This window comes from Pantoea phytostimulans, from assembly GCF_046118715.1.
GTDB classification, from domain to species: Bacteria; Pseudomonadota; Gammaproteobacteria; order Enterobacterales; family Enterobacteriaceae; genus Pantoea; species Pantoea phytostimulans.
The window spans coordinates 1-57,347 of record NZ_CP173698.1 but is presented as its reverse complement, the minus strand read 5'-3'; the positions used below and the strand labels follow the sequence as shown (position 1 = coordinate 57,347).

The following is a 57,347-nucleotide window of genomic DNA, read 5'->3' as shown; positions in this document are numbered from 1 at the left end:
AACAGCTTATCGAAGCTGAGTTCGCCGCCCTCACTAAAAATCAGACGCTGCTGTTTGCTGTCGATACGCGCAACGTTGGCGTGAATGCGCTCGATATGTTCCAGTACATCGCCCTTGAGCAGTTGAGGCACCTCGTTGATATCCATTTTCCCCGAGGGCACAAATTTGGTCAGCGCAGTCCGATCATAAGGCGCGTCCTCTTCGCGCTCCACTAACACCACGCGCCCTTTGAAACCTTCATGACGCAACGTCCAGAGCGCTGCGCTGCCAGCAGCGCCTCCCCCCAATACCACATAGACCGGCGACGCTGCGCCGCTGCCAATCGGAGCGGCTGGCGACATCGCTTTGGGATTGACTAAGACTTGGCCATTCTCGATGCGCAGCGGATATTGCTTGAGATCGGCGAGCGCCAGGGGATCACACATTTTGCCGTCCGCAATGTTAAACACTGCTTTATGCCATGGGCAAACCAGCTTGTCGCCGCAGAGGGCACCTTGCTCTAACGGTGCGCCAGCATGAGGACATTTGGCTTGATAAGCGTGAACATTCTCTCCGTCACGAATCAGCAGCACTTCGGTTTCACCTAATTTCTTTTTAGTCGGCTGACGTTGCGGCAGATCTTTCAAGGCGACAATAAATTGATAATTCACGACATGGCTCCTTTCGCTGTTTTCATTATTAATTACGCAGTCGTAAGCGAACCGCTGCGTAATACCCTACAAACAGTAAGTGTGGCAAAAAATTCAGCGAGCCATTGTCTGAATATAAAAATCAGCGGCTAATTATTTGTTTATAATGGGTTTTTAACGAAGCATGCAATTAATACGTGGCGAATGACTTAGCAGAAGAATACGCTTTTTCAAAATAAAAAACGGCTACCCAGGCAGCCGCTGTTTTTATGACTCAATCAATTCGCGTCGCAGCAAGGCGACACGCTTGAAAAAGATCGTACCGATTAACTCTTTTTCAAACACTGACTCATATACGTTTTGCGTGCTTCACCCGCCAGTTTTTTATCCCCAGCGTCACTATTACAGGATTTCATTTTCATTTGCTGCGGTGTCATGCTGGACAACTTACTCTCTTTTTTCAGACAATCGCTCATAAAGGTTTTACGGGCATCGCCTTTGAGATCTTGCGAACTGGCGTGTTGATTACACATTGTCATTTTTTCCTGCTGCGGCGTTTTTTCTGCCGCGCTGGCAGCCGCGCTCATCAATAAGCCTGCCGTTACCATCGCCATCAAACAGCCTTTCATTATCGTTGCTCCATTGTGAGTAGACGTGATAAGTCTGGCAGGAGATAAGCAAAGCGGAGGGTTTTTAAATAATAATGATGAGAAGATCGCAAAATAGGCAACAGGGTATGCTGTTTGGCATTATATACGCGGATGTTTAAGCAACTTGTCGACGTAATTACGCAACAAAACGGCGTTTTCATCAGAAGCATCAACACCGGCACTGAACATTGCGCTTTCAATACCGGCGGCAATCGACTTTTGCTGATCAAGCTCCATCTTACGCAGCATCGCCGTCACCACAATTTCCAACGCTTCAATTTGCGCAACCAGCTCTTTAGACGCTTCTTCTTTTTCCGCGAGCTTATCCAGTAATTCAGCAATAAGGTATTTCATGCTGTTGCCTCAATGATAAGGAAACGCTGAACTTATCACCCGTCAGATTAAAAAAAAAGCGCTTTTTTCACTGTTTTCTTAGCGCGTTAAAATAAAAAAATATCAAAACAAAAATTTATTTTCTTAATAGATAAGGAGCGAAACGTTTGCTTAATAATAAGGCAGCAAGTTAAACGTTTCGCTCGCGGTTAAAGGTGCTCTATTTACACATCAGCGTGGATCGACAAAACCGCGACCCGGGCCGCCGCCGTGACCACCACCATGTCCGCCGCCCCAACCGCCCCCGCCGCCTGGTGGTGGGAAAATACATCCGCTCAACGCGGTAACCAATGCCACAACAGCAGCCAGCTTAACAATTCGTACCATATCAACCTCAAGGTGGAGAAAACGGGCTGAGTGTATGAGCGCGCTGAAATGCCGACAAGAGAGAATACTCTGACTCCCGCCACTATTAATCTTTGCTGACCAGGCTTAACGAATTACTGGCAGTAAAACGACAAAAAGCCAACATCCTACAAAGGTAATACGCATCCAAAACGGCAGAACTTTGCTTAAATCGTTATGAGAAGCGCTTTACAGTAAGCGCAATTTTACGCATTGTGAGCGCAATACATTTACAGGATATTATCATGTCGATTGCTCAAGCTGCTTTTGGTGAAATCATTGCCCGCCGTGATTGGGAGAATCCGGTGGTGACCTCGCTGCATCGACTGGATGCTCACCCCCCCTTTTCTGGCTGGCGTCATGAACTGGCTGCACGCGATGACCTTCCCTCTCTCGCCATGCAAAACCTCAATGGGCAATGGACATTCAGCTATTTCAGCCAACCAGAAGCAGTTCCGCAGAGCTGGTTGCTACAGGATCTGGCGGATGCAAAAACGTTACCGGTTCCTGCTAACTGGCAAATGCATGGCTACGATGCGCCCATCTATACCAATGTGCAGTATCCCATCCCCGTCAATCCTCCTTATGTTCCTAAAGAGAATCCAACGGGATGCTATTCGCTCACATTCAATCTTAACGACGAGTGGCATGGCGCGGGACAAACGCGCATCATCTTCGATGGCGTAAATTCTGCTTTTCACCTCTGGTGTAACGGAAAATGGATAGGTTATTCGCAGGACAGTCGATTGCCTGCTGAATTTGATCTCAGCTCTGCGCTACAACCTGGTAAAAATCGCCTTGCGGTGATGGTGCTGCGCTGGAGTGACGGCAGCTATCTGGAAGATCAGGATATGTGGCGCATGAGCGGCATTTTCCGCGATGTCACTTTGCTGCATAAGTCTGAAGTGCATCTGGCAGATGTGCAGCTTGAAACGCAACTCAGCCCGGAGTTCTTTAGCGCCACCCTTTGCGCGCAGGTAAAAGTCGCCCTGCCGTTGGCGTCGCATGAAGATTATCACCTGCGTCTGACGCTGTGGCAGGGCGAACAGCAAATCGCTCAATGTGTGCAAGCGCTGGGCAGCGCGATCATTGATGAGCGTGGACATTATCCCGAACGCGCCCTGCTGCGCTTGCGGGTTGATCAGCCGCGCTTATGGAGCGCCGAAACGCCGCACCTTTATCGCGCCACGTTAGCGTTACTGGATGAGAACGATCAGGTGCTGGATGTGGAAGCGTATGATGTCGGCTTTCGCTCTGTCACCCTTGATAATGGCCTGCTGTGTCTGAACGGCAAGCCGCTGTTGATTCGCGGCACTAACCGTCATGAACATCATCCGGTTACTGGCCAGGTCATTGACGAAGCGTCCATGCGCCGCGATATCGAACTGATGAAGCAGCACAACTTCAACGCTGTACGCTGCTCTCACTATCCTAATCATCCATTGTGGTATCGATTGTGCGATCGCTACGGTTTGTATGTGGTTGATGAAGCCAATATTGAAACCCACGGCATGCAGCCGATGAATCGCTTGTCTGACGATCCGCGTTGGTTCGCTGCCTATAGCGAACGTGTTACGCGCATGGTGCAGCGCGATCGTAACCATTGCAGCATCATTATTTGGTCACTGGGCAATGAAGCGGGTCACGGCAGTACACATGATGCGCTCTATCGCTGGGTAAAAAGCGCGGACCCAACGCGTCCGGTGCAATACGAAGGCGGCGGTGCCGACACGGCGGCAACAGACATTATTTGCCCCATGTATGCGCGCGTCGATCAGGATCAACCTTTCCCGGCGGTGCCGAAATGGTCACTGAAAAAGTGGATTAGCCTGCCGGGCGAAACGCGACCGCTAATCTTATGCGAATACGCGCACGCCATGGGCAACAGCTTGGGCGGATTCGCTAAATACTGGCAAGCCTTCCGCGAGTTTCCTCGGCTACAAGGCGGCTTCGTTTGGGATTGGGTTGATCAAAGTTTGACGCGCTACGATGATCAAGGCCAGTCTTGGCAAGCCTACGGCGGTGATTTTGGCGACAAACCGAATGATCGCCAGTTCTGCATGAACGGTTTGGTTTTTGCTGACCGTACCCCGCATCCCGCGCTGTTCGAAGCGCAGCGTGCTCAGCAGTTTTTCCAGTTCGCCGCGGAGGCGAACAATCCCTTCGCCTTCACCGTAAGCAGTGAATATCTGTTTCGCCCCAGCGATAACGAACAGCTTCTGTGGCGCATTGAACAGGCCGGCAAAGTTGTGGCTGAGGGCGATATTGCCTTAGCGATCCCGCCGCAAGGTCAACAACGCATTGAAATCACCCCACCTGACGATTTGCGCGGTGAATGTTGGCTGAATGTCGCGGTGCATCAGATCAACGCAACAAGCTGGGCCGATGCCGGCTGGCGCGTGGCATGGGATCAATGGCCATTGCCAGTGGCGCTGAATTTGCCAACGTCAGATGACATCGGTTATCCGCCAGAGCTGGAATTCAATCACGATCTGGTCTCTGTCAGCCACCAGCAGCAGCGCTGGCATTTTTCACGCCGTAGTGGCGAGCTGGTGCAATGGTTTGTGAATGAGGAAGAAACGCTGCTGTCGCCGCTGCGTGACTGCTTTATTCGCGCGCCGCTGGATAATGATATCGGCACCAGCGAAGCCGATCGCGTTGACCCGAATGCGTGGGTTGAGCGGTGGAAATCGGCGGGCTATGACCAAATGGAAAGCAGCATCGAATCTATGCAGATCGACGCGCTAAAAGATGCGGTGCAAATCGACACGCTACACAGCTGGCGCGCCAATGGGCAGATCGCTTTTATCAGCCACAAGCGTTATCACATTAATGCCCATGGTGAGATGCAGGTCAGCGTTTCTGTGCAGCAGGCCCCAGGTTTGCCCTCGCCTGCCCGCATCGGTTTGCGTTGTCAATTGAGTCAGATGGCTGAAAAAGTGGAATGGCTGGGTTTGGGCCCGCATGAGAATTATCCCGATCGCCAGCTCGCCGCACAGTTCTCGCGCTGGCAACTGCCTGTAGACTCTCTTTATACGCCCTATGTGTTTCCCAGCGAAAATGGCTTGCGCGGTGGCACGCGGCAGCTCAATGCCGGCAGTTGGCAAGTGAACGGCGATTTTGCTTTCTCGCTGAGCCGCTTTAGCCTTGAGCAATTGCGTGAGGCTTCACATCGCCATCTGCTACAACCTGAAACCGGCTGTTGGCTGCATCTGGATGCTGCGCATATGGGCTTGGGCGGTGACGATTCCTGGAGCCCCAGCGTTAGCCCCGAGTTTTTGCTGACTCAGCAACGCTGGCACTATGTTCTGACGTTTCGTCAACAGGCTGCGGTAAATGGGTTTTTGGCCGACGGTAAAAACGACGCAGGAAAATCACATTAATCAATACCACCATGGCGGTGGCAAAGAAAACCCAACGATAACCGGCCAGCGCGGACACCGCTGCGCCGAGCATCGGCCCAGCCACATTGCCCAGATACATAAAAGATTGGTTATAACCGAAGATGCGGCCGGTGATGTTGTCGCGGGAATGACGTACCAACAGCGTCTGCACCGCAGGCATCATTGCGCCATCGGCAAAACCAAGCAGAAAGCGCAATATGCCCAACTGCGTCGCGTTGGTGACAAACGACATGCCGATAAACAGCAGCAGCGAAATCACCATTGTCGCGAGCAGGATACGCTGCGTGCCGATGCGATCGCCGAGTCGTCCTAAACGCGGAGCAGAGAGCAAAGCGGAAATGCCGGGCAGCGCGGCGATGAAGCCGCTGAGAAAAGCGATGTTTTCTGCGCCAGGGGCCAGTTCGCGAACAAACAACGTTAAGATCGGGTTCACCGATCCGTTACACATTTGAATAACCATGGTGGTGAAGAACAAGCAGATCATCAGTTTAGGATTATCCAGCGTGGCAAAAACCTGCCGGGCGTTGAGTTTGTCCTTTTTACTGATGGGTATGTAGCCGGTTTCTTTAATGAGAAATAACGTGACAAAAAAGCTGATCATTAACAGCACGGCGGTGATGATAAAAACCAGGCGCAGACCCACCCAATCCGCCAGCAATCCGCCAATCAGCGGCCCAAGGATCACACCGCCAATTTGACCGGTTGAGACACAACTCAACGCCCAGCCGCTGCGCTCGCGCGGCACCTGTGCCGCCACCAGCGCCATTGCATTAGGAATGTAACCTGAAGTCAGCCCCATCAAGGCACGCAACAGCAAAAGCTGCCACGCCTGTGTCACAAATGCCTGTAGCAGAATCACCAAACCCATGCCAAACGCGGCGCGCAGCAGCATCAGTTTGCGTCCTTTACGATCCGCCAAACTCCCCCACAGTGGCGCAACGGCGGCGGATACCACAAACGTGATGCTGAATGTCAAACCTGACCACAAACTCAGTGAATCCGCATCTTTGATACCGAGCTGTTCGATATAGAGTGGCAGAAAAGGAATGATCTGGCTGATCGCCAGTCCAGTGAAAAAACAACCAAACCAGACCGAAATCAGGTTTATTTTCCAGGGTTCTAATGAGCGGGGCATGATCAGGTGACTTGCAGGAGATATGAGGAGCCAGTTTAACAACGGCTTAACCGTGCTGAGCGGCAAAACATGGCACGTAATGCAAAACGCGGTTTTCCCCTAAGATTTGCGAATCTGCCTCGTGCATATTTTCTTCCTGTCTGTTTTCTTAGAGAGATTATGTGCAAAAACAATCATTCACTCTTCTGACTATTAATGCCGCAGTCATCACTATGAAAAAATATTTCAGGCTGTTACTGACAATTACGCATGACAGTTCTATGTTTAAAAAACCGCCAGTCTCGTGCGGTGCGTCGGCTATTCTTGCCAGCGCGACGTTCTCATACCGGGTGACGCCAATGTCCCTGCGATCCTGAGAACCCAAGACGTAAAACCGCGTTTATGCGCATCGCGCCCTATCGTGATGTGCATGGCGTTGTCTTAGCGGAGGTGGATGATGAGAGTGCAACCAAACAGCGCCAGCCGTGCTATCACCGACTATTTCAACAGCCCTGACTGGAACGCGCCGCCAGAATCCGATCTGCTGGCTGCCATCCTGCGTGAATTAATGGAAGCCGGACAACCTGCCACTAATAAAGCAATTATTGCGCGCGTTATCGATAAGCTGGAGTTTGAAGGGGACGAAAAGCGCCTGCAAAATTATCGTACTTTACTGGCGCAGTTAATTGAAACGCGGCCACAAGAGTAAGTCGCCGCTGGCAGATTATTTCACGCCGCGAAGGGTATCCGCTTCGCTGACGCTGGCTTTACCGCTGCTGCGTTGATAGAGACATAACTCGCGCCCACGCTGATTATTCATGTGCTGTTGCGGATAACGTCCCTGAAGCAGCAAGGCGCTGTAGCCGACGCTGTCGTCATACTCAATTGCCTTTCCGACTACGCTCACCTGCTTGAGGGTGCTGGCCTTGAGACAGGCTTGCTGCATATCCACTTTACTTTGCTGCCACGCAGCGTCGCTGGCGGCCATCGCCAGCGGACTTGCCAACAACATTAATGGCAGGATGATTTTTTTCACATTCGCCTCTTCTACCGACATGAAATCGGATAAAAAAATTCCCGCCGGAGCGGGAATAAACAAGACGAGCATTGCATAACGAGAGTGACGAGGAAATCTCTATCGTGCGGAGCTATCCTCGCCTGCAGCCATGACAGCTTTATGACAATACCCGATATTTTTCACGCTTTAGCCGCAGTAAACCCGACTAATGTTGCCACTCTTGTCTGCCATAAAATTCAGGCGATTGAGTTTGAAATCCATGGTTACCGCCGAGTTGTAGGGAATGGCGCGAACCTGATGATCGAATCGTTGGCTATTCAACGAAGATAACGGCTTGCCGACATAGTCTTGATACTGTGAAGCACCGCAAAGATCGCTTTCTGGATCTTGAGCCACCGCAGCGGTTTCGGGTTTACTGGCTGACTGGCATGCCGTTAAGGCAAAGAAGCCCATCACAACCAGCGCTTTTCCATAATGATTCACGTTTGATCTCCTCTTGGACGTGTTAACCCTGAACCAAAGAGTAGCAAAGCGTGCCCGCAAGCGAAAATCTTGACCAGCAGACTTGTCGCGTTCTTTAAAAAAATGAAAGCGGTAAGGAAAGATAAGTCGTAAAAATTTAAGCGGCCGGGATCACATATTTTCAGAAAAATCGCACTTGCAGTCTAAAAACAGATCACCCAGCCGCTAAAATTACTTAAGACTTTTCTGAGGTAATCATTATGGAACTTGCAATCTTTATTGGCTTCGCTGCCTTGATGACGTTTGTCGCCATTAAAGTTCGTTAAGCCTGCTCCCGGTTGTTCTGGGTTGTTCTCTCCAGAAGCGTGCTGAAGGCTGCGAGTGGCATCGGGCGGCCAAGAAAATAGCCTTGCCCTTCTTCACATGACAGTATTTTAAGCTGATTCAGTTGCGCTTCTGTTTCAATGCCTTCGGCGGTGATGGTGAGTGCAAAAGCACGCGCCAGTGCGATAATGCCAGCGACCACCGATTGCGCCTGCTGCGATTCCGGAAAATCTTTCATCCACGAGCGGTCAATTTTCAAGCCGTTAAACGGAAAGGTTTTTAAATAACCCAGCGCGGCATAGCCCGTACCAAAATCATCTACGGTTAAACGTACGCCTAACGAACGCAATCCCTGCATCACTTCTAGCGCTTGCTGCGGATGTTCGAAAGTGACGTTTTCAGTTATTTCCAGTTCCAGCCGCGTTGCGGGCAACCCACTCTCTTTTAACACATTGGCTACCCGCTGCACTAAATCAGTGGTACGAAACTCAATGGGCGAAATGTTAACGGAAACATAACGGTCGCCACCCCACGCCAACGCATCTTCACAGGCTCGCTTCAATACCCAATCGCTGATCGTGGCGATTAAACCATTCTCTTCTGCCAGCGGAATAAATCGATCCGGCGTGATCCATTGATCAGGCGCAGTTTGCCAGCGAATAAGCGCTTCTGCGCCTGCCAATTGTCCGCCAGAGAGTTGATAACGCGGTTGATAATGCAAACGAAACTCATCATTTTTCAGCGCTCGCTCAATGCGGCGCGCCATATCGCGCTTACTTTCGCGCAAGTTAGCCATTTCATTGGCGTACCAAACCCATTGATTGCGCCCCGATTCGCGGGCTTCATTTAGCGCGATGTCAGACATCCGCAACAACGCTTCAGGATGGGCAGCATCCTGCGGTGCACAGGCAATACCCATGCTGGCGGTTAAATAGTGAACGTGCTGGCCGGTCGTAATCGGCTGCTGAACTTCATGCAGCAGCTGCGCACAGCGTTCATCAACTTTGTCACGATCCCCTTCGCGTAAAATCACGACAAACTCATCACCGCCGAGTCGCGCAGTCAGCTCATGAGGTCCTATACAATTTTTAATGCGCTGCGCCATCTGATTCAACACCAGATCACCCGCAGCGTGGCCCCAGGTTTCATTGATCGGTTTGAACTGATCCAGATCGATACTGATGATGGTGAGCGGAATATCCATGTTGAATTGTTCAAGATGGCTGGTGAGATACTCTTGCAACTGAAGCCTGTTTGGCAACCCGGTTAACACATCATGACGTGACAAGAACTGAATGCGCGCTTCCGCTTCCATGCCCTGAGTAATGTCAGAGACCGTGCCGCGAAAACCGATGCATCTGCCATTGTGCCAGACCGTTTTAGCCACCAACTGACCAATACGACGATCGCCCTGTGCCGACATAAACTGGCAACGCAGCGGCATTTGCTGGGGTTCCGCTTCCTGACGCATCAGCCAGGTCACTAAAGAGTGGCTGGGATGGGTCAGCAAATGGTCGAGGTGTCTTCCTAGCCAAACGCTAATTTCGTGGCCGGTTACGGTGTTGAAGCGAGACGACAAATAGATCAGCCGCCCTTCTTCATCGGTTTCCCAAATCCAGTCTGAAGCCGCTTCTGCCAGGTCACGAAAACGCGCCTCGCTGCTTGCCAACTCCTGCTGGCTGACCGCTAACATGGCAAATCGGCGATCGGATAATATTGCGTTGTGAAGCGCATGGCGGCTTACCCGGCGAGTAATCCACGCGATGATGATGCCCATGATTAACAGCAACGGTAGCAGAAACCAGATCAACCCCATGCCGGGCATTTTTGGCGTCCAGCGTAAGACTAGCGGCTCGCCACCCGGCACCTCTTCCACCATTCGCGGCTCAATTTTGGCATCGACTTCGTTTTTGGCAAAACGCGGACTACTTACGCCAAGCGTGTCGCCTAACGCTTTTAGCTTGGCGGGCGTGAACACATTGACGAAAACCATCACTGATGGCGGCCCCGCTTTTTGCGGCAAGCCGGGCACTTTACCGGTGGTGATTGGCGCGGCGACGATAATAGCCGGCTGTCCATTCACCAGTGCATTGCGTGCTACCGCCGCATTATTCAATAAGCGTGCGTGGGCAATCAGCATCCGGCTGCTTTTTCCTATCCAGGCTTCCAGCGAAACAGGACTCAGCTTACCGTTGATGACTGAATAGGTGGTGTGATCGTTGCCATCGACAACAAAAACGCCTTCATAATGGTATTCCTCATACAAACCCGGACCGAAGTTCTCTTCATCGAAGGCCCAGACTCTATTCATCGTGATGTGCAGATTACGCCAGGCTTCGCCCCAGAAAGCGTAATCGCGGATGTCAGTTATCATCGCCTCTTTACGCCCTTCCCACGCTTGCTGCATCAATATCTGATCGTGTTCAACAGATAACTTGTTTTGATGCTGGGCAATGGTCAACACCATCAGCATGGAAAGAAGCAATACGCCGAACAACAGCAGTGTAAGCGTGCGTAGACTCCGCCGCGTAAAGCGAACAGTGCGATCTTCTGCTCCGTTTATAAAAGGACGCAGCTGCGGTTGCTGAGGTACAAAAGTCATTAAGAAAGCTCACAACAAAGCGAAAAGTTCGGTTCGGGATTCTGCCTGGCAGCAAACTATGCTGACTTACCCGAATTCATTTCCTCAGTTATCGGCTCGGTGTGCTTGCGGTTTAGCCTAATAAGGTAAATTTGCGTACAAATATTGTCTTGTTGGGTGACTCGACAGCGATCAGGCGCGTTGTTACTATGCGCTAACCTTCGCTGGCTGGGTCGCTTATGAACACCAATTCCGACAGAGTGGCGCTGACGCTGTTTTACGTCGGCAGCTTTGTGGTCTATTACCTCGTGACTATGCTTATCACGCTGTTTCCTAACTATAGCGTGCTGCGTAATGACGGCTTATTGGTGCCGGTGCTCTGCCTGTTTGAATTTGCCGTGATCTATCCGCTCTATCGCTTCTATTGCCAGCGTCGTAGCGACCTGCCGCTGGGCGAATTACGTCCGCTGCAAACGCTGCTGTTTATTGGCGTACTGTTCATTTTAATGGCGGCGCAAACCCAATTTTTGCAGCCGGAAGGTTGGCTGGTTGAGCAGGCGCAGCAAGGACGTAATTCGCTGCTGATTTTGTTGCTGACGGCGGTGCTGTTAGCACCGGTGTTTGAGGAAGTCCTGTTTCGTGGATTTCTGTTACAGGCATTTTTGCTGTGGGCACCACGCAGTCGCTTTGCCTGCATGTTGCTGACTTCACTGCTGTTCGCCATGATGCACACTCAGTATGTTCACTGGGAAACCATTATCGCGCTGACACTGTTTTCGCTGTTATTATGTTACGCCCGCCTGCGCAGCAACAGCCTGGCGCTGCCCATTTTCCTACACACGCTAAACAATCTTATCGCGCTGCTTCCTGCCTGGTATTTCTCAGGTTAACGCTTTCACCGCTCAGGGTGATAATGCCTCGTCGACACGTTTGTCTATACTGGAACAGTAAAAGGGATATTAAGCACCACAGTCCGGACCACCAGACCGTGTAAAGGAGTCGAGCCATGTTGATAGGATTTGTATTGTTAGTCAGTGCTTGCGGCCATGATGCCTGTGATGCTTTACCGGTATCGGAACGGATTTATCCAACAAAAATCGATTGCGAACAGATGGCAAATCGCATTCATAAAGTACGGCCTAATGTGGTCCTGCTTTGTGGTGAAGTGCATCGTTAATGCAGGGCCAAAAATAACAAAGCGCAGCCGTTAAGTTGCAAGGTGGCGCTTTAGCGTACAAAATATAAGCTATTGTTCACTATTATCGTTGTGAATCCCATGAAAACATCACGCCCCCGTCGTCCAAACGGACGCTGGGTCTATTACATTTTGTATGACGGCATATTGTGGCCGTGCCCCGTTCGCTGGGAGTGGGAAAGCGGCTACGGCGGCTGGCTGCCTTTTTATTACTCACCGACATTTGAATTTGTGGCGGGCGATCCCAATAAGGCTTATCGCATTGCACGCAGTGACGTCCGTACTAAGCGTCGCGAATCGGAATATGTATAAAGAGGATTACTGCCATTCCCACGGCAGCCAGGATGCTGTCAGTAAGTAATGAATGAGTTCGAGCAGCAAGACAATCATCACTAATACGCCCAGTTTATGGTTACAAACCCATGATTTTAGGCCCATATCATCGCTGCCCAACGAATCAGCATTAACGCACCGCAGATACAAAGCAGAACCAGCACCATTTTCCAATACTTCTTCGCAGCCAAATATCGCGCCACCTTTATTTTCCTCGCAGCCAGAAAGCAAAGATGCGCCCAAAGGCGCATCTGTTACGGTCAGTATCAGGACCGCGCTGATTTAGCATAACGCTCACGCCGGTAAAAGGCGACCCGCGTTACAGGCTTAGTTGTTCAGGGTGTAGTCGAGAGTAATCTCAGCATTCAGAACCTGTGAAACTGGGCAGCCCGCTTTAGCTTTATTGATGATTTCATCAAATGTTGCGTTATCAATGCCTGGCAATTCGATAGTGCTGGTTAGCGCCACCTTGGTGATCGCAAAACCTTCACCTTTTTTATCAAGGGAAACATCCGCCGTGGTATCAATGCTTTTCGGCGGAAAACCTGCTTCGCCTAACATCAGCGATAAAGCCATAGAGAAACACGCTGCGTGTGCAGCACCGATTAGCTCTTCTGGATTCGTGCCTTTTTCACCTTCAAAACGGGTTTTGAAACCATAAGGTTGCTGGCTCAGCACGCCACTCTCAGTGCTTACAGTCCCTTTTCCCTTGATATCGCCTTCCCAATGCGCCGAACCTTTCTTATGAATGGTCATGTCATTCCTCCTGTTGGTAAAGAGGGTAAGTATAGACAATACATTCGATTTCGCCGGATCAGCTCACCGCACGCGGGCGAGCAGGTATGACTTGCTCATTGAGCAGCGCATTGGCCTGTACCAGTGAATCGCGGGTAATTTCACCGATCGATTTTGCGCCGGTCAGCGTCATCGCTACCCGCATCTCTTTCTCAATCAGGTTGAGCAGATTCTCCACGCCGCGCTGTCCGTGTGTTGCCAGCGCATAGATAAAGGCGCGGCCCAGCAGTACGGTATCTGCGCCTAACGCAATCATGCGCACCACATCAAGACCACTGCGGATGCCGCTATCGGCCAGAATCGCGATGTCACCTTTTACCGCATCGGCGATAGCAGGTAGCGCACGCGCCGAGGAGAGCACGCCATCAAGCTGGCGTCCGCCATGGTTAGACACCACAATGCCATCCGCGCCAAAGCGCACCGCATCACGCGCATCTTCGGGGTCAAGTATCCCTTTAATCACCATCGGGCCATCCCAGAATTCACGAATCCACTCCAGATCCTTCCATGAAATAGAGGGATCAAAGTTGTTCGCCAGCCAGCCGATATAATCTTCCAGGCCGGTGGGTTTGCCGAGATAGGTAGAAATATTCCCGAGATCGTGCGGACGCCCCTGCATGCCGACATCCCACGCCCATTGTGGGTGTGTCACGGCTTGCCAGTAGCGACGCAGCGCCGCATGGTTGCCGCTCATGCCCGAATGCGCATCACGGTAGCGTGCGCCCGGTGTTGGCATATCCACGGTGAACACCAGCGTGGAACAACCTGCAGCTTTGGCTCGCTCCAACGCGTTACGCATAAAGCCGCGATCGCGCAGCACATAGAGCTGGAACCACATCGGACGATTAATTGCCGGTGCCACCTCTTCAATTGGGCAGACGGAAACGGTCGATAAGGTAAAGGGAATGCCTTTCAGCGCCGCAGCGCGGGCAGCCTGCACTTCGCCACGCCGTGCATACATGCCGCATAAACCCACCGGTGCCAGCGCGACCGGCATCGACAACGTTTCATTAAACAATTTGGTTTCAAGGCTGAGATCAGACATGTTTTTTAAAATGCGCTGTCTTAGCGCAACGTCAGCCAGGTCGTCCACATTGCGGCGCAGCGTGTGTTCGGCATAAGCGCCGCCATCAAGATAGTGAAACAGGAACGGCGGCAGAATACGTTGCGCGGCGGCGCGATAGTCACTGGCAGCAGAGATGATCATGAGTCGTTTTCCTTACGGTTGCTGAATTCGTTGCCCGGCAAGCGGGTTATGCGAGCCTGCCGCGCTTCATCTTCGTGCAGGCCCTTCATCGTGGTATGAACAAAGCCGAGATGCTGCATCGCCGCTTGCCGCGCCGCTTCAGCGTCACCGGCGAGAATGGCGTTGAGAATGGCCTGATGTTGTTCAGTCAGACGGGCGAAAATCACCGGCTGGATATACATCCGCTGGCGGCTTTGCATCACCGATGATTGCAACAAGTCAAAAAAGCCGCGCATGGTTTGTAGCAGCACCACGTTATGCGAAGCCTCCGCAATCGCCAGATGAAAGCGTACGTCAGCTTGTGCTGCGAGATCGGGATCGTCGCTTTCGGTCATTTTGAGCGTGGCGTCAAACGCATATTGCAGCTTCTCTTTGTCGGATTCGGTCGCGCGTAATGCCGCGTGCCAGGCCGTGCTGGCTTCAATCGCGTGACGCGCTTCGAGAATGTCATAACGGTAATCGGGATCGTCCGCCAGTAACTGGCGAATAGGCGCAACGATGCGCTGTTCCGACCACGGCGCAAGCTGCTGACGCAGCCAGGTTCCCCCGCCGCGTCGGCTGATCAACATACCGCTGCTGATCAGCTGCTGGATCGCCTCACGCAGAGATGATCGCGAAACGCCCAGTTCGGCAGATAACTGCCGCTCGGCAGGCAGACGCATGCCGGGTTCCAGCTGATGTTCGCTGATATACGCCTTTAGCCGTACCACCAGATGGGCCGCCAGCGGCGGCGAGTTCGCAGTCATGGAATCATCCACGGGAAGATGTAAGCCTGCAGCGTGGTAATGACGCCTACCATGCAGGTAAAGATGAGGCTGTGTTTAACCGTAAAGCGGAACAGATCGGACTCTTTACCGACCAGGCCCACTGCGGCGCAGGCGATGGCGATCGATTGAGGAGAAATCATCTTCCCGGTGACGCCACCGGTGGTGTTGGCGGCAACCAACAACACATCTGAAACGCCAATCTGTTGCGCGGTAGTGGCTTGTAATGCGGCGAATAGCGCATTTGAGGAGGTATCCGATCCGGTAAGGAAGACACCCAACCAACCCAAAAACGGTGAGAAAAAGGTAAAGGCTTGCCCCGTATGCGCCAGCGCTAAGGCCAGCGTGGCCGACAGGCCGGAATAGTTGGAGATAAAAGCAAACGCCAACACCATGCCAATCGAGTAAATCGGTAACGCCAACTCTTTTAAGGTCTCGCCGAACGTCTGAATAGCCGCTTTCGGCTTCATACGCAGGTAAGCAATCGCCACAATCGCTGCCAGCAGAATGGCGGTGCCGGTGGCAGAAATGATGTCGAATTTAAAGATTGCCGGATAGGGCGTGGCACTGTTCACTACGGGTGGCATGCGTTCCACCAGCGCATTCAGCAGCGGCACCGGCACGCTGAAGACCCAATCCGCTAGCGCCCCGCCTTTGGCAAACAGCGCTTTGAAGGGCGGAATGCTCCACAACGTTACGGTCGCGGTGAGAAACAGGAAAGGCATCCAGGCGCGGATCACCTGCCCTGCGCTGTATTTTTTGCGGGTCAGATTCTGATCAACCATCGATGCGCCAACATCGTTAAAACGAAAGATGCGAACCGGCTTCCAGCGACGCAGGAACAAGGTTAAACAGACCAGCGACGCCAGCGAAGAGATGATGTCTGGCAGTTCCGGGCCAAGGAAATTAGAGCTAAGAAACTGAGCAATCGCAAAGGATCCGCCCGCCACCAGCACCGCTGGCCAGGTTTCTTTGACGCCACGCCAACCATCCATGATCGCCATGATCCAGAACAGAACGATGATGGTCAGTAGCGGCAATTGACGGCCAGCCATTTGCCCGATGGCGAAACTGTCCAGTCCGGTAACCTGCCCGGCAACAATAATTGGAATTCCCATCGCGCCAAATGCCACCGGCGCGGTGTTAACGATCAGGCATAAACCGGCGGCATACAGCGGATTAAATCCCAGGCCGACCAGTAGCGCAGCGGTGATCGCAACCGGCGCACCGAAACCTGCAGCGCCTTCTAAAAACGCACCAAACGAGAAACCGACAATCAGCATTTGCAGCCGTTGATCTGGCGTGATCGATAAGATCGAGGCGCGAATAATGTCAAACTGCCCGGTTTTAACCGAAATTTTGTAGACGAATACTGCCGCAACAATGATCCACGCAATCGGCCACAGACCATATAAAAAGCCATATCCCACCGACGCCAACGCTTGCCCGATTGGCATACGATAAAGAAACAGCGCCACCAGCAGCGCCAGACCCACGGTGATGGTCGCGGCGACATAGCCTTTCAGCTTCAGTTTTATCAGCGCGAAAAAGAAAAACAGAATCGGGATCAGCGCAACCAGGCTAGATAGCCAAATATTGCCGAGCGGATCATAATTTTGTTGCCACATCTGCATGCGGGTATCTCCAGAGGAAAGCCAGAAAATCGTGCGCATAGGTTGTAGGGTGCGCACGCTAGCCTCTTTAACATCTTTTTTGGTCAGACCACATTTAAGATGCTGAGGCTTATTGGCAACAGATGGTTAATGTTTTGTTAACTTCAGGCAATAAAAAAGCCGTGAATTTTCCTGTTCTGTGAAGCAGGAAAATTTTTCGGCTTAATTGGTAGGACCAAAAAATTATTTTTCTGGGAAAGCGTGCGGATAACTGCGTGGATGGAAACAGAGGTTTAACACAATCAACAGCAGCGTCACCGCACCTTGCATCAACCAAACGCTGGCAAAGCTGTGGGTTAATGTATGCAACTGTCCGGCGATAAACGGCATACAACCTGCGATAATGAATCCCACGCCTTGCATAAATGCCACCAGACGTGCCCCCGCTTGGGGATGAGACAGATGATCCAGCGCCAGTACCAAGGCTAACGGAAAGGCGCCGCCCAGACCGAATCCCGCTACGCCTGCCCAGATCCACGGTGCGGCCTGCGGGGCAAACAGAAATCCCATCATGCCACAGAACTGCATGCCCAATGCCAGCAGCAATAATGGCCGACGATCGGCTCCGCGAGCCAGCAGCGGTAGCAACAATGCCCCGGCCACCTGACAGCTGATCATCATAGCAAGCAAGCTGCCGCCCGCCTGCGCGCTCCAGCCCTGTTGATGATAGAAATCGGGCAGCCACGCGACGCAGATGGCATATCCGCCATTGACCAACCCAAAGCTCAGCGCCAGCGTCCACGCCCGCGTTTTGCGCCACAGTGCAGGTATTGCCCGCTGCGTAGATTTCTCCGGCGCGGCAGTGGGAATAAACAGCCACAACAGCACCGCGCACAGCGTCGGTAGCGCCCAACTGCTTAACGCACCTTGCCACCCCATCTGTGCGCTCAGCCACGGCGTTAAGGCGGCAGCCAGGCCGCCACCGCCCATCAACGCTCCAGCCCATAATCCCGTAATCGCTGCGCTGCGCTCACCAAAGCGTTGGCGAATCAATCCCGGCATCGCCATTTGCACCACACCAATGCCTAATCCACCCGGAATGGTGCTAAGGACTAATAGACTGCCCTGAGCGATAAACAGGCGGCTGAAAGTCGCCAAACTCAGTAACATCAATCCGCCTGTCAGCAATTTACGGACAGCGATGCGCTGCATTAAGGGCGCGCTTAACAGCGCAATCGCTCCCATCATCATCATGGGTATAGCGGGCAGCAAAGACGCGGCTAATGGCGTCAGCCCAATGGTCTGACGTAACTGGCCGAGCAACGGACTCACCGAGGTCATTAAAGGGCGCATGTTCAGGCCCGCCAATACCAACGCAATGAGCATCATCATTTCTGTCTGTCGTTTCATCCACAACTCAAATAATTAAAGATTGCCAGCCTGACAGCGCTGGTTACTATTTGGAAATTAAATATTGCTCTAATTGATAGTGGGAAAATGAATCGACAGCCGATGTTTACGCCTCAACAGTTGTTAAGTTTTGTTGCCGTTTGCGAAACCACCAGCTTTACCCGCGCTGCCGATCGTGTGCATTTGTCGCAATCCACTGTGAGTCAGCAAGTGCGGCGGCTGGAAGAAATGGTAGGTAAAGCATTGCTGGAACGCTCTTCGCATCAGGTGCAGATTACCGAAGAAGGTGAAAAGCTGCTGGGCTATGCCCGGCGCATCATTGCGCTGAACGGCGAAGCGCATGACGTATTAAGCGACAAATGGCGTGACGGCGTGCTACGTCTTGGTGTGCCGGAAGATTTTGCCGCACCTACCGCAGGATTGTTAGCCGCTTTCAGTCGTCAACATCCGCATTTACGACTCGATGTGATGAGCGGCATGCACGTTGAATTGCGCCGTGCGTGGCAGCGTGAGGAGCTGGACATCATGCTGATCAAACAGCCTTACGGCGAACGTCCACTGGCGGCGCGCCCGGAACCCTTGCTCTGGCTCGACAGCGCCGCCTATCCCTGTTTTGAACAAACGCCAGTACCGCTGGTGCTGTTTCCTCAGCAGGGTTTGTACCGTGAAGAGATGTGCCAGACGCTGGATGCGATGGACCGCAGTTGGCGTATTGGTTATAGCAGCGCGAGTCTGGTTGCTTTGGCGGCAGCGAGCGCACAAGGCTTGGGGTTAACCCTGTTGCCCGCCAGCTGTCGTTTACCCGAACATCGGGTGCTAGGGCGCGAACAGGGTTTGCCGGAGATCGATATTTTTGAGCTGGCGCTGTTTTGCCGTCATCCCGAAGAGAATTTGCAGTATCAACTGGCGCAGGCTTTGGTCGATTTCGGCCAGCTGAGCTGGCAGTGATTTTTCAAATAGCCAGCAGTGGAAAATAGCGCAGCGGCCACCGCCAGCTTTTGTCAGATTAAGACTCTCTTTTTTGCAGGAGCCTCTGATGACTATTTCCCCTTCTTCAAGCCGTCGTGAATTTCTTGGTAACGGCGCACGCTGGGCAGCCGCAGGGAGTTTGCTGGCTGCTGGCATGAGCCAGACCAGTTTTGCCGCCAATACGACATCTCACTCGCCAGCTGCTTTGCCCAGTACCGATCACTATTTACTGCGGAATGTTCGCCTTGAAGAAGGCTTTGAGCGTGAAGGCGAAGAGATCGTTGCGACTAAAACTGGGCTGTATGACATCAGCATTCGTGATGGTAAATTTGATCAGTTACACCCAGCCGGTCAGGGTGACGCTTCACTGACGGCCTGGGATGCGCAAGGTGCGCTGCTGCTGCCCTCCACTCACGATATGCATATCCATCTCGATAAAACATTTTATGGCGGCCCGTGGCAGGCACCGCGTCCACGTCAGGGCAAAACCATTATGGATATGATTGCCCGTGAGCAGGTATTGATCCCGCAGTTACTGCCCACCTCAGTCGCGCGAGCAGAAAGTCTGATTGCCTTGTTGCAATCCAAGGGTTCGACTCAGGCACGCAGCCATTGCAATATCGACCCGGTCAGCGGTCTGAAAAGCCTGGAGCATCTCCAAACCGCGCTGGCGAAGCACCCTGAATTTCCCTGCGAAATCGTGGCATTTCCGCAGCACGGTTTATTGCATTCGCAGGTCGATGGATTGATGCGTGAAGCGATGCAGCACGGCGTGCAGTATGTCGGCGGACTGGATCCGACGAATGTCGATGGCGCGATGGAAAAGTCGCTGGATGCGATGTTCCAGATCGCGCTCGATTTCCAACGCGGCGTGGATATCCACCTGCATGAAACCTCGCCAGCCGGCGTTGCGGCGATTCGCTATATGATCGATACCGTGGCAAAGAACCCGGCGCTGAAAGGCAAAGTGACCATCAGTCACGGCTTTGCGCTGGCGACGCTGGAAGGCGCTGAGCTGGATAAAATGATTCAAGGGTTGGTTGAGCAGCAATTTAGCGTGGCGTCGACGCTGCCGATTGGCAAGCTGACCATGCCGATTCCGCAGTTGCAGACAGCGGGCGTTAAGGTGATGACCGGCACCGATAGCGTGGTCGATCACTGGTCGCCGTTTGGCACCGGCAGTATGTTGGAAAAAGCCAATCTTTATGCGCAGCTCTATCGTGGTTCGGATGAGTTTTCACTGACGCGAGCGCTGGCGATTGCGACCAATGATTTGCTGCCGCTGTCAGCAGAAGGTCAACGTCAATGGCCACAGCAAGGTGATGACGCCAATATGATGATAGTTGCCGCGAGCTGCTCAGCTGAAGCCGTTGCGCGCATCTCGCCAGTGGTTGCCACCTTCTCACGCGGCAAAGCGGTGTTCGCACTGCAACACGTTTAATTGCTCCAATGCTCAACGCAGTTACAACGCGAAAGATGCATCCGGTAAGTGACCGGGGTGAGCACGTGCAGCCAACGCAGCTGCAGCGCGAAGTATGACGCTCAGATACCCTAAATAATTCGTGTTGCAGCAAGGCGGCAAGCGTGTGAGTCCCCGGGAGCTTACGCCGGTAAGTGACCGGGGTGAGCACGTGCAGCCAACGCAGCTGCAGCGCGAAGTATGACGGGTATGACGATCAGATACCCAAAATAATTGGTGTTGCAGCAAGGCGGCAAGCGTGTGAGTCCCCGGGAGCTTACGCCGGTAAGTGACCGGGGTGAGCACGTGCAGCCAACGCAGCTGCAGCGCGAAGCATGACGCTCCGTTACCCTAAATAATTCGTGTTGCAGCAAGGCGGCAAGCGTGTGAGTCCCCGGGAGCTTACGCCGGTAAGTGACCGGGGTGAGCACGTGCAGCCAACGCAGCTGCAGCGCGAAGTATGACGGGTAAGAATGACAAAGCCTCCCGCAGGAGGCTTTAATCAGACAGACAAAGCAGCAGCGTTACACGCTTTTTGCTTTGCAACCTTTTGACATTAATTCCATTGCCAACGCATATAAACGACGATCTTCCTGATCACAGGGCTCATCTTCCGCATAACACCCGATCATTGAGGCAATCTTATCAGCTGATAAGCTTTCCCCATGAACGTGCAGCGTCAACACGGCGCGGCCCACTATTTTAAGTACATCTTCATGTGATCCCTGGAGACTATTACTCAATGAAAAACCCTCTAACGGTCGTTGTAATAGATGTATGGCGCGCTAAATATAAAGCAATTGTCTTAAGATTTTTATCGGCAACTTAAGGGTAATTTTTTAATGATTAATTGTATTACTGGAGTAAATAAAAAGGATTTATCTGATTAACATAGAAATAAACTTTTTAAATCGGCTGGTTATAAAGTTATTTATGGCCTTATTTTTTCTTAATTCCAGACCGCTATCGAAATTTCATGCTTAACTGATTAAAATTTACCAACCATTTTCGAAAAACTTCAGGTTATTCCTAATGCCCCGCACGTTAAAAGATTCACAGCCTTAACCTACGAGGTTGCCGTTGCTGTTGGACGCGCTTTCTGCCAGACTTGCGCGCGCAATAATGCCCTACTTTTTAGCCTCAGAGGCCGCGCCGTGACTGCTTTTTCAACCCTCAATACGCTTCCCGAAAGCCAACTCGATAACTTGCGCGAGATGGGCTACACCAGCATGACGCCGGTTCAGGCCGCCACGCTGCCCGCCATTTTGCAGGGTCGCGACGTGCGTGCGCAGGCGAAAACCGGCAGCGGTAAAACCGCAGCCTTTGGCATTGGTTTGCTACAACATATCGACAGCGCACAGTTCCAGACGCAGGCGCTGATTCTGTGCCCAACGCGTGAATTAGCGGATCAGGTTAGCAATGTGTTGCGTCAACTGGCGCGCTTCACGCGTAATATCAAAATTTTGACGCTGTGCGGTGGCCAGCCGATGAGCGCTCAGCGCGATTCATTGATCCACGCACCGCATATTGTGGTCGGCACGCCGGGCCGTATTCTTGATCACCTCAAACGTGAAACGTTAAAGCTTGAGAATCTGCGCACGCTGGTGTTGGATGAAGCGGATCGTATGCTGGAAATGGGTTTCCGTGATGATATGGAAACCATCATTAAAGCTACACCAGCATCGCGTCAAACGCTGCTGTTCTCTGCGACCTGGCCTGAAGGAATCGCCGCCATTAGCACCCGGTTTCAGCGCGATGCTCTGAGCGTGGTAACAGAAGAAGTCAGTGAACTGCCCTCCATTGATCAACAGTTTATTGAAGCCAGCCACAACGAAAAGCTATCACTGCTGATTGCGCTACTCAGCGAACGCCAGCCCTCATCCTGTGTGGTCTTTTGTAACACCAAACGCGAATGCGATGATGTTGCGGCAGCCCTTAACGATCGTGACATCAGCGCCTTGCCGCTGCACGGCGATCTGGAACAGCGCGACCGTGAACGCGTACTCATCCGCTTCTCCAACGGCAGCGGACGCGTGTTGGTTGCTACTGACGTAGCAGCGCGTGGCCTGGATATTAAGTCGCTGGCGCTGGTAGTGAATTACCAACTGGCGTGGGATCCCGAAGTGCATTTACACCGCATTGGCCGTACCGCACGTGCGGGTGAAGAAGGTGCTGCTGTGAGTTTTGTCGCCGCCGATGAAATGGCTCGCGCGCACGCGCTGGAAGATTTTTTACAGAAGTCGCTGCCTTGGGTCTCTGCCAGCACGCTGAAAAAAGGCAGCAGCAAACCGCTACCCGCCGCAATGATGACGTTGTGCATTGATGGCGGCCGCAAAGCCAAAATTCGTCCGGGAGATATTCTGGGGGCATTAACGGGTGAAGCGGGCTACCGCGCTGACCAAATTGGTAAGATCGATCTAACCCCAACGCACGCGTATGTTGCTATTGAAGCGACTCAGGCGAAATCGGCATTGGTCAAACTCAAGCAAGGCAAAATCAAAGGCAAAACCTGCCGCGCGATCCTGTTGAAAGATTGATTTACTAACGCATCCAGGCATGCTGGGCGAGGCGAAACCTCGCCCAAACACTGTTAAGGCTCTTCAATTTCTGTGGCGTGCAATGTGGTGTTTTCACCTTTACCGTGCACTCTACCGCTGATGCGAACCTGATCGTCCGCAGCAAACTTCTTACCTTTGAACGCTTTTTCCGGTGCCACAACAGTGATGGTTCCGGTGCTGTCGCGGAACTGATAGTTATCGCCCTGCTCTTTCTTCAGAATGTAACCCTCAAGCGTGACGTAACCGTCCTGCCGAAAATCACGAATCTGATCAATGTGCGTCTGCCCGGTATCCTCAGAACCTTTATAACCTGCATCCTGCTTCGATTGAGGTTGTGGCGCTTCGCCGCCCTCAAAGCCGCCCTTCTCAGCGTAAACACCCGAACTCAACATGACTAACAGTGTCGTTAAAATGACTTTTTTCATTACGCGCTCCTTATTCAGAAAGGTTATCCATTTTTTCAATTCACTGTTAATCCTGGCACAATTATCAGACCGCGTTTTATTTCGCCTCTCTTGCCCTCACCTTTTTCACGTCGCTGCCGATAACTTCATCACACCCCTTTCCTTACCTGCGCTGATGCAGAGGCAACAATGGATAATTTTCAAAAAGAGATAGATGAGAGAGCGAACCTCGCGTTATCGAATAAATTTGAGCTGCTGCTGTTTCGCTTAGGCTCAGATCAGCTAAAAGGAAAATCCGAGCTGTTCGGGATTAACGTTTTTAAGCTGCGCGAAATCGTGCCGATGCCGACAATTACCAAAGCAGCAGGTATGAAATCGCCGCTGCTTGGCATGGCCAGTATTCGCGGTCAGTTTATTCCAGTTATCGATTTACCTGCGGTAGCGGGTTGCGTACCGGAAACGGGACTGAATCTGCTGCTGGTAACGGAATATGCGCGTAATACGCAAGCGTTCGCGGTGGAGTCAGTCGATAACATCGTGCGTCTCGACTGGAGTCAAGTGCATACCGCAGAAGCGGGCATCGGCGGACGTAATATCACCAGCATCGCCTCGCTGGATAATGACAAGCAAAGCAATAATCTGGCGATGGTGCTGGATGTTGAGCAAATTTTGTATGACATCATTCCATCAGTGCGCGGCGTAGAGCCGGAAGCTGCCAGACCGCGTGCATTTAAATATCAGCCGGGTGCAGTGGCGATTGTTGCTGAAGATTCTAAAGTGGCGCGCCAGCTGCTGGAACAAGGGCTGAAAAGCATGGGCATTCCGGCGCTGATGTACAACACCGGTCTGGATGCATGGGAAAAAATCAAGCAGATGAGTCAAGAGGCGCAAGCGGCAGGGGAATCGATCCACGATAAAATCGCGCTGGTGCTGACCGACCTTGAAATGCCTGAAATGGATGGCTTCACCCTGACGCGTAACATCAAACGTGACCCAATCCTCAAGCATCTTCCGGTAGTGATTCACTCTTCACTTTCTGGCAGCGCCAATGAAGATCACGTGCGCAAAGTTGGCGCAGACGGTTATGTGGCCAAGTTCGAGCTGAATGAATTATCAGACGTGATCTTCAACGTGCTGGAAGCTGCTCGTTAAGGTAAATCAAAAGCAGCGGAAGGCGATTTAAGTATCGAATAGCCAGTGTCGCTTGATTCAGACTCAGCACTTTTTTGCCGCTGTTTGGCGGCTTCTTTTTTACCAACCTTGGAAAAAAATTATGCGCAGCGAAACGTTACCTGTTCAGCAATCAAGTGGTTTCCTTCGTGGTCGTTTACGTCAGCTTAGCTGGCTGGCGATCATTGCCTTTAGCGCGCTCTTTTGGGGCAGCCTGCTGGTTTTCATTTTCTAATTTGTTTGTTATCTAGCTGCTTGATTGCGAGGTCGCCAACAACGTTTGACGACCCGCTTTGTCACGTCTGCGGGTTAACCTGTTAAAAAATCATTAGCACTGTGCATTAATCCTCTTTTCCCTGCCTGCTTCTGCTTGAATTCCATCAAAAATATTAAAGTTAACGTTTTTAACTCCGATAACTGTGTGCGCTGGATCACCATTTCACTTTGCACCTGTAAAGCTACGCGCAATGTCGGGCTGTGAGCGGAGAAGCAGTAAATATTAACTGTTGGAATAACTGTATTTTAATAAGAAAAACGGGGAAAGAAGACATGTTCAGTATTAAGAATATGAAGGTTGGCATCCGGCTCGCCGCCGCCTTTGGCATTGTCGTCGCGCTATTGATAGTGATTTGCGTGACATCTATCACAAAAATTAACAGTATTAAAAGTGGTATCGCCTCGATCGTCGACGATCGTTATGTGAAAGTGCGCCTGGCATTTGATGTGCGCGATGGCGTCAACGATCAGATCAAATACCTGCGCGGCATGGTGATCGATACGACCCATCCTGATTATAACGTTAAGCGCTATGGTCAACTGGATGAAGCGACCCAGCGTACCAATGTCGCCATGAAGAAAATTGCTGACATTCAAGTTACTGAGATTGGTAAAAAGAAAATTGCTGGCCTGCTCGCCTCTGCCGAAGCATTTGAAAAAGTGAAAGGTGATTTGATCGCCTTGATAAAAGCCGGTGATTTTGAAGCTGCCAGCACATATGCACTCAAATCCATGACGCCGACGCAGAATAAGTTTCTCGACGACGCGATAAAATTTGCCAATTCACAAGATGGACAACTGCGTGCTGAAGGACAAAGTATTGTCGAAAATGGCTCTTCGGCAATTACCATCACCTTGATCTTCTCAGCGCTGGCCATTATGGCCTCGATTCTGCTCGGCTTTTTCCTTACCCGCTCAATCGTACGTCCTTTGGTTGCGGCCGTTAGCGTAGCGGAAAGTGTTGCAGCAGGCGATCTTAGTTCGAAAATTCAGGTGACTACGCGTGATGAAACTGGCGTGCTGATGCAGGCGCTGCAGCGCATGAATGACAATCTGCTTTCCATCGTTACCGAAGTTCGTACCGGCTCTGACACCATTGCCGTCGCTTCAAATCAAATTTCCAGCGGGAACCTTGATCTTTCGACGCGTACCGAGCAACAGGCCAGTTCGCTGGAAGAAACCGCTTCAGCGATGGAGCAAATAACCTCCACCGTCAAACACAATGCCGAAAACGCGCGTGAAGCCAATCAGCTGGTTGCGTCCACTTCAAGCGTGGCGCGCGAAGGCGGCGAAGTGATGGGGCAAGTTATCGAAAAAATGGAAGCGATTGCGCTGTCGTCCAAAAAGATTGTCGACATCATCAGCGTGATTGATTCCATCGCCTTCCAGACCAATATTCTGTCGCTGAATGCCGCCGTGGAAGCGGCTCGCGCTGGTGAACAGGGACGCGGTTTTGCCGTAGTTGCTACAGAAGTACGTAATCTGGCGCAGCGTTCTGCATCTGCCGCTAAAGAAATTAAAGTTCTGATCGAAGACTCAGTGGCGAAAGTTGATGAGGGCAGCAAGTTGGTGACGCATGCCGGATCAACCATCGGCGAAGTGGTCAACAGCGTGAAGAGCGTGGCGAATATCATGAGTGAAATTACGATTGCCAGCAGCGAGCAAAGCAGCGGTATCAGCGAAATCAATCTGGCGATTACCCAAATGGAAGCAGTAACGCAGCAGAATGCCGCGCTGGTGCAGGAAGCTTCTGCCGCATCGCAGGCGCTGCAAGATCAGGCTGAGCGGATGGCACAAGCGATGAGCGTATTTAAAGTAGGAAAGATGTCGTTAAATTAATTCCACTACGCTTTCTTTTTTCCCGGCAGGTCGAACTTGCCGGGATATTTTTTACTTCTAACGCGTATCACTTACAAACTACCTTCTAGGCCTGACGTTCTATTCCACTTCACTCATCCACATCGTGCTTTCTGGCACGACTTTGCTCTGTTTTGTCAGTCAACATCGCATTATTAATATCACCTCACGTGATAACTAAAATAATAAATGGCGATTAGTCTTATAACTCTGCAACTGCCATTATCGTTCCCACGATTTAACTGCTTTCTTATGAACAGATTACCCACTACAGCAGAGAATTATTTAATGAAAATGCATGCGATTAACTGGCCAGATGGCTTTTTACCCGGTTTTACCGACAATTTTTGCTCTAATGAAATGATCGTAGCAAATCTGACAACTCAGGATATTTGGCCGCTGTTGAGCAAGCCTGCTGTATGGTCGACTTATTATCAAAACTCAGCAAATGCGCGTTTTTATGACGATAAAGGCCCCGAACTGGAACAAGATGTCCGCTTCTATTTTGAAACCTTTGGTTTTCCAGTTGAGGCTCGCGTCACAGAATATGTCGCGCCTGCACAGAACGAAGCTGCTCGTATTTCCTGGCATGGTTGGGCGGGAGAAGAAGGCAGTGATGAACGTTTAGATGTGTTGCACGCCTGGCTAATTGAGGATTTACCTGGCAATCGCGTACGTATCCTGACGCAGGAAACCCAAAAGGGTAAACCAGCAGTAGCGTTAGCGAAGGCAAAGCCGAATCCGATGATCAATGGACATCAGGATTGGTTGGATGGGCTGGTTAAAGCAGCTCTAGCGAATCGCGTGTTATAAAATCCAAAAACTAAAAAGGCCGCCAATCGGCAGCCTTTCAAATTATCGTTTATGCAACAACGCTATAAAGCTCACTTAGCCTTTCTCAGAGGGCGTAAGGCCTGCTCTGATATGCAATCCTTGCCGTGTTAATTTGAACAACGACAGATTTGCAGAAAATGCATTTCGCTCCATGCGGGTTGGCTCTCGTCACATCAAAGTGTGATGTGCGGTACTGTGAGCCATTACAGTGTAGACATTTAAAACGAGTAATTTTAAGTCCTTAGAGACCAACAACGTTTGCAGCAGATGGGCCTTTAGCGCCATTTTCTACTGTAAACTCAACTTGTTGACCTTCATCCAGTGAACGGAAATCAGTACCCTGGATAGCAGAGAAATGGACGAATACGTCCTTGCTGCCGTCTGCTGGAGAGATGAAACCGAAACCTTTCTCTGCGTTGAACCATTTTACGGTGCCGCGGATTTTGTTAGACATGTTTAATTCCTTAATATTTGAGCCTTCCGGCGTAAATGGCCTGAGAACAGATTTTAATCAGAACGTAAGAGAAGACTCAAAAAGAAGGGATGTCTCACGACAAACTTAGAGATGAGAACTGCTTTGGGTACTTACTTTGATAGTGTCTGTCAATCAAACCGACGGATGCATTAGCTCATATTGAGCGAGGTGATGCAAGCGCTTTCTTAACTTAAATCTATTGTCTGAAAAACCGAGGCGTGAATCGCAACCTCATAAAAAGAGTCAATTCGGCGGCAAAAAAAGAGGTTTCGCTCAAACGAATCGATAAAAAAAGGCAATAAAACTCAGGCTGCCGAGCACAGTTCAGCGTTTTTGTCATACAGGTTTCAGTGCCGGTATATAAGAAAGGTGATGCATTACGCTTCGCCTGACCTTTCCTTTTGAGGGGATCGTTGATGTGGCTGAGCGATCTGGCGCATTTATGATGTGCTTAATCTACTGCTCACTCTCTTTACTCTGCTGTTTGGCGCTGCCAGATAAAAACCCACCTTAGCTAGCTTGCGAAAAGAGATGTGCCCTGTTCTTTTTTGATTTCCATAAGAGTAAACAGGCAACAAATTATTATCCTGCACTTTAATTAAAAAAGAATGAATAGCTCATATCATTCTCTATGCGCAGTGCTATTTAAATCCCAAACCGCCTTACCTGTAGCACACCACCAACTTTCAGTCAGTGATATTTCAAACCCAACAGCTTTGTCACTTACATTATTAAGGAAAGCGAAAACCCCTAATAAATGACTGCACCAGAGGCGGATCGGCAGGATATTTCCTCCTCACTCTCACATTAACAATGCCGGGTTCATTTTAAGGAAAAACTCCTTATTAAATAGCATATTGAAAAAAACAGCAATACGAAAATTAAATTAGAACAAATAGACAATTACGATACCGACATTAAAATAAACGACCATGCCAAAATAAGAAAATAATTAACCCCATAAAAAATGGAATGCATAATGAATGACATTTAATAATTTATTCAGTCCAATAAATAACAAATTATGAGTGCGTAGAAATAAAAATAAATAAGGAAGGGATATGTATCGACAATCCAATATTGCATGATCAATACGGAAGGATAAAACGTGGTGCCGGAAACAGGAATCGAACCTGCGACCTTCGCGTTACGAGTGCGCTGCTCTACCAACTGAGCTATACCGGCATTGTGGTGGGATACTGCGGGGCGTTACGTTAGAAAAAATCACAAATTGAGTCAAGACCGAAACAGCGCGAGTGCCGTTTTTATCGCCATTTGCAAGGGATTTTGCCTGGAAACCCTTGTTCTACATGACGAAAGTCCTTTCGTTAAGTTTGGGATTTCCCTCTCAGGCCACATCAAGCGCACAAAGCAAAAAAGGCGAGGCCGCAGCCTCGCCAAAAACGTGCCGATCATCAATCGTAGTAAGCGACCTTGCGGTCTACGCCGTTGATATTGACCAACACAAAGCCCGTTGGCGTCGTTTTATTCGTCGGTGTACCCGCGGTCGTCGCGAGCGTAAGTACACCTTTCTCATTGGCACCAATACCGGCCAATCCATTATGCAAACCGAAGCGTGCCGCCGGTTTCAACGTGCCCATTGTCGTGGTATCGGTCACTACAGAAAGATCAGACTGGAACAGCGAGCAGGAGCCCGTATCAAAGCGCGTCGGCCCCGTATTTTTGAGGTTAAACATGGTGTCACCGCTGTTGGCTTTCAGCTTCACCCATACCACCGCATACGTTGTTCCAACCCGGCCATAGCGGATATCCTGCACTGCTGGCTGCCCCATGTGGCAAGCATCAGCCCACACGGTTTCCAGCCGTTGCAAATTAATCCAGGTTTTACCGGTACCGGAGAGATTCACCGGCGATCCTGCAGTGCCTGAAGGCGTAGTAGCATCCGCTTTACCAATCAGCTCTATCACCCATTGCTGATTTGCGTTGGGGAAAAAGAACTGGCCGAGTCGATACCAGTTATCCGTCGCGGTGTTATTCGTGACTTTATAGCCACTGAAATACCCTGCACGCAGCGAACCCGTCATATAGCTGCCGAAGCTTTCGTCGCGGCGGAAACCATATTCAAAGGTGGATAACCATTTACCGGCGACCAGGTCATTACTGATTTTTGCACCGGATTGCAGGTTAATCTGACGCATCACAACACGCGCATTGTTGAGGTTGAAAGCAGAGCTACAGTCCTCAATGTTTAACGTATCGATCGTCCAGCCGCCATCAGAGAGATCGCCCGGGTTACGCGTATGTTCAATCCACACATTGCGCATAATCCCCTGCGTGACGCGCGGCATATAGAGCGTGGCGTCACCATAACCGGTCTGGAAATTGGCGTTGCTTAACTCAATCGCGGTTGAGTGATCCCAAACACCGTTCGGCGAGTTTGACCAGCCCACATCAAAAACGCGCGAATAGGTATTCAGCGAATAGATCTGGTCAAACTTGCTGTCGAGCGTATCGAGAATTTTGATGACGGTGCCGCCGGTACCCTGCGCGCGGAAACAGCTGATATTGACCGTCTCTCCTTCTATACAGGTATTTTCGAAGAACGGTTGCACGTTGCTGCACATCGCGGCGGTGATGGTGCTTTTGTTGGTAGTAATATCGGCGCTGGCCTGACCATTCCAGGTAATGCCTTTGATGGCTGTGCGGCGCGCCTTTACCTTGAACACTGGACTGGCACTTTTATTTGAAACAATGGTTGTGCGCGGAAGCGATCCCAACTCCAGGTCATCACCCAACAAGCCAAAAAAGGCAATTTCTGAGGCGCTGAGATCAATGGGCGAAATTAAAAATTTACCACCGGGAAAACGAACCGGAAGATCCTTTATGTTGGTGTTGTATGTCTGCGTCCAGCTCAACATACGTTTAAAGGCGTCGGTATCATCCGTTGTCCCATCGCCTTTGGCACCAAAGTGCAGAATGTTCACTTCCGTAGGATCGTTGATTGCACGCTTCCAGTAGAAACCGCTTCCCACCGCCACCGTGCCACCATCATCTTTCAATGTGGTGGTGCCGGTAAAGCCGACGAAATCGCCGCCGCCACGGAAAGTGGAGTCTTTGTCGTAGTAACGTTTTAAAATCGCTACATCACCAGATTTGGTCGGAGCCGTGGTACGCAGTTCTGCAAAAGAGTTAACTTCGATCATGGTATCCTCCTCAGGATGTTTTAGATTAAACGCTGTTTATCAGCGAGTTACTTCGATTTGGCCGCTTGGCCGCATAAGGTGTCCCACATGTCGTTGTGGGTGTTGATGGCGCGTACGGTTCGGATGTCTATTTTCTGGGCATCGTCACCGTGGGTATGAATGGGGGAAAAAAGCACGCAGGCAGAGTCGGTAATGGCCACCGGCTCAGGGTTGGTTGTATTTCGACTGCTGCAACTTGTCGCGAGCAGCAGCGTCATCAAGGTTACTGTTTTCAGTTTCCACACGGTTCGCCTCCTCACGGTTCTGTTGTTGTTGATGGGCAATATCTGCCACGCGCTCGGCTTCTTTATGCGCGCTGTCGACATCGGATTTTGCTTTTTGCTGCACCTTGCCGATTTTCTTACCGCCAAAATAGCTGGCACCTAGCGCAGCGATAATCGCGCCCAGCGCAGCTAACCAGTGCCAACCGCCGCCCAGCAATGTGGAAAGAAAAGTCATGATTTGATCCCCTCCACCTGACGCTTCTCATTCAGCAATGTTTTTTGACGAACAAATTGCGCAATAACCCCCATCGCCACCATGAAAGCGCCGATAAGACCGAGATAGTTATGGGGAAGAATCGACTTAACGTCTTCCGGCAAGGTGTTCCATGCATCCAGCGCCGATGACGGAAAAGATTGCACCCAGGCACTGAGCATTGAGCCAAGCGAAGCCAGCCAAACCGACCAGGTTTTAAATAACAGCCGTGCATGTGAAACAAACTGAAGGGTGGTAAAACGTTGTAAAAGCAAGACGATGATGATGACTGAGAGCACGGCGATAAGAAAAAGTAACCATTTCATAGCAGTCCCCTGTAGACGTCATAAGTGCCGGTACGCATCACTTCAGCATGACGACGTGCGCGCCCTGGAGTTTGACGTGCCCACAAGCTGGTAAGCATGGCGTTAGCCGCCTCAGCAAAGTTCTCTTCAGCAATGGCGTTAAGCATATTTTTGAACTGACTGACGCCATCTACCCCCAATTGATACGCCATGCTTAGCAACACATCAGTTCGCGCCTCGTTGCAATTTGCTAAAGCGCGCTTGATCGGCTCACGTGCCTGCATTTCCTGAATTTTGTTTTCCAGGATGCACTGCTTCCACACATCACCTACGCGACGTGGCACACGAAACGCATAGTTACTGAGTGACGCACCTTTTGGCCCGATGCGAATTCCCCCGGCGACAGTCGGAAAACCGAGCGTGTCGAAATAAGGGGTATCCACGTAGCCTTCCTCAAAATTCAGCACTGCAATAATCTGACTCATAAAAATTCCTCAATGACGGCACAGGCAACTCAGGCCCTGCGAAACTAAACACATAACAACCACTGATCAGTACCAGAGTAAGCGCAGCAGCAGATAGTGCTGAAGCTGCAGAGGAACTGAAGAGTAGGGAAAAAAATTGCGTCCAGCGAAAACTGGAAAATGGCAGGAGCCGGGTGTTCAAAGGATGAGATTTTTACTGCTCAGCGTACGGCGTAGAGATGAACGTGCGGCAGGCAGCAATTATCAAAAGAAGGTGTTTCTTGGTTTTGCGAACGCGGCGCAGTGATTGCGCGGTCCACGCGAGGTGTAACCTGACGCTGACATATCTGTTCTGCGCGTCGAAGGGAAAGGGTTTCAGGTTCGTAATTCAGCGCCTGGTCGATACTCTGCTTCAGACGGCTGAGAGGTTGGCGTCGCCGATGGCGACGAGTGCGTGCATTGCCCGTAAAAACGCTTTTGCCATAGTGGATAATCGCCATAACTCCTCCTGTGAATGAGTCTTTGGCGATGGGGTGGCAGGCGCGAGCTTTCGGCGTACCGAACGGGCCCGAATACCGCTGTTAACGCTCACACGCTTACCACCTGACTGAATAAACAGTCAGGTGGAAGGCAAGATAAGGGAAACAGACGGCATCTGACGACGCTGCATTTTGCGCATCCACCCCATCCCAAAGTTCACTGACTTTTGGGTGGTATGATTCGCGCTTGTGCAGCGCCTCAATTGTTTAAGAGCGGCTCATCCCTGAGAAAACAACTTCGTTCGTCCATGCTCAAATTATTAACAGGTTCTTATGCTTTATCAAACACTGACAGTTAATTTTTTATTTACTATTGGTTAAATTTTTGAATTTATGTCGATTATTTTTTTCGACGTCTTATTGAAAAAGCGGGTTTGAGAGTCTGGCTAACCCAAAATTTGATATTGTCTTGCCTGACTCATGATGACTTTTGCCAACACTTTTAAGCTCTCGACTTCGTCACGGTTGAGATACCAAGTCTCGTAGCGCTTATTGTCTGAAATAACAGCAATTTTGCGATGCTGTAGCTGAAGCCTTTTCAGGTACAGCTGGTCATCCAACGTAAAAATGTAGATACCATCACCGTCGAACCTGCGCACGCTGATATCAACAAACAGCTGATCGCGCGGGGCAAATGTATCCGCCATTGAGTCGTTATTAACAGCGATCAGCCGAATATTCTCAGCTGGGCGCCCATTGAATAACACCCGCGCCTCATCCTGACCGTATTCGATCGCGTGAATTGTCTCGACAAATTCATCCCGGGCCTGAATACCTGCCGCCGTTTTTTGACCAATATCGAGGCTGTCTACTCGGAAAACATTTTTATGGCTAGCCCACGCGCTTAACGACGGCGGTTCAGGCGCCTGTTCCATGCCAAACTGTAACCACTCAACCCTGACCCCAAGCAGACGGCTGAGTGCCAGCAAATTGCCGTTATCCGGTACTGACTGCGCGTTAAACCACTTCCACACCCCCGGCGTTGATATTTGACAGCCCTGCTCTTTTAACGCCTTAGCAACCTGTTTGTTTCGTCCGTGTCCGACAATGCCAGCGCTTTCGCAAGCGGCGATGAGCCTGGCGGTGAAAGCTTGTCTCGTACTTTCTTTTTTAACCATCAGTTAATAATCAGCCATTGAAGAGGTACTGGATGTTATTTTCATTATTGCTACCAGTTCATTTTATATTACCGTCCGTTTACTACCTAACCGGTTTCTCAAGCATTTCTAATTATCATTATCTCCTTCACCTTTGAGCGCGCCAAAAAATATCACTTAACAGCCGCTACCACCGGGGCTTTCAAGAATGTTCCGTAAGGAATTGCGTAAAATTCATCCGCTGTTCATCCCTCACTGGACGCACTTAATCGATAAAATAATTTTTAGTCACTAAAGCTCTACAAATAGCTGGATCGAAAATGAAGGCATAAAAAAAACGGGAGCCTGAAAAGACTCCCGTTTTGTTAAGAAAAATGGATGTTAGGCACGCAGCGTGTCGTCGCCCCAGGCAATCCATTTATAGGTGGTTAATGCTTCTAAACCCATCGGTCCGCGAGCGTGCAGTTTCTGTGTGCTAACCGCAACTTCTGCGCCAAGTCCAAACTGTCCGCCATCGGTGAATCGGGTACTGGCGTTAACGTACACCGCTGAGGAATCCACCTGCTTCACAAAGCGTGTCGCGTTTTTAGTACTGCGCGTCAGAATAGCGTCGGAGTGCTGTGTGCCGTGAGTGCGGATGTGATCAATCGCTTCATCCATATCAGCCACCAGCTTAACGTTCAAATCCAGTGACAACCATTCATCATCATAATTGCCTGGCTGAATCGTTGTGACGCGCGCGGGACCTTGCTGTAATTGCGCAAATACGTTTTCATCAGCGTGCAGTGGGATATCTTCTTGCGCCATGCGGGCAGTGAATGCAGGCAAGAAGCGATCGGCAATCGCGCAATCCACCAACAGCGTTTCCAGTGAATTACAGGCGCTTGGCCGCTGCTTTTTGGCATTAACAATCACGTCAAGCGCTGGCTCAATCTCCATGGTTTCATCAATATAAATATGACAAACGCCAATGCCGCCCGTAATCACCGGGATAGTGGAGTTTTCACGACACAGTTTATGCAAGCCCGCTCCGCCGCGTGGAATCAGCATGTCTACATAGCGATCCAGCTTCAGCAGCTGATTAACCAACTCACGATCAGAATTTTCGATCGCCTGGACTGCAGCAGCCGGTAAACCGTGCTGCTGCAACGCGTTTTGGATTACGCGAACCGTGGCAGCATTAGTACGCCAGGTTTCTTTCCCGCCGCGCAGAATCGCTGCATTGCCGGTTTTTAAACAGAGGCTGGCCACATCTACCGTCACGTTCGGACGCGCTTCATATATCACGCCCACCACGCCTAACGGCACGCGGCGACGTTCAATGCGCAAGCCGCTGTCAAGTTGACCGCCATCCATCAGCTGCCCTACCGGATCGGCTAGCTGGCACACCTGGCGTACATCATTTGCAATGCTGTTCAGACGCTGAGGATTAAGCGTCAGGCGATCAAGCAGCGCGGCGCTCATGCCATTCTGGCGAGCATCGGCCAGATCAGATTCATTGGCTGCCAGAATGTCAGCGCTTTCCGCTTCCAGACGATCCGCGATGGTCATCAGCACCTGATTTTTTTCAGCGGTCGACAGATCGGCCAGCTTATATGCTGCGGCACGCGCCGCTTTTCCCATTTCTTCTAGCATTGTCCGCTCCTTAACTGACAATCATATCGTCGCGGTGAACCGCCACCGGGCCATATTCATAACCCAGAATTTCACTGATCTGCTGGCTGTGATGTCCGGCAATCATACGTATCGCATCGCTGTTGTAGCGCGAAACGCCATGTGCGATATCCCGCCCCTGCAGGCTGCGAATGCGGATCACTTCGCCACGTGAAAAGTTACCCTGAATGTCACGAATGCCCTTAGGCAATAGCGAACTGCCGCGCTCAAGAATAGCGGAGAGTGCGCCATCATCCACGGTGATTTCACCAGCAGGCGGCGCACCAAAGATCCAGCGCTTACGGTTTTCCAACGGAGATTGTTGGGCATGGAACAGAGTACCAACCGGCTTGCCATCTATCACGTCAGCGATGACACCGCTGCGGCTGCCAGCGGCGATGATCACATCAATCCCCGCGCGACAGGCAACGTCAGCAGCTTGAAGCTTGGTCGACATTCCGCCCGTTCCTAACCCCGACACGCTGCCACCGGCCAGCGAACGCAGCGCATCATCAATAACATGCACATCGCTGATCAATTCAGCCTGCGGATTATTGCGCGGATCGGCCGTGAACAAACCTTCTTGATCGGTCAACAGCAGCAGTTTATCTGCGCCGCCCAGCATCGCCGCCAGCGCAGACAAATTATCGTTATCGCCCACTTTGATTTCTGTGGTGGCGACCGCGTCGTTTTCATTGATGACCGGCACGATATGGTTATCCAGCAGTGCGCGCAACATATCGCGAGCATTAAGAAAACGCTCACGATCTTCCATGTCCGCGCGAGTCAGCAACATCTGACCAATATGGATGCCATAAATAGAGAACAGCTGTTCCCATAGTTGAATCAGACGGCTCTGCCCCACCGCAGCCAGCAGCTGCTTTGAGGCGATGGTAGGCGGCAGGTCGGGATAACCAAGATGTTCACGTCCGGCAGCCATCGCGCCAGAAGTGACAATCACAATGCGGTGGCCCGCTGCGTGCTGCTGCGCACACTGACGAACCAATTCCACCATGTGCGCTCGATTCAACCGGCGCGATCCGCCGGTAAGAACGCTGGTTCCCAATTTGACCACGAGGGTCTGACTACCACTCATATTTCCTGCCGTAGTGAAAAATTTATGCGAAAGGACGTTTTAACAGGAGTCGTTGAGGAAGCCAACAGCCAGTGGGGGAAAAGCACAAATATCCCCGGGCAATGGCGTAGACCACTTGTTCGTGATTAACAAGAAAACCGGAAAAGTGTCATAAAACTTTCATCACTTATCGGTAAAAAGTCCCTGTTTTACAAAACCTTTCACAGCAAGAAAATTTTAATAACCGGGATTGATAGCAAAATGAAGAAAAGTACACTGGCACTGATCGTCTCTGCTCTGGCTCTCTCTTTTACCGCACAGGGCGCTGAGGTTTTTAATAAGTCAGGTAACAAACTGGATTTCTACGGCAAGGTTAAAGCCGAACACTATATGAGCGATAACGACAGCTCAAACGGCGATAAGTCCTATGTGCGTATTGGTTTTAAAGGACAAACGCAGATCAACGATCTGATGACCGGTTATGGCCAGTGGGAATACCAATACAACGTTAATAACTCAGAAGGCAGCGATGCCAACAGCGGCAACAAAACACGACTGGGTTTTGCTGGTCTGAAATTCGCTGATTATGGCTCGGTTGATTATGGTCGCAACTATGGCGTGCTCTATGACGTTGAAGCCTGGACCGATGTGTTCCCCGAATTTGGGGGTGACGGAACCGCGCGTTCCGATAACTTCCTGACTCAACGCGCCACTGGCGTAGCGACTTACCGTAACAACAACTTTTTTGGTCTGGTTGATGGTCTGCGCTTCGCCCTGCAATATCAGGGTAAAAATGATGCTGGCAGCGCGAACGCGCGCGGTAGTGCAACAGATACGGCTCGCCAGAATGGCGACGGCTATGGGGCTTCGTTGGGTTATTCGCTGGGCGACAGTGGCGTGAGCTTAATGAGTGCCATCACCTCATCCGACCGCACTAACCAACAGCAAGCCCGCGCTTACGGCAGTGGTGATAAAGCAGATTCATGGGGCGCTGGCGTTAAATATGATGCCAACAGCGTTTACCTCGCCGCTATTTACACCGAAACCCGTAACATGACGCCCATTAGCGGAACGAACCGTGATACCGGTTTATCGGTTGCGGGTGCCGCAAACAAAGCGCAAAACATTGAATTGGTGGCGCAGTATCAGTTTGATTTCGGCCTGCGTCCTTCCATTGGTTACGTGCAAACCAAAGGCAAAGAGATTGAAAACGGCATCGGTGATGTCGATTTAGTGAAATATATCGATGTGGGCGCAACCTACTATTTCAATAAAAACATGTCAGCTTTTGTTGATTATAAAATCAACCAACTGGATGACGACAACGCGCTCTCCATCAACAATGACGACATCGTTGCCGTGGGGGTGACTTACCAATTCTAAGCTTTTGTCGAAGCCGATGCCTTGGGCTGTTATGCACCCCGCGTAGTGTGAAAATGGCATAAAAAAGGGCGAGCTATTCAGCTCGCCCTTCTCTCATTCATCCCGCATCAGGCACTTAATTTCACGGGTTTCTCATCAAAACCGCTGGCCGGTTCCAGACCCAACTCGTGGTCTTTCAACATCGCTTTCAGGCGAGTGTGGAAATTACGCAAGGTTTCTTCCACTCGTTGTGTGTTTTCTTTGCCTTTAATCGTCGTCACAGACCAGTCACCTTCTTTATCGAACAGGCCGATATGATAGACATAGGTAAAGTGATCGGCGTGGGCTTCTAATTCCATCCACCAGCCCCAAAATTCACGCAGTTCCGGTGCCGGTTTCACATTGACGCAGGCAGCCAGGCAGTCGAAAAAGAAACGCGTTTCTTCGCATTTTCCTTCGCGGATGTACGGTCCCAGCTCGGTAAAACGCTTAAGCAGGCGACTGCGGGGATGACCACTCGGTAACGTCATGCTAAATCTCCATTAGTTTTGACCGCTAGTAGTTGTAGCAAATACTGTAAATTTTGCCAGTTACCTTTTTAACCGCTTCTCCAGCCAGTCGCAAATTTCATTAAGCGCGCGATCAAAGCTGGCCATCATCGGCGTGACGGGAATCAACATCGCTTTTCCATCAGAAGATGAATTCGCGATCAATTTTGCCTCTTCTTCTGGGCTGAAGAGATCTTTTGACCAGTAACCTGCCAGCATTGGCGTAGGTGTGCGTCGGCCCAGTAAGCCTTGGGTTTTCAGCGAATAGCGGTTCAATTCAGTGCGCAGCGCGCTATCAGATGTGGATGACATCCCCAGGCGACTGGCGAGCATATCCATGTACATGTCTGGTACTTCATTTTGCAGCGCCGGCTGCGTAAATAAACTGTGCACTATGGGCCCAAGACACGCTACCGCACGCAACCGCGATGCTTCGAGATACGCCAGCCGCACCGCCACATTGGCACCAAAGCGATATCCAAAAGCCGCTACGCGGGTATGATCAACCCAAGGCACGTTTTGCAGCTCGCGCAGCACTTGCTGGTGCAAAAAGCTGGTGTCCTGATTCAGCGTCCATTTCACCGAATACCCCACCGATGGCACATCAATGGTCAACATCGCAATGCCACGTGGGGCGAGATAATCATGAAACAGGCGGTAGTGATCGCTTTGCAGTGAATCCAGCGCGCCACAAAACAGCACAGTCGGATACGGTGCCTGAACACCAGGCGGCATGTGCAGAAAGCCGTTCACCGGGCTGCCACCACTTATTGGAAATGTCAGCGCCTTCAGTTCACCGGGAAGCCGTTGCGTCGCTTCTTCGTAAGCGCGATTGGCCAGAACTTGGGCCTGATCGGCTAATTCATCACCCTTAATATAAGGATAGGCAGCAAGGCTATAGAGATGTGCAGCGTGCAGCCAGTATTTACCCGCCAGCTGATCGTCATCTTCAGTTTCCTGCGCTTTTTGCTGCCACTGTGCAGCCTGTTTACACCACTCGTAATTCCAGTTGCCGCTGCGATAGCCAATCACCGTATCCAGCAAACTCTCATTCGTGTGCTCGACGTTGCTGATGGCGATACGCGCCAGCACTTCGCTGATCTCTTGCGGTGTCAGGCCGCGCCATGTCCACATCAGTTTATTGAGCATGCGATACCAGCCGCGCTGACTGTTACCATCAAGGGTGGAATGCACAGCGCGCGTGGCGTGATGTTGACGGCGAACCAGTGAAGAGGTTTCGGGGTGTTTGAAGCGTGGCTTGAACAGCTCTTCGCTTAGATTTTTGCTCGGCATACAACTTTCTCCTGCGGTAAACGCGGCGATGGCTAAGTGTACTGCACGGCATAACAAGGTGCGAGGCGCAGAAAGCACAACGCCCGGAAAACCGGGCGTTGTTTGTGGTAAATCAATCAGCCTTTGACAATCGGCGGCACATAAACCACGCCCATGTCCCACGGCTGCTCAATCCAGGTATTTTGTGGGATGTCGACAATATAGTCGTCCACCAGTTCACGGCCGGCAGGTTTAGCAAAGATGGTGCAGAAACGCGCTTTAGGATACATGTCGCGAATCGCCTGAGCGGTGCCGCCGGTATCAACCAAATCGTCAATGATGATAAAGCCTTCACCATCACCTTCAGCACGCTTCAGAACTTTCATTTCGCGCTGATGATCGTGGTCGTAGCTTGAGATACAGACGGTATCGACATAGCGAATACCCAATTCACGCGCCAGCAGCGAAGCCGGTACCAGACCACCACGGCTGACCGCGATAATGCCTGTCCACTGTTCAACAGGAAGCAGGCGCTGAGCCAGTTTACGGGCATGAATCTGCAGCATGTCCCAGGTAACGACGTATTTTTCGCTCATAATAAATAGGTTCCCAGCCAACAGGATTGGCTTAAAAAATATGCAACGGGGAAAAGGTTGCGCGAGATTATAAGGATATGACGCGCTAAAAACCAGCACCCGCGCACTGGTTGCCGGTTTTTAGTGCGTCTGATTGCACACCCAACTATAAACAGTGATATTCTCGGGTCCATCTCGTCAGATTCTCTGACGGCGATCTTTCACTGGAAACTCGCGCCCTCTGGTACATCCGGCGCACTGACACAGGAGACTTGTCGTGTCTGAATTGTCTCAACTTTCGCCACAGCCGCTGTGGGATATTTTCGCTAAGATCTGCTCGATTCCGCACCCTTCTTTCCATGAGGAAGCACTCGCCTCCTACATCGTTGGCTGGGCTAAAGAACAAGGTTTCTGGTGTGAACGCGACGCAGTCGGCAACATCCTGATTCGCAAACCCGCCACCGCTGGGCTGGAAAATCGCAAGCCGGTCGCGCTGCAGGCGCATCTTGATATGGTGCCGCAGAAAAACAACGACACCGTTCACGACTTCACCAAAGATCCGATTCAACCCTATGTTGATGGCGAATGGGTGAAAGCGCGCGGTACCACGCTGGGTGCGGATAATGGCATTGGTATGGCATCAGCGCTGGCGGTATTGGCAGATAACACGTTGACTCACGGCCCGCTGGAAGTGCTACTGACCATGACCGAAGAAACCGGCATGGATGGCGCATTTGGCCTGCAACCGAACTGGTTGCAAGCGGACATCCTGATCAACACCGACTCTGAAGAAGAGGGTGAGATCTACATGGGCTGCGCGGGGGGTATTGATTTCATTACTACGCTGCCGCTGACGCGTGAAGCAGTTCCCGCAGATTTCGAAACCCTGAAAATGACGCTTAAGGGCCTGAAAGGCGGTCACTCCGGTGCCGACATTCACTTAGGTCTGGGCAATGCCAACAAACTGCTGGCGCGTTTTCTGGCTTCGCATGCGTCAGAGCTGGATGTGCGTCTGGTGGAATTCACCGGCGGCACCTTGCGTAACGCCATCCCACGTGAAGCTTTCGCCACGCTGGCCATTGAAAGCCACAAGGTTGATGCCTTGAAAGCGGCCGCTGCGCATTTTCTTTCTGCACTGCAGAACGAACATGGCGTAAAAGAGAAGAACATTGCATTGGTTACCGAGCCGCTGGCGCATCAAGGACAGGCGCTGACCGCTGACAGCCGTGATCGCTTCCTGAACTTGTTGAACAGCACACCAAACGGTGTGATTCGCAACTCTGACGTGGCCATTGGCGTGGTTGAAACCTCACTGAACATTGGTGTAGTGACGATGGACGCTGATAAAGCTGAAATCAACTGCCTGATCCGTTCATTGATCGATACCGGTCGCGATTACGTGGTGCAGATGCTGACCTCGCTTGGCAAATTGGCTGGAGCGCAGACGATGCCAAAAGGCGGCTATCCGGGCTGGCAGCCAGACGCAGATTCGCCGATCATGGCGCTGACCCGTCAAACCTACATTGCGCTGTTCGACAAGACGCCAAATATTCAGGTGATTCATGCAGGTCTGGAATGTGGTTTGTTCAAGAAACCCTATCCAAACATGGATATGGTTTCTATTGGGCCAACCATCACCGGGCCGCACTCGCCAGACGAACAAGTTCATATCGAAAGCGTGGGCCTGTACTGGAAATTGCTGACAACCTTGTTGAATGTGATTCCAGAAAAGTAATTTCGTTACAAAATAATCAACCAGGCTACGGCCTGGTTTTTTTATGCCTGCGCGTCAGAAGCAGCATAAAACGCTGCGTTAATGCGTCTCCCCACCTTAAATCACCAGCTTACAACGCCCAACCAGTTATAGCCGCCATTATGTCCAGATGTCTGGATGGCTAATAAGATTTTGTGCTAGCTTATGCGCTTTCGACTGTTGCTGCGCCTGATACTTCAGGAAAAAATGCGGCCAGTTATTTCTTATGGAGACTTCCTTCAATGCGCGCGTTAAACCGCCTTGAGATGCGTAACATCTCCATCGCCTTCGGCGGATTCGCCGCGTTGACGCAGGTGGATTTTGTCAGTGAAGGTCATTCCGTTCATGCGCTGACGGGTGCCAACGGCGCAGGAAAATCAACGTTAATGGCGGTGTTGTCTGGCGCACATAGCCATTACAGCGGTGAAATTTTGCTGGATGGTCAGCCGGTGTCGATTCGCAGCCCGCGTGATGCCAAACAGCTCGGTATTCACCTGGTGCAGCAGGAAGTTGATGTCGCGCTAGTGCCGCAGTTAAGCGTGGCGGAGAACATTCTGTTAGATCAGCTGGCGGAGTCGGGACACGCTTATCACTGGGGTGAGATTCGTCGACGGGCTCGCGCCCTGCTCGCTCAGCTCGATGTGGCGATTGACGTCAATCGTCTGGTTGAGCGCTGTTCGCTTGCTGAAAAGCAGCAGATTTTGCTGGCGCGCGCGCTGTCGCATCATTGCCGTTTCCTGATTCTGGACGAACCTACCGCGCCATTGGATCAACACGAAAGCGAGCGTCTGTTCAACGTTGTGCGCCGCTTGCAGAGCAGTGGAATGGGTGTGGTGTTTATTTCCCACCGTATTCACGAATTGAAAGCGATTTGCGATCGCCTGACGGTGCTGCGCGATGGCTGCCTGATCGAAAGCGCTCCAATGGCAACGCTGAGCGGTGAGCAAATCGTCGAAAAAATGTTGGGTCATCAACTCACCGATATATATCCAGCCCGGCGTGAACGCCAGCACCAGCCCGTGTTGCTGGCAATTGAAGGTCTGCATGATGAGCAGTTGCTGCAAGACATTTCGCTACGCTTGCATAAAGGCGAGATTCTTGGCATTGCAGGCCTGGCGGGCGCGGGCAAAACCGAACTGTGCAAAGCGCTGTTTGGTGCCAGTAAAAGCCGCATCACGCGTGGTGAACTGCACGGCAAAGCCTGGAAACCCACATCGCCCTATGATTCCGTGTCGCAGCGCATGGCGCTGGTGCCGGAAGAGCGACGTAAAGAAGGGATTTTTATTGATGAATCCGTCGCGATGAATCTGAGCGTAAGCGCTGACAGTAGCTTTTCCCGTTGGAGCCTGTTTGGTCATCGTCAGGCGTGGCGTTGGGCAGAAGAGATTATTCGCCGCCTCAACGTGCGCACCACCGGCCCGGCGCAAACGCTGCGTCGCCTTTCAGGCGGCAACCAGCAAAAAGTGGCTATCGGTAAATGGCTGCGTAACAACGCAGACGTACTGATTTTTGATGAGCCGACCAAAGGTGTCGACATCAAAGCCAAAACCGAACTCTTTACCCTGATTGATGGCCTGGCGCGTGAAGGCAAAGGTGTTATCTACGCGTCGGGTGAATTTTCTGAACTGGTCGGCTTATGCGACCGAATTTGTGTACTTTGGGACGGACGCATCGTGGCAGAACTGGACGCGTGTGAGGTCACAGAAGAGACGCTTTTGCTTTATTCCACCGGAGGAACCCCAGCGTGAGCAGTAAAGAACTATCCCTGAATCCCGCGTCGCCTTCGCTGCGCCATCGCCTGTTCGATTTCCTCTATAAGTGGGGCATGTTACTGACGGTAGTGATCCTGATCGCCGCCTTTGGTCTGGCATCTGACAGCTTCCTCGATCCTAATAACATCATCAATATTTTGCGATCCATTGCGATCGTGACGGTGATTGCTGTTGGCGTATCGATCTCGCTGACCATTGGCGGCTTTGATCTTTCTGTTGGCGCAACCGCCTCACTGGCCAATGCGCTGGTCATCTCGCTGTTCGTTTGGTACGGCTTCAACACCACCGAAGCGATCGTCATCACCCTGGCGCTTTGTACGCTGGTGGGTCTGTTTAACGCTTTTCTGATCGTTATTCTGCGCATTCCAGACATGCTCGCCACACTGGCAACGCTGTTTGTGATTCAGGGCGTGGCGATGACTTACAGCTTTGGCGGCTCGATCACCGAGAACATGGTGTTGCCCAGCGGCGATATGGCGGAAGGCACCATTCCCGCGGCGTTTGGCCTGCTCGGTCAGGTTCCGACCATTGTGATCATCATGTTAGTGGTGACGGTCGTGGCACAGTTGGCGATGTCACTGACTAAGCATGGGCGACGCATGTACGCATTGGGCGGCAATCCTGAAGCGGCGCGCCTTTCCGGTATTCGCACCACACGCTATCGCGTGCTGGCTTACGTTATTGCCTCGCTGCTGGCAGGACTGGGTGGCATTTTGCTGGCCTCACGTATCGGCTCATCCCAAGTCAATGCGGGTAGCGGCTATCTGATGGATGCCGTTGCGGCAGCATGGATTGGCCTTTCGCTGGCCGGTTCGGGTAAACCCAACGCCTTGGGCACGCTGGTGGGTGCGGTCATTCTGGGCGTATTGCAAAACGGTTTAGTGATGCTGTCGGTGCCCTATTACGCCATGGATATCATTAAAGGCTTAGTGCTGGCGTTAGCCTTGGCGATGACTTACATGCAGCGCCGCTGAGGCGCGCATTCTTACTGAATTAACGGGCCTAAATTTATCCTTTTGGAGTTAACAATAATGAAAAAAATCACGCTCTCGCTGCTGGCTGTAAGCCTGCTGAATACCAGCGCTGTATTTGCCGCCACCGTGACGCCGGTTCCTGCTGTTATCGCTAATCACGACGGTCCGATCCGCATCGCAGTAATCCGTAACCTGGGTTCCGATGACAACACCACGCAGTTTGTGGCTGGTGCAATTCAGGAAGGTCGCAAGCTGGGCTTTAAGGTCAGTACCTTTCTGAGCAATGGCGATGATGCGCGTTTTCAGGATTTCGTTAATCAGGCGATCAGCCAAAAATATGACGGCATTATCCTATCGCACGGTAAAGCGCCCTATGCCAACGGTTTGGTGAAGCGCATCGCTGATTCCGGCATCAAGCTTTCCGTCTTCGATACGCCGGTTGATTCGCCGATTAACGGCGTTACCGTGACAGCGCAGGATGATGCTTCTCTGGCACAGTTGTCGCTGGAGCAGGTAATCAAAGATTTCAACGGTAAAGCGAATATCGTTAAGCTTTGGGTGGCCGGATTCCCCGCAATGGAACGTCGTCAGGTGGTGTATGAAAAATTACTGAAAGCCAACCCGGGCATTCATCAATTGGAATCGATTGGTGCGGTTTCTACGGACGTACAGGGCGATACCGCCAATAAAATCGGCGCTATTCTGGCGAAGTATCCAAAAGGTCAGATCGATGCTATTTGGGGCGCATGGGATGCCTTTAGTCAGGGCGCATACAAAGCGCTGCAGGAAAATGGTCGTACCGAGATCAAGCTGTACAGCATTGACGTCTCAAACCAGGATTTGCAGTTGATGCGTGAGAAAGGTAGCCCGTGGGTGCAAACGTTCGCGGTGGATCCAAAAACCATTGGCGCCGTGAATATGCGTCTGGTGGCGAAAAAGATTGCCGGTGAAGAAACGCCCGCGACTTACGAATTTAAAGCCGCTTCGATTTCTCAGCAGCAGCTCAACAGTCAGCAAGGTGCGGTTAACGTGGCTTCGCTGAACAAAATCATTCCGGGCTGGGGCAGCAACGACGATTTCGTTGCACCGTGGTTTGCCACGCTGGAAGCGAAATATAAGAAGTAAGAAGTCGTTTGTCCCTCCCTGGTCTTATTGAGTCTGGGGTCGTTTGTCCCCCATCCCGGCCTTCCCCCGTTTTGACAGGGGAAGGAGACGCTGCCACATACAGCTTCAATACTCACATAAAGCAGCATCTTCCTCCCCCATTTATGGGGGAGGATTGAGGTGGGGGACAAACGACCTCGCACTTATGGGGACCTAGGTGAGGGATAAACGACGCCTAACCTAAAGAGATTAGGATGAGGGACAGCGCGCGCATTCCCCTAAACTACAAACCCAACAGCAACTGCCGTTCAAGCTGCGGATCCACCAGCGTGACGTGCAATCCCACCAGCCGAACGCCTCTTCCCGCCCGCCGCTCGTCCCAGGTTTTACGCGCCACCGCAATCATATCTTCCTTGTTCAGCACCGGCCAAATGTGTTCCTGCGTCGTCTGCTGGAAATCGTTAAATTTTAATTTAACGCCCTGACGAGCGATTAATTTATCGGGTCGGATCTGCGTCAAACGGCGATCCAGTTCCTCATAGAGATAATCGATGATGGTCAGGCAGGCTTCCCAACTCTCAATATCCTCCGCCAGCGTTCTTTCTACGCCCAGCGACTTGCGTTCACGCTCCACCACCACGCCACGCTCATCAATGCCGTTGCTGCGCTCCCAAAGAATGCGACCAAACTTACCGAACCGCTTTAACAGTTGCGCCAAATCTGCTTTCTGCACATCGCCGCAGGTATGCAGGCCCATCTCTTCCAACTTCTTTGCGGACACCTTGCCCACACCGGGAATTTTTGCCAGCGGTAATGTCAATAAAAACCCCGCCATCTCTGGCGGTGTAATCACATATTGCCCGTCTGGCTTATTCAAATCGGAAGCAATCTTGGCGAGAAATTTAATCGGCGCAATGCCCGCAGACGCGGTTAACTGGGTTTCACGATAGATTGTGGCGCGGATATCTTTAGCGATCAGCGTAGCGGAGCCGTGACAGTGCAGGCTGTCGGTGACATCTAAATAGGCTTCATCCAGGGAAAGCGGTTCAATGAGCGGGGTATAACGCAAGAAGATGTCGCGAATTTGCGCTGATGCTTCTTTATAAGCAGCAAAGCGGCCCGGTAACAGGCGTAAATGAGGGCATAATTTCAGCGCCATTCCGGTAGGCATTGCGCTACGCACACCATATTTTCGGGCAGGATAGTTGGCGGTACTGATTACGCCACGGCGTTCACGGCTACCGCCAATAGCGATAGGGATATCGCGTAATGAGGGATCATCACGCATTTCAACCGCGGCATAAAAGCAGTCCATATCAACATGAATAATCTTGCGCATACCCTCCTCCAATACTGGATAAGTATACAGTCGGCAAAAGTAACTGCAATATTTGTTGAGCGAGGCATTAAAGTTTACAAATTTTTGGCCGTATTCCCTTTAGGAAACTGCCATTTTCCAGGACATAGTCTTGCTAAAAAAACAGACAATGTTAATGTTGCGCAGCGGTAGCGGAGTTTTCCGATAATGCAAGCAGAGACGCTGTTCGGCGTCATTGTTCTTCTTCACGTCAAGGTACACACAGCATGGGCAAAATCGCACTCCTGTTTGCGATGATTTTGATGCCAGCCCTCAGCATGGCAATGACACCTGAACCCGTTCAACAACTGGCGCCGGTGAATAAAGAATTAAAGAAACAGTTACTCGGCACGCCAGTTTATATCCAGATTTTCAAGGAAGAACGTACGTTAGAGTTGTACGGTAAAATCGGTAATGAATACCGTCTACTGGACACCTATCGCATCTGTAATTTTTCTGGCGGCCTCGGCCCGAAACGTCGTCAAGGCGATTTCAAAAGCCCGGAAGGATTTTATAACGTTAAGCTGAATCAGCTGAAGCCCGATAGCCGCTTCTATCGCGCTATTAACATTGGTTTTCCGAACCAATATGATCGCGATCAGGGCTACAACGGCAACTATTTGATGATCCACGGTGATTGCAAATCGATTGGCTGTTACGCCATGACCAACGCCTACATGGATGAAATTTTTAATTATGTGGATGCGGCGCTGCGCAATGGGCAACCAGAGGTGAGCATTAGCATCTATCCGTTCCGCATGACTGAAAGCAACATGCAGCGTCATCGTTACTCAACCTACGCCAATTTCTGGCGTGAGCTGCAACCGGGCTATGCGTATTTCGACAAATACCACCAGCCACCCACGGTTAACGTGACCAGCGGTAAATATGTCATGAACAACAGCCCGGTGATAACCAATCCCGAAGCTGCGTCCAAATCATTCCTGGCGCTCTCCAAGGCAGAATAATGCCCATTCACCTGGCACTATCCGGTGCCAGGTTTCATTTCCTGTCAACGGCTGCGTCGCTATCACCGTCACGATGTCATTGGCAGTAGTGTGTTCTTGAAAATCAACCTCAACATCCTGATCAAGCAACTGCGCACGGCCAAACGGCGCACGGCGCGTGATCCAAAAGAGATTGGTGGAACAGAACGCCATCAAATAACGTCCGTCTGACAGCAACATATTGAACACGCCTTTCTGCCGCAGCTCGCCGGCTAATTCACCGATATAACGAAATACCGCAGGCCAGTTACCTGGTGTGCGCGGATAACGTGTCGCCAGCTTATGCAGAATCCAGCAAAAAGCCTTTTCGCTGTCAGTTTCACCCACCGGACGGAAAGTGCCGGTTTCCAGCTGACGATAACCTTTGAGTTGGCCGTTGTGAGCGTAGGTCCAGTTGCGTCCCCATAATTCACGTGTAAACGGATGGGTGTTTTCCAGCGATACCTGTCCGCGATTGGCCTGACGAATATGTGCCACCACCGAATGGGATTTGATGGGGTATTCCTGCACTAAGCGCGCAATTGGCGAGTTATAGCTGGGCAGCGGATCTTTAAACGTGCGGCAGCCTTTATCCTCGTAAAACGTAATGCCCCAACCATCTTTGTGTGGCCCGGTTCCACCGCCGCGCTGCACCAGACCGGTGAAGCTGAAACAGATATCCGTTGGTACATTGGCGCTCATCCCGAGCAATTCGCACATAGCAACCGCCTTAGTTAAACGCCTCCCGTCGAGCAGGAGGCAATGCTGTTACTTCACCATCTCTTTTTCAATCAGCAGCATCAGGATATGAATCACTTTTATGTGAATTTCCTGAATACGGTCAGCATAGCCAAAATGCGGCACACGGATTTCGATATCGGCTGTTCCCGCCATTTTTCCGCCATCTTTGCCGGTCAGCGTAATGACTTTCATGCCTTGTGCACGCGCGGCTTCAATCGCTTTAATGATATTGGCAGAGTTACCGGAAGTAGACAGGCCCAGCAGTACATCGCCAGAACGCCCCACGGCTTCAATGTAACGCGAGAACACATAGTCGTAACCAAAATCGTTGCTGACGCAGGAAAGATGGCTGACGTCAGAGATGGCAATCGCCGGATAACCAGGACGATTTTCGCGGTAGCGGCCCGTTAACTCTTCAGCGAAATGCATCGCATCGCAATGCGAGCCACCATTACCGCACGACAACACTTTTCCACCTGCTTTAAAACTGTCGGCCAGCATCACCGCAGCGCGTTGAATCGCATGGATATTGGCTTCATCGCTCAGAAAATTATTTAACGTATCGGCGGCTTCATTAAGTTCTGAACGAATAATGTCCTGGTACATAGGGATGTCCTTTAAAGGGAGGTTTATCGCAGCAAGTTTAACGGAATGGCCGGTCAGCGCAAAGCACCGCACCCTATCCGTCCCCCTTTCCCCGCGAAAATTTGGCGGGACTTCTGCCCAGAAAAAACTGCGCGCAACGATTTTGTGAGGAAGGTCGTAACTGCGATGTAAACGAATTGCTAAATCAAACCAACTGCTCTAAAGATCTACTCACAACAGGTCAGACCTCTTACTACTTTACAGGCGGTTCATTATGATGGTTGTTTCGATACTTGCGACGGTGGTGCTGATTAGCGCCTTGTTTTATCACCGCATTTCGCTGCGGTTGAGTAGCCTGATTCTGCTGCTGTGGACCGGCGCGCTGGCGGCGGCTCAGCTCTGGACACCCTGGTTGCTGCTGCCGTTAGCCATTATCCTGCTGCCTTTCAATTTGCCCGCGTTGCGCCGTGATCTCTTTTCCAAACCGATGCTACAGCGTTTTCAGAAAGTGATGCCACCGATGTCGCGCACCGAGAAAGAGGCGATTGAGGCCGGTACAACCTGGTGGGAAGGCGATCTGTTTCAAGGTAAACCAGACTGGCAGAAGCTGCACAACTATCCGCAGCCGCGTCTGACCGCCGACGAGCAAGCTTTTATCGATGGCCCGGTTGAAGAAGCTTGCCGCCTGGCAAATGATTTTCAGATCACCCATGAAATGGCCGATCTGCCGCCTGAACTCTGGGCGTATTTAAAACAGCATCGCTTCTTCGCCATGATCATTAAAAAAGAGTATGGCGGACTGGAATTCTCAGCGTATGCACAAGCGCGTGTGCTGCAAAAACTGGCTGGCGTGTCGGGCATTTTAGCCATTACCGTCGGCGTTCCGAACTCACTTGGCCCCGGTGAACTGCTGCAACATTACGGCACCGACAAACAGAAAGATCACTATTTACCGCGTCTGGCGCGTGGTGAAGAGATCCCTTGTTTTGCTCTGACCAGCCCGGAAGCGGGTTCGGACGCAGGCGCTATTCCCGATACCGGCGTGGTGTGCATGGGCGACTGGCAAGGCCAGCACGTTCTGGGTATGCGTCTGACCTGGAATAAGCGTTATATCACGCTGGCCCCCATTGCCACCGTGCTGGGGCTGGCATTTAAACTCAGCGATCCTGAAGGATTGCTGGGCGCAACCAAAGAACTCGGTATTACCTGTGCGTTGATCCCCACCCATACGCCAGGCGTTGAAATTGGCAATCGACACTTCCCGTTAAACGTCCCGTTTCAAAATGGTCCAACGCGCGGCAAAGATATCTTCGTACCGATCGATTTTATTATCGGCGGCCCAGAAATGGCCGGACAAGGCTGGCGGATGCTGGTTGAATGCTTGTCGGTTGGGCGCGGTATTACATTGCCATCGAACTCTACCGGCAGCCTGAAAAGCGTGGCGCTGGCAACCGGTGCTTATGCGCATATTCGTCGCCAGTTCAAATTACCAATCGGTAAAATGGAAGGGATTGAAGAGCCGCTAGCGCGGATCGCCGGAAATGCTTATGTGATGGATGCCGCCGCGACGCTGATTACCACCGGTATTATGCAGGGCGAGAAACCGGCGGTGCTCTCTGCAATTGTCAAATATCACTGCACCCATCGCGGTCAGCGCGCCATTATCGACGCCATGGATATTGCAGGCGGCAAAGGCATCATGCTCGGCAACAGCAATTTTCTCGCCCGTGCCTATCAGGGCGCGCCCATCGCGATTACGGTTGAAGGCGCGAATATTCTGACGCGCAGCATGATCATTTTTGGTCAGGGCGCGATTCGTTGCCATCCTTATGTTCTGCAAGAGATGGCAGCAGCAGCCAACAATGATGTCAGTGCTTTTGACAACGCGTTGTTCAGCCACATAGGTCATGTCGGCAGTAATCACGTGCGCAGTTTGTGGTTGGGTTTAACCGGTGGCCGCACCAGCGCCACGCCAACGCGTGATGCAACGCGCCGCTATTATCAGCACCTGAACCGCATCAGCGCTAATCTCGCTTTGCTGTCAGATGTTTCGATGGCAGTGCTGGGCGGTAGCTTGAAACGTCGCGAACGCATTTCAGCCCGTTTAGGTGATGTGCTGAGCCAGCTCTATCTCGCCTCCGCAACGCTGAAACGTTATGACGATGAGGGCCGCAACGAAGCCGATCTACCGCTGGTGCATTGGGGCGTACAGGATGCCTTGCATCAGGCGGAGAATGCCATGGATGATCTGCTGCGTAACTTCCCGAATCGCTTAGTTTCAGGCGTGCTGCGCCTGGTGATTTTTGCTGGCGGCAAACAGTGTCCAGCGCCTTCTGATCGTCTCGATCACCAGCTCGCAAGATTGCTGCAGCTGCCATCAGCGACGCGCACTCGTTTAGGTCGCGGCCAATATCTGACGCCGAGTGAACATAATCCGGCAGGACAGCTGGAGCAAGCCTTGCAGGATGTGATGGCGGCGGAAGTGATTCACGATCGGCTATGCAAACAGACTAAAAAGCATCTCTCTTTTACCCGGCTTGATGCGCTGGCAACGCAGGCGCTGGAACAGGGCTTAATTGATGTGCAAGAAGCTGAGGTGCTGAAACGCGCCGAAGCGAGTCGATTGCGCTCCATTAACGTTGATGAGTTTGCTGCAGATGCGTTGGCGGTGCCTGCTAAAGCGGCGGAGCAGAAACCGGGTCGTGCCAGCGAAGCCGCTTGATGATCCGATGAATCATTCCCTAACAGGCCGACGCAATGTCGGCCTTTTTTATCCGCTTTTTCAGACAGCCTGGCGAATGCGGGCCAGCAGCGCTTCCACATCCTCAATATGATCGGCGGCCAGAATCAGCGTGCGGCCCAGCGTGATGGCGTTACGAATACACTCCGTGCGCATCGCCTCATCTTTAATGAGCTTCATATCCGCAACGTGAGACATGCCCACAGTACGACGAATCAGCTCGGTACCGCAGTAGCCAATCGTATCCGCCCATACTTTACGTAAAAACGCCTGCGCATAGCCTGGATATGCCATGGCAACATCGGTGGTTTTGGCTTCAGCCAGTTCAAGAAAGCGATGGGCGAAGGCAATCCAGACGTCGCGCACATCGCTTAAACGTTGTTCACGACCATCGGCGGCTTCGCGCGGCGCCAGCAGGCCTGGCAGACCACAGTAGTTGATCAGCAAATTACCCAACGCGGTGCCAACATCAAAGCCAATCGGACCGAAATAACCAAACTCAGCATCAATCGCTTTTAGGCTACCGTCAGCGACAAAAATCGATCCGCTGTGGATGTCACCATGCAGCAGCGCTTCAGCATTGGCAAAGAAACGATGCTTAAGGCCCGCCACCGCAATGCGTAACGCATCATCATGACGCAGGCTGGCGACCAGCGGCTCCAACGCCTCCGGGTATTTATTGCGCTCATGATCGGTGTAGGGATCGTTGAAAAACAGATCCTCGGTGATTTCGCACATTTCCGGGTTAATAAAGCGGGCAACCTCCGCTTTTTTCTGGTGAGGATGCAAAATGAAATCAGAGGTGTGAAACAGGGTTTGCGCCAGATATTCACCCAGCTGACGCGATGCTTCCGGGTAATAAACGCCTTGTACCAGCTCGCCGCGCCAGATGCGGTGACTGGAAAGGTCTTCCATCACCATCACGGCCAATTCTGCGTCGTAATGGGTAATCTGAACGGTATGCTGCGGGCAATGTTTATAGTGTTCAACCAGCGTTTGCGCTTCCAGACGGGCACGATCCAGCGTTAACGGCCAGGATTCTCCCACGCAACGTACGTAGGGCAGCGCTTGCTTAACCACCACGCGGCTTTTGCCTTGGTTATCATAAATCTTAAACACCAGATTAAGGTTACCATCACCAATCTCTTCCGCACTGACCAGCGTAGAAGGATCGTCCACTCCGCCAAATTGTTTGGCATATTCCACAGCGTCAGCAGCGGTGAAGGTACGGTATTGCGACATTGCCATTCCTTATAAACAAAAGACTTGAGGATCAAATAGCCATAAGCCGTTCAGACGTCTATACATCCGCCAAGCATGTTGGCACAATATCCGCCATTAACGCAACATGGATTTCACAGACAATGCAGAGACTTCAAACCACCAGCTTACAGGTTCGTGACAATCAGCTTTGGATCCTCGATCAGCAAGCGCTGCCGCAGCAAAAAAACTGGCTACCCGCGCACAGCGTGGCGCAGCTGGTTGAACATATTCATGCTTTGCGCGTGCGCGGTGCGCCGCTGATTGGCCTTTCTGCGTCGCTGCTGCTGGCGCTGCTGGCGGAGCACGGGCAAACGCGCGATCAGCTGGCAGAAGCGCTGGAAATCCTGCGCGCGGCGCGTCCGACCGCTGTGAACCTAATGAATAATCTTGATCGCATGAAGCTCGCGCTAGCGCAGGAGACGTTTGTCGACGCGCTTGTAAAAGAAGCGCTGCGTCTGGTGGAAGAAGATAAACAGCTGTGTGACGATATCGCTGATGCTGGCAGCGCGTTGATCACGCCTGGCAGCCGCTTGCTGACACATTGCAATACTGGCGGATTAGCCACCGCAGGCGTAGGCACCGCGCTGGGCGTGATTGCCCGAGCGCATCAGCAAGGTAAAGTAGCGAATGTTTGGGTCGGTGAAACGCGTCCTTTATTGCAGGGTGGGCGGTTGACTGCATGGGAACTGGGTGAGCTGGCGATACCCTATCAGTTGATCACCGATTCCATGGCCGCCAGCCTGATGGCCAGTAAGCAGGTTGATGCGATTTGGGTCGGTGCCGATCGCATCGCTGCGAACGGTGATGTAGCGAACAAAATTGGCACTTACAGTTTGGCAGTGCTGGCGCATTACCATGGCATTCCATTTTATGTTGCCGCGCCACACACCACGCTGGATCGTTTGTGTCCAAACGGCGCAGCGATTCCGATTGAACAGCGTGCAGCGAGCGAGGTCACCGGCGTAGCGGGCAGTTTTGGCAATGTTCAATGGGCACCCGAAAATGCGGCTGTTTATAATCCGGCATTTGACGTGACGCCTGCTGCATTGATCAGCGGTTGGGTGTTGGATACCGGTGTGGTCACGCCAGAGCAGGTAAAATTGGGTGCGTTTCAGCCACAGTGATTCCTGCGTTGCGAGGTCGTTTGTCCCCTTCCCGGTCTTCCCCGTTTTGATGGGGAGGGACCGAGGTGGGGACAGTGCGCACACGTCAAAACCGCGTGTGTAGAGGCCAGCATCTAACGCGCAGAGGTCAAATCTCTACGCGCAAAGGCAAAAGCTAATCCAGCCGTGGATAAGCATCGGCAATCTTGTCGCCAGTAAAATTAGCCACCCAACCTTCCTGATTATCGAAAATACGGATCGCAGTGAAATTTGGCGACGATCCCATATCAAACCAGTGTGGCGTTCCCGCCGGAACGGAGATCAGATCGTTTTTCTCACACAGGATCTGCAAGATCTGTCCATCCAGATGCAGGCAAAACAATCCTGCGCCCTCAACAAAGAAACGCACTTCGTCTTCGCCATGGGTATGCTCTGAAAGAAACTTCTCGCGCAAGACGCTTTTCTGGGGATTGTCGGCACGCATGCTGATGACATCCCAACTTTGATAACCTTTTTCGGCGACCAGACGATCAATGGCATGCTGATAAGCGTTAATTACCTTTTCGGCGTCAGGATTCTCACCCAGTTCGCGATCCGCTTCCCAGCGCTCAAAGCGTACACCTTTAGCGTTAAGACGTTCACGGATCGCCTCAGCATCGGTGCTGTGCCATACCGGCTGGCTGGCTTCACTCTCAGTAAAAATGGTCAGTGCACTCATCTCAAATCGACTCCGGGTTAATCTGGGAAAAATTATTGACCTGACGATGACGGCTTTGATTATCCGCGTCGCCACGAATCAACTGCAGGGTTTGCCAACCGGCTTCAGCCGCTGCGTCCAGTTCCTGATAAATATCAGAAAGAAACAGCAGCTGGTCAGCCGGCAGGCCGATTTCGGCGGCGATAGTGTGATAAGCGTTAACCTCACGCTTGGCACCAACGTGCGTATCAAAATAACCGCTAAACAGGCCAGTAATATCACCTTCGTCGCTGTAGCCAAATAACAATTTCTGCGCCGCAATCGAGCCGGAAGAATATACGTAGAGTTTTATACCCTGCTGCTGCCATGCCTTTAAAGCAGGCAGAACATCAGGGTAAAGGTGCCCGGTAAAACTGCCGTTAACGTAACCCGCGCGCCAGATCATCCCTTGCAGCGCTTTTAAGCCGGTGGATTTACGATCCTGATCCATAAAGCTGAACAGGATCTCAGTGATCGTGGCGAGATCGGCCTCCGGCAGTTCGGCTTCGATGCGTACCGCATTCAGCGCGGCAGCAACCTCTGCGTTATCCTGATTTTCGCGAATAAAGGCAGCTAAGTGTTGGCGGGCGTAAGGAAACAGTACGTTGTGCACGAAGCGGATGTCGCTGGTGGTGCCTTCGATATCAGTGACAATAGCGCGGATCATTTGCTCTCCAGCAGGCGACGTTGACGTTCGCATTCAAATAAAAACTCCAACCCTTCAAGATGACGTCGTGCTTCATTGACGTTTTCGCCCCAGCAGGTTAAGCCGTGACCGCGTAATAAAAAGCCGTAACGCAGCGGAAAACGGGCGGCATAATCTTCAATTTCTGACGCCAGCGCAGCGATGTCCTGGCTGTTATCAAATACCGGAATCGCCACGGTATCTTCATGCGTGTGCTGACCCGTCAGGGATTTTTGCATTTCGTAGCCATACAGCAGCAGTGCAGCGCCCTCTTCCACTCGAGACAAGACGGTGGCGTTAACGGTGTGCGTATGCAGAACCGCGCCCGCCTCGGGAAATAGTCGATAGATTAAGGTGTGCAACGCGGTTTCGGCAGAAGGTTTGCGTCCAGAAGGCGCAAGATTAGAGGCAATTTCAACCTGGATGAAGTCATCACGCGTCAGGCCACCTTTGTCTTTGCCCGATTCGCTGAGCAAACAGAAATGTTCATCCTGACGAACCGACATATTACCGCCAGTCGCGGGTGCCCAGCCTTTAGCGCCTATCCAGTGACAAGCGGCGACGAGCTGATCGAGCTGTTGAGTGTCAGACATACAATATCCTGTGCGATGGGTTTATGGCCTTGATAATACCTATTTTAATAGGGCGGCAAACGCATGAATTCCCGGGAGCTTACTCAGGTAAGTGACCGGGGTGAAAT

55 protein-coding genes and 1 tRNA gene (1 of these 56 running past the window's edge) are annotated in these 57,347 nt (G+C 51.6%); 20 read left to right on the top strand and 36 right to left on the bottom strand.

The window, feature by feature from the left end; genetic code table 11:
• The 4 genes from ACF2G4_RS00280 to ACF2G4_RS00265 all read right to left on the bottom strand — a co-directional run.
• On the bottom strand, positions 1-650 hold the start of the coding sequence (locus ACF2G4_RS00280; RefSeq protein WP_332625434.1) for an FAD-dependent oxidoreductase. It extends 877 nt beyond the left edge of the window; only the first 650 of its 1,527 coding nucleotides appear in the window; its start codon is at positions 648-650; its stop codon lies off the left edge, out of view.
• A 305-nt stretch (positions 651-955) separates the two neighbouring features.
• Positions 956-1,258 (bottom strand): PsiF family protein, encoded by a 303-nt coding sequence (locus tag ACF2G4_RS00275; RefSeq protein ID WP_215847488.1) that lies wholly within the window; start codon positions 1,256-1,258, stop codon positions 956-958.
• Positions 1,259-1,378: 120 nt separating this feature from the next.
• On the bottom strand, positions 1,379-1,633 hold the full coding sequence (gene iraP, locus ACF2G4_RS00270; protein WP_215847489.1) for an anti-adapter protein IraP: 255 nt from the start codon (positions 1,631-1,633) through the stop codon (positions 1,379-1,381).
• A gap of 210 nt (positions 1,634-1,843) precedes the next feature.
• On the bottom strand, positions 1,844-1,999 hold the full coding sequence (locus ACF2G4_RS00265) for a hypothetical protein (protein ID WP_215847490.1): 156 nt from the start codon (positions 1,997-1,999) through the stop codon (positions 1,844-1,846).
• A gap of 263 nt (positions 2,000-2,262) precedes the next feature.
• On the opposite strand from ACF2G4_RS00265, the gene ACF2G4_RS00260 reads away from it, so the two are divergent.
• A complete protein-coding gene (locus ACF2G4_RS00260; RefSeq protein WP_409075293.1) occupies positions 2,263-5,400 on the top strand; it encodes a beta-galactosidase in 3,138 nt (1,045 codons plus the stop codon).
• Here ACF2G4_RS00260 and ACF2G4_RS00255 read toward each other — a convergent pair.
• Positions 5,282-6,556: a multidrug efflux MFS transporter gene (locus tag ACF2G4_RS00255; protein ID WP_215847491.1), complete on the bottom strand. Its 1,275-nt coding sequence runs from the start codon at positions 6,554-6,556 to the stop codon at positions 5,282-5,284. The two genes, ACF2G4_RS00260 and ACF2G4_RS00255, sit on opposite strands and share 119 nt — an antisense overlap.
• Before the next feature lie 436 nt (positions 6,557-6,992).
• Here ACF2G4_RS00255 and ACF2G4_RS00250 point away from each other — a divergent pair, with 436 nt between their 5' ends.
• On the top strand, positions 6,993-7,244 hold the full coding sequence (locus tag ACF2G4_RS00250; protein WP_215848328.1) for a biofilm development regulator YmgB/AriR family protein: 252 nt from the start codon (positions 6,993-6,995) through the stop codon (positions 7,242-7,244).
• 15 nt (positions 7,245-7,259) lie between these two features.
• On the opposite strand, the gene ACF2G4_RS00245 is transcribed toward ACF2G4_RS00250, so the two are convergent.
• The 3 genes from ACF2G4_RS00245 to ACF2G4_RS00235 form a co-directional block, all read right to left on the bottom strand.
• Entirely contained in the window at positions 7,260-7,571 is a 312-nt protein-coding gene (locus ACF2G4_RS00245) for a hypothetical protein (RefSeq protein ID WP_243078442.1), read from the bottom strand.
• Between the two features lie 168 nt (positions 7,572-7,739).
• Positions 7,740-8,036, bottom strand: a complete 297-nt coding sequence (locus ACF2G4_RS00240; RefSeq protein WP_243078443.1) for an I78 family peptidase inhibitor — start codon at positions 8,034-8,036, stop codon at positions 7,740-7,742.
• A gap of 301 nt (positions 8,037-8,337) precedes the next feature.
• Positions 8,338-10,941 carry an EAL domain-containing protein gene (locus tag ACF2G4_RS00235; protein ID WP_409075292.1) on the bottom strand — a complete coding sequence of 868 codons (2,604 nt, stop codon included), beginning with the start codon at positions 10,939-10,941 and terminating at the stop codon, positions 8,338-8,340.
• A gap of 218 nt (positions 10,942-11,159) precedes the next feature.
• Between ACF2G4_RS00235 and ACF2G4_RS00230 the strand changes: the two genes are divergently transcribed.
• From ACF2G4_RS00230 to ACF2G4_RS00220, 3 genes are all read left to right on the top strand, one after another.
• On the top strand, positions 11,160-11,810 hold the full coding sequence (locus tag ACF2G4_RS00230) for a lysostaphin resistance A-like protein (RefSeq protein ID WP_409075291.1): 651 nt from the start codon (positions 11,160-11,162) through the stop codon (positions 11,808-11,810).
• Between the two features lie 116 nt (positions 11,811-11,926).
• Positions 11,927-12,097 (top strand): hypothetical protein, encoded by a 171-nt coding sequence (locus ACF2G4_RS00225; protein WP_215847496.1) that lies wholly within the window; start codon positions 11,927-11,929, stop codon positions 12,095-12,097.
• 99 nt (positions 12,098-12,196) lie between these two features.
• On the top strand, positions 12,197-12,427 hold the full coding sequence (locus ACF2G4_RS00220) for a hypothetical protein (RefSeq protein WP_409075290.1): 231 nt from the start codon (positions 12,197-12,199) through the stop codon (positions 12,425-12,427).
• Positions 12,428-12,543: 116 nt separating this feature from the next.
• On the opposite strand, the gene yniD is transcribed toward ACF2G4_RS00220, so the two are convergent.
• From yniD to ACF2G4_RS00190, 6 genes are all read right to left on the bottom strand, one after another.
• Positions 12,544-12,651: a small membrane protein YniD gene (gene yniD, locus ACF2G4_RS00215; protein ID WP_243078445.1), complete on the bottom strand. Its 108-nt coding sequence runs from the start codon at positions 12,649-12,651 to the stop codon at positions 12,544-12,546.
• Between the two features lie 124 nt (positions 12,652-12,775).
• On the bottom strand, positions 12,776-13,204 hold the full coding sequence (locus ACF2G4_RS00210) for an OsmC family protein (RefSeq protein WP_215847498.1): 429 nt from the start codon (positions 13,202-13,204) through the stop codon (positions 12,776-12,778).
• Positions 13,205-13,262: 58 nt separating this feature from the next.
• Complete coding sequence (gene lldD / locus ACF2G4_RS00205) at positions 13,263-14,450, bottom strand: FMN-dependent L-lactate dehydrogenase LldD (protein ID WP_215847499.1); 1,188 nt, start codon at positions 14,448-14,450, stop codon at positions 13,263-13,265.
• Positions 14,447-15,235, bottom strand: coding sequence for a transcriptional regulator LldR (lldR, locus tag ACF2G4_RS00200; protein WP_243078446.1), 789 nt, complete (start codon positions 15,233-15,235; stop codon positions 14,447-14,449). Before lldR ends, lldD begins: the two co-directional genes overlap by 4 nt.
• A complete protein-coding gene (gene lldP, locus ACF2G4_RS00195; RefSeq protein WP_409075289.1) occupies positions 15,232-16,887 on the bottom strand; it encodes an L-lactate permease in 1,656 nt (551 codons plus the stop codon). Before lldP ends, lldR begins: the two co-directional genes overlap by 4 nt.
• Positions 16,888-17,109: 222 nt before the next feature.
• Complete coding sequence (locus ACF2G4_RS00190; protein WP_409075288.1) at positions 17,110-18,276, bottom strand: cyanate transporter; 1,167 nt, start codon at positions 18,274-18,276, stop codon at positions 17,110-17,112.
• Positions 18,277-18,363: 87 nt separating this feature from the next.
• On the opposite strand from ACF2G4_RS00190, the gene ACF2G4_RS00185 reads away from it, so the two are divergent.
• From ACF2G4_RS00185 to dbpA, 3 genes are all read left to right on the top strand, one after another.
• A complete protein-coding gene (locus tag ACF2G4_RS00185; RefSeq protein WP_215847501.1) occupies positions 18,364-19,224 on the top strand; it encodes a LysR family transcriptional regulator in 861 nt (286 codons plus the stop codon).
• Between the two features lie 88 nt (positions 19,225-19,312).
• The gene (locus tag ACF2G4_RS00180) at positions 19,313-20,686 is read left to right on the top strand and encodes an amidohydrolase (protein ID WP_409075287.1); all 1,374 of its coding nucleotides are present in this window, start codon (positions 19,313-19,315) and stop codon (positions 20,684-20,686) included.
• Between the two features lie 1,172 nt (positions 20,687-21,858).
• On the top strand, positions 21,859-23,241 hold the full coding sequence (dbpA, locus tag ACF2G4_RS00175; protein WP_409075286.1) for an ATP-dependent RNA helicase DbpA: 1,383 nt from the start codon (positions 21,859-21,861) through the stop codon (positions 23,239-23,241).
• A 53-nt stretch (positions 23,242-23,294) separates the two neighbouring features.
• On the opposite strand, the gene ACF2G4_RS00170 is transcribed toward dbpA, so the two are convergent.
• Positions 23,295-23,687 carry a YgiW/YdeI family stress tolerance OB fold protein gene (locus ACF2G4_RS00170; RefSeq protein ID WP_409075285.1) on the bottom strand — a complete coding sequence of 131 codons (393 nt, stop codon included), beginning with the start codon at positions 23,685-23,687 and terminating at the stop codon, positions 23,295-23,297.
• A 168-nt stretch (positions 23,688-23,855) separates the two neighbouring features.
• On the opposite strand from ACF2G4_RS00170, the gene ACF2G4_RS00165 reads away from it, so the two are divergent.
• From ACF2G4_RS00165 to ACF2G4_RS00150, 4 genes are all read left to right on the top strand, one after another.
• Complete coding sequence (locus tag ACF2G4_RS00165; protein ID WP_215847504.1) at positions 23,856-24,818, top strand: chemotaxis protein; 963 nt, start codon at positions 23,856-23,858, stop codon at positions 24,816-24,818.
• A gap of 121 nt (positions 24,819-24,939) precedes the next feature.
• On the top strand, positions 24,940-25,071 hold the full coding sequence (locus ACF2G4_RS00160) for a hypothetical protein (RefSeq protein WP_256449279.1): 132 nt from the start codon (positions 24,940-24,942) through the stop codon (positions 25,069-25,071).
• A gap of 314 nt (positions 25,072-25,385) precedes the next feature.
• Complete coding sequence (locus ACF2G4_RS00155; protein WP_409075284.1) at positions 25,386-26,951, top strand: methyl-accepting chemotaxis protein; 1,566 nt, start codon at positions 25,386-25,388, stop codon at positions 26,949-26,951.
• A gap of 312 nt (positions 26,952-27,263) precedes the next feature.
• Complete coding sequence (locus tag ACF2G4_RS00150) at positions 27,264-27,782, top strand: SRPBCC domain-containing protein (RefSeq protein WP_409075990.1); 519 nt, start codon at positions 27,264-27,266, stop codon at positions 27,780-27,782.
• A gap of 85 nt (positions 27,783-27,867) precedes the next feature.
• On the opposite strand, the gene ACF2G4_RS00145 is transcribed toward ACF2G4_RS00150, so the two are convergent.
• The 11 genes from ACF2G4_RS00145 to proB all read right to left on the bottom strand — a co-directional run bounded on the left by ACF2G4_RS00145 (position 27,868) and on the right by proB (position 37,112).
• Positions 27,868-28,035, bottom strand: coding sequence for a cold-shock protein (locus tag ACF2G4_RS00145; protein WP_243078532.1), 168 nt, complete (start codon positions 28,033-28,035; stop codon positions 27,868-27,870).
• Positions 28,036-28,044: 9 nt separating this feature from the next.
• On the bottom strand, positions 28,045-28,257 hold the full coding sequence (locus ACF2G4_RS00140; RefSeq protein WP_215847506.1) for a cold shock domain-containing protein: 213 nt from the start codon (positions 28,255-28,257) through the stop codon (positions 28,045-28,047).
• Positions 28,258-29,387: 1,130 nt separating this feature from the next.
• A tRNA-Thr gene (locus tag ACF2G4_RS00135) sits at positions 29,388-29,463 on the bottom strand.
• 230 nt (positions 29,464-29,693) lie between these two features.
• Positions 29,694-31,442, bottom strand: a complete 1,749-nt coding sequence (locus ACF2G4_RS00130; protein WP_409075283.1) for a glycosyl hydrolase family 28-related protein — start codon at positions 31,440-31,442, stop codon at positions 29,694-29,696.
• Between the two features lie 204 nt (positions 31,443-31,646).
• Positions 31,647-31,940, bottom strand: a complete 294-nt coding sequence (locus ACF2G4_RS00125; RefSeq protein ID WP_215847508.1) for a hypothetical protein — start codon at positions 31,938-31,940, stop codon at positions 31,647-31,649.
• Positions 31,937-32,284, bottom strand: coding sequence for a hypothetical protein (locus tag ACF2G4_RS00120; protein WP_243078454.1), 348 nt, complete (start codon positions 32,282-32,284; stop codon positions 31,937-31,939). Before ACF2G4_RS00120 ends, ACF2G4_RS00125 begins: the two co-directional genes overlap by 4 nt.
• Positions 32,281-32,748: a glycoside hydrolase family protein gene (locus ACF2G4_RS00115; RefSeq protein ID WP_243078455.1), complete on the bottom strand. Its 468-nt coding sequence runs from the start codon at positions 32,746-32,748 to the stop codon at positions 32,281-32,283. The genes ACF2G4_RS00120 and ACF2G4_RS00115 overlap by 4 nt, the downstream gene beginning before the upstream one ends.
• A 200-nt stretch (positions 32,749-32,948) precedes the next feature.
• Positions 32,949-33,227 (bottom strand): hypothetical protein, encoded by a 279-nt coding sequence (locus tag ACF2G4_RS00110; protein ID WP_215847509.1) that lies wholly within the window; start codon positions 33,225-33,227, stop codon positions 32,949-32,951.
• Positions 33,228-33,652: 425 nt separating this feature from the next.
• On the bottom strand, positions 33,653-34,384 hold the full coding sequence (locus ACF2G4_RS00105; RefSeq protein ID WP_215847510.1) for a S24 family peptidase: 732 nt from the start codon (positions 34,382-34,384) through the stop codon (positions 33,653-33,655).
• Positions 34,385-34,744: 360 nt separating this feature from the next.
• Positions 34,745-35,998 (bottom strand): glutamate-5-semialdehyde dehydrogenase, encoded by a 1,254-nt coding sequence (gene proA, locus ACF2G4_RS00100; RefSeq protein WP_409075282.1) that lies wholly within the window; start codon positions 35,996-35,998, stop codon positions 34,745-34,747.
• A 10-nt stretch (positions 35,999-36,008) separates the two neighbouring features.
• Entirely contained in the window at positions 36,009-37,112 is a 1,104-nt protein-coding gene (proB, locus tag ACF2G4_RS00095) for a glutamate 5-kinase (protein WP_215847511.1), read from the bottom strand.
• 240 nt (positions 37,113-37,352) lie between these two features.
• On the opposite strand from proB, the gene ompC reads away from it, so the two are divergent.
• Complete coding sequence (ompC, locus tag ACF2G4_RS00090) at positions 37,353-38,474, top strand: porin OmpC (protein WP_409075281.1); 1,122 nt, start codon at positions 37,353-37,355, stop codon at positions 38,472-38,474.
• A 107-nt stretch (positions 38,475-38,581) separates the two neighbouring features.
• Here ompC and crl read toward each other — a convergent pair whose 3' ends face one another.
• From crl to gpt, 3 genes are all read right to left on the bottom strand, one after another.
• Positions 38,582-38,983: a sigma factor-binding protein Crl gene (gene crl, locus ACF2G4_RS00085; RefSeq protein WP_215847513.1), complete on the bottom strand. Its 402-nt coding sequence runs from the start codon at positions 38,981-38,983 to the stop codon at positions 38,582-38,584.
• 60 nt (positions 38,984-39,043) lie between these two features.
• Positions 39,044-40,294 (bottom strand): esterase FrsA, encoded by a 1,251-nt coding sequence (gene frsA, locus ACF2G4_RS00080; protein ID WP_409075280.1) that lies wholly within the window; start codon positions 40,292-40,294, stop codon positions 39,044-39,046.
• Between the two features lie 116 nt (positions 40,295-40,410).
• A complete protein-coding gene (gene gpt, locus ACF2G4_RS00075; RefSeq protein ID WP_215847515.1) occupies positions 40,411-40,869 on the bottom strand; it encodes a xanthine phosphoribosyltransferase in 459 nt (152 codons plus the stop codon).
• A gap of 256 nt (positions 40,870-41,125) precedes the next feature.
• Here gpt and pepD point away from each other — a divergent pair, with 256 nt between their 5' ends.
• The 4 genes from pepD (at position 41,126) to ACF2G4_RS00055 (ending at position 46,472) form a co-directional block, all read left to right on the top strand.
• The gene (gene pepD, locus ACF2G4_RS00070) at positions 41,126-42,583 is read left to right on the top strand and encodes a beta-Ala-His dipeptidase (protein WP_243078459.1); all 1,458 of its coding nucleotides are present in this window, start codon (positions 41,126-41,128) and stop codon (positions 42,581-42,583) included.
• A 260-nt stretch (positions 42,584-42,843) separates the two neighbouring features.
• Positions 42,844-44,349, top strand: a complete 1,506-nt coding sequence (locus ACF2G4_RS00065; protein ID WP_409075279.1) for a sugar ABC transporter ATP-binding protein — start codon at positions 42,844-42,846, stop codon at positions 44,347-44,349.
• The gene (locus tag ACF2G4_RS00060) at positions 44,346-45,347 is read left to right on the top strand and encodes an ABC transporter permease (RefSeq protein ID WP_215847517.1); all 1,002 of its coding nucleotides are present in this window, start codon (positions 44,346-44,348) and stop codon (positions 45,345-45,347) included. Before ACF2G4_RS00065 ends, ACF2G4_RS00060 begins: the two co-directional genes overlap by 4 nt.
• A gap of 57 nt (positions 45,348-45,404) precedes the next feature.
• Entirely contained in the window at positions 45,405-46,472 is a 1,068-nt protein-coding gene (locus ACF2G4_RS00055) for a sugar ABC transporter substrate-binding protein (protein ID WP_243078461.1), read from the top strand.
• A 262-nt stretch (positions 46,473-46,734) separates the two neighbouring features.
• On the opposite strand, the gene dinB is transcribed toward ACF2G4_RS00055, so the two are convergent.
• Positions 46,735-47,790, bottom strand: a complete 1,056-nt coding sequence (gene dinB / locus ACF2G4_RS00050) for a DNA polymerase IV (protein ID WP_215847518.1) — start codon at positions 47,788-47,790, stop codon at positions 46,735-46,737.
• 245 nt (positions 47,791-48,035) lie between these two features.
• Here dinB and dpaA point away from each other — a divergent pair, with 245 nt between their 5' ends.
• Entirely contained in the window at positions 48,036-48,776 is a 741-nt protein-coding gene (gene dpaA, locus ACF2G4_RS00045) for a peptidoglycan meso-diaminopimelic acid protein amidase (RefSeq protein ID WP_215847519.1), read from the top strand.
• Here the strand turns inward: dpaA and ACF2G4_RS00040 are convergent.
• Both ACF2G4_RS00040 and lpcA read right to left on the bottom strand, forming a co-directional pair.
• Entirely contained in the window at positions 48,747-49,514 is a 768-nt protein-coding gene (locus tag ACF2G4_RS00040; RefSeq protein WP_243078462.1) for a class II glutamine amidotransferase, read from the bottom strand. The two genes, dpaA and ACF2G4_RS00040, sit on opposite strands and share 30 nt — an antisense overlap.
• Before the next feature lie 48 nt (positions 49,515-49,562).
• A complete protein-coding gene (gene lpcA, locus ACF2G4_RS00035; protein WP_215847521.1) occupies positions 49,563-50,141 on the bottom strand; it encodes a D-sedoheptulose 7-phosphate isomerase in 579 nt (192 codons plus the stop codon).
• 253 nt (positions 50,142-50,394) lie between these two features.
• On the opposite strand from lpcA, the gene fadE reads away from it, so the two are divergent.
• Positions 50,395-52,842 carry an acyl-CoA dehydrogenase FadE gene (gene fadE / locus ACF2G4_RS00030; RefSeq protein ID WP_409075278.1) on the top strand — a complete coding sequence of 816 codons (2,448 nt, stop codon included), beginning with the start codon at positions 50,395-50,397 and terminating at the stop codon, positions 52,840-52,842.
• Positions 52,843-52,902: 60 nt separating this feature from the next.
• Here fadE and mtnK read toward each other — a convergent pair whose 3' ends face one another.
• Positions 52,903-54,102 (bottom strand): S-methyl-5-thioribose kinase, encoded by a 1,200-nt coding sequence (gene mtnK, locus ACF2G4_RS00025; protein ID WP_243078464.1) that lies wholly within the window; start codon positions 54,100-54,102, stop codon positions 52,903-52,905.
• 122 nt (positions 54,103-54,224) lie between these two features.
• On the opposite strand from mtnK, the gene mtnA reads away from it, so the two are divergent.
• Positions 54,225-55,247: an S-methyl-5-thioribose-1-phosphate isomerase gene (mtnA, locus tag ACF2G4_RS00020; protein WP_409075277.1), complete on the top strand. Its 1,023-nt coding sequence runs from the start codon at positions 54,225-54,227 to the stop codon at positions 55,245-55,247.
• 154 nt (positions 55,248-55,401) lie between these two features.
• On the opposite strand, the gene ACF2G4_RS00015 is transcribed toward mtnA, so the two are convergent.
• The 3 genes from ACF2G4_RS00015 to ACF2G4_RS00005 are packed head-to-tail and all read right to left on the bottom strand — an operon-like array spanning position 55,402 to position 57,240.
• A complete protein-coding gene (locus tag ACF2G4_RS00015) occupies positions 55,402-55,944 on the bottom strand; it encodes an acireductone dioxygenase (RefSeq protein WP_215847525.1) in 543 nt (180 codons plus the stop codon).
• Position 55,945: 1 nt separating this feature from the next.
• Positions 55,946-56,629, bottom strand: a complete 684-nt coding sequence (mtnC, locus tag ACF2G4_RS00010; RefSeq protein WP_409075276.1) for an acireductone synthase — start codon at positions 56,627-56,629, stop codon at positions 55,946-55,948.
• Positions 56,626-57,240, bottom strand: coding sequence for a methylthioribulose 1-phosphate dehydratase (locus ACF2G4_RS00005; protein WP_215847527.1), 615 nt, complete (start codon positions 57,238-57,240; stop codon positions 56,626-56,628). The genes mtnC and ACF2G4_RS00005 overlap by 4 nt, the downstream gene beginning before the upstream one ends.
• Positions 57,241-57,347 lie beyond the last annotated feature (107 nt).

Coding starts and splice junctions, on each gene's coding strand:
- ACF2G4_RS00185 (WP_215847501.1), top strand. CDS start 18,364: ATGAATCGACAGCCGATGTTTACGCCTCAACAGTTGTTAAGTTTTGTT.
- ACF2G4_RS00055 (WP_243078461.1), top strand. CDS start 45,405: ATGAAAAAAATCACGCTCTCGCTGCTGGCTGTAAGCCTGCTGAATACC.
- lldR (WP_243078446.1), bottom strand. CDS start 15,235: ATGACTGCGAACTCGCCGCCGCTGGCGGCCCATCTGGTGGTACGGCTA.
- mtnK (WP_243078464.1), bottom strand. CDS start 54,102: ATGTCGCAATACCGTACCTTCACCGCTGCTGACGCTGTGGAATATGCC.
- dinB (WP_215847518.1), bottom strand. CDS start 47,790: ATGCGCAAGATTATTCATGTTGATATGGACTGCTTTTATGCCGCGGTT.
- ACF2G4_RS00180 (WP_409075287.1), top strand. CDS start 19,313: ATGACTATTTCCCCTTCTTCAAGCCGTCGTGAATTTCTTGGTAACGGC.
- ompC (WP_409075281.1), top strand. CDS start 37,353: ATGAAGAAAAGTACACTGGCACTGATCGTCTCTGCTCTGGCTCTCTCT.
- crl (WP_215847513.1), bottom strand. CDS start 38,983: ATGACGTTACCGAGTGGTCATCCCCGCAGTCGCCTGCTTAAGCGTTTT.
- ACF2G4_RS00115 (WP_243078455.1), bottom strand. CDS start 32,748: ATGAGTCAGATTATTGCAGTGCTGAATTTTGAGGAAGGCTACGTGGAT.
- ACF2G4_RS00155 (WP_409075284.1), top strand. CDS start 25,386: ATGTTCAGTATTAAGAATATGAAGGTTGGCATCCGGCTCGCCGCCGCC.
- ACF2G4_RS00275 (WP_215847488.1), bottom strand. CDS start 1,258: ATGAAAGGCTGTTTGATGGCGATGGTAACGGCAGGCTTATTGATGAGC.
- ACF2G4_RS00150 (WP_409075990.1), top strand. CDS start 27,264: ATGCATGCGATTAACTGGCCAGATGGCTTTTTACCCGGTTTTACCGAC.
- ACF2G4_RS00265 (WP_215847490.1), bottom strand. CDS start 1,999: ATGGTACGAATTGTTAAGCTGGCTGCTGTTGTGGCATTGGTTACCGCG.
- ACF2G4_RS00190 (WP_409075288.1), bottom strand. CDS start 18,276: ATGAAACGACAGACAGAAATGATGATGCTCATTGCGTTGGTATTGGCG.
- ACF2G4_RS00160 (WP_256449279.1), top strand. CDS start 24,940: ATGCGCAGCGAAACGTTACCTGTTCAGCAATCAAGTGGTTTCCTTCGT.
- ACF2G4_RS00220 (WP_409075290.1), top strand. CDS start 12,197: ATGAAAACATCACGCCCCCGTCGTCCAAACGGACGCTGGGTCTATTAC.
- gpt (WP_215847515.1), bottom strand. CDS start 40,869: ATGAGCGAAAAATACGTCGTTACCTGGGACATGCTGCAGATTCATGCC.
- iraP (WP_215847489.1), bottom strand. CDS start 1,633: ATGAAATACCTTATTGCTGAATTACTGGATAAGCTCGCGGAAAAAGAA.
- ACF2G4_RS00065 (WP_409075279.1), top strand. CDS start 42,844: ATGCGCGCGTTAAACCGCCTTGAGATGCGTAACATCTCCATCGCCTTC.
- ACF2G4_RS00125 (WP_215847508.1), bottom strand. CDS start 31,940: ATGACTTTTCTTTCCACATTGCTGGGCGGCGGTTGGCACTGGTTAGCT.
- ACF2G4_RS00140 (WP_215847506.1), bottom strand. CDS start 28,257: ATGTCTAACAAAATCCGCGGCACCGTAAAATGGTTCAACGCAGAGAAA.
- ACF2G4_RS00170 (WP_409075285.1), bottom strand. CDS start 23,687: ATGAAAAAAGTCATTTTAACGACACTGTTAGTCATGTTGAGTTCGGGT.
- ACF2G4_RS00130 (WP_409075283.1), bottom strand. CDS start 31,442: ATGATCGAAGTTAACTCTTTTGCAGAACTGCGTACCACGGCTCCGACC.
- ACF2G4_RS00230 (WP_409075291.1), top strand. CDS start 11,160: ATGAACACCAATTCCGACAGAGTGGCGCTGACGCTGTTTTACGTCGGC.
- lldD (WP_215847499.1), bottom strand. CDS start 14,450: ATGATCATCTCTGCTGCCAGTGACTATCGCGCCGCCGCGCAACGTATT.
- ACF2G4_RS00105 (WP_215847510.1), bottom strand. CDS start 34,384: ATGGTTAAAAAAGAAAGTACGAGACAAGCTTTCACCGCCAGGCTCATC.
- proA (WP_409075282.1), bottom strand. CDS start 35,998: ATGCTAGAAGAAATGGGAAAAGCGGCGCGTGCCGCAGCATATAAGCTG.
- frsA (WP_409075280.1), bottom strand. CDS start 40,294: ATGCCGAGCAAAAATCTAAGCGAAGAGCTGTTCAAGCCACGCTTCAAA.
- ACF2G4_RS00210 (WP_215847498.1), bottom strand. CDS start 13,204: ATGACCATTCATAAGAAAGGTTCGGCGCATTGGGAAGGCGATATCAAG.
- lpcA (WP_215847521.1), bottom strand. CDS start 50,141: ATGTACCAGGACATTATTCGTTCAGAACTTAATGAAGCCGCCGATACG.
- ACF2G4_RS00040 (WP_243078462.1), bottom strand. CDS start 49,514: ATGTGCGAATTGCTCGGGATGAGCGCCAATGTACCAACGGATATCTGT.
- mtnC (WP_409075276.1), bottom strand. CDS start 56,629: ATGATCCGCGCTATTGTCACTGATATCGAAGGCACCACCAGCGACATC.
- ACF2G4_RS00005 (WP_215847527.1), bottom strand. CDS start 57,240: ATGTCTGACACTCAACAGCTCGATCAGCTCGTCGCCGCTTGTCACTGG.
- ACF2G4_RS00120 (WP_243078454.1), bottom strand. CDS start 32,284: ATGAAATGGTTACTTTTTCTTATCGCCGTGCTCTCAGTCATCATCATC.
- ACF2G4_RS00250 (WP_215848328.1), top strand. CDS start 6,993: ATGAGAGTGCAACCAAACAGCGCCAGCCGTGCTATCACCGACTATTTC.
- ACF2G4_RS00260 (WP_409075293.1), top strand. CDS start 2,263: ATGTCGATTGCTCAAGCTGCTTTTGGTGAAATCATTGCCCGCCGTGAT.
- ACF2G4_RS00110 (WP_215847509.1), bottom strand. CDS start 33,227: ATGGCGATTATCCACTATGGCAAAAGCGTTTTTACGGGCAATGCACGC.
- ACF2G4_RS00225 (WP_215847496.1), top strand. CDS start 11,927: ATGTTGATAGGATTTGTATTGTTAGTCAGTGCTTGCGGCCATGATGCC.
- ACF2G4_RS00165 (WP_215847504.1), top strand. CDS start 23,856: ATGGATAATTTTCAAAAAGAGATAGATGAGAGAGCGAACCTCGCGTTA.
- ACF2G4_RS00015 (WP_215847525.1), bottom strand. CDS start 55,944: ATGAGTGCACTGACCATTTTTACTGAGAGTGAAGCCAGCCAGCCGGTA.
- proB (WP_215847511.1), bottom strand. CDS start 37,112: ATGAGTGGTAGTCAGACCCTCGTGGTCAAATTGGGAACCAGCGTTCTT.
- ACF2G4_RS00235 (WP_409075292.1), bottom strand. CDS start 10,941: ATGACTTTTGTACCTCAGCAACCGCAGCTGCGTCCTTTTATAAACGGA.
- fadE (WP_409075278.1), top strand. CDS start 50,395: ATGATGGTTGTTTCGATACTTGCGACGGTGGTGCTGATTAGCGCCTTG.
- lldP (WP_409075289.1), bottom strand. CDS start 16,887: ATGCAGATGTGGCAACAAAATTATGATCCGCTCGGCAATATTTGGCTA.
- dpaA (WP_215847519.1), top strand. CDS start 48,036: ATGGGCAAAATCGCACTCCTGTTTGCGATGATTTTGATGCCAGCCCTC.
- mtnA (WP_409075277.1), top strand. CDS start 54,225: ATGCAGAGACTTCAAACCACCAGCTTACAGGTTCGTGACAATCAGCTT.
- ACF2G4_RS00255 (WP_215847491.1), bottom strand. CDS start 6,556: ATGCCCCGCTCATTAGAACCCTGGAAAATAAACCTGATTTCGGTCTGG.